At 38.9% G+C, this 57,671-nt stretch carries 57 protein-coding genes and 2 pseudogenes (1 of these 59 running past the window's edge); 33 read left to right on the top strand and 26 right to left on the bottom strand.

Features of this window, described 5'->3' with window-relative positions:
* Positions 1-295: pseudogene (locus V6C71_10685) on the top strand (SDR family NAD(P)-dependent oxidoreductase) (it extends 140 nt beyond the left edge of the window).
* Between the two features lie 494 nt (positions 296-789).
* Here V6C71_10685 and V6C71_10680 read toward each other — a convergent pair.
* The 5 genes from V6C71_10680 to V6C71_10660 form a co-directional block, all read right to left on the bottom strand.
* Positions 790-1,206 (bottom strand): response regulator, encoded by a 417-nt coding sequence (locus V6C71_10680; GenBank protein ID HEY9768944.1) that lies wholly within the window; start codon positions 1,204-1,206, stop codon positions 790-792.
* 466 nt (positions 1,207-1,672) lie between these two features.
* On the bottom strand, positions 1,673-2,449 hold the full coding sequence (locus tag V6C71_10675) for a serine/threonine-protein kinase (protein ID HEY9768943.1): 777 nt from the start codon (positions 2,447-2,449) through the stop codon (positions 1,673-1,675).
* Between the two features lie 9 nt (positions 2,450-2,458).
* The gene (locus V6C71_10670; GenBank protein ID HEY9768942.1) at positions 2,459-2,695 is read right to left on the bottom strand and encodes a 4-Cys prefix domain-containing protein; all 237 of its coding nucleotides are present in this window, start codon (positions 2,693-2,695) and stop codon (positions 2,459-2,461) included.
* Between the two features lie 91 nt (positions 2,696-2,786).
* Positions 2,787-3,134 (bottom strand): hypothetical protein, encoded by a 348-nt coding sequence (locus V6C71_10665; GenBank protein ID HEY9768941.1) that lies wholly within the window; start codon positions 3,132-3,134, stop codon positions 2,787-2,789.
* A gap of 6 nt (positions 3,135-3,140) precedes the next feature.
* Positions 3,141-4,190: an NB-ARC domain-containing protein gene (locus V6C71_10660; GenBank protein HEY9768940.1), complete on the bottom strand. Its 1,050-nt coding sequence runs from the start codon at positions 4,188-4,190 to the stop codon at positions 3,141-3,143.
* Positions 4,191-4,226: 36 nt separating this feature from the next.
* On the opposite strand from V6C71_10660, the gene V6C71_10655 reads away from it, so the two are divergent.
* From V6C71_10655 to V6C71_10605, 11 genes are all read left to right on the top strand, one after another.
* The gene (locus V6C71_10655) at positions 4,227-4,451 is read left to right on the top strand and encodes a hypothetical protein (GenBank protein HEY9768939.1); all 225 of its coding nucleotides are present in this window, start codon (positions 4,227-4,229) and stop codon (positions 4,449-4,451) included.
* Between the two features lie 731 nt (positions 4,452-5,182).
* Positions 5,183-5,758 (top strand): histidine kinase dimerization/phospho-acceptor domain-containing protein, encoded by a 576-nt coding sequence (locus tag V6C71_10650; GenBank protein HEY9768938.1) that lies wholly within the window; start codon positions 5,183-5,185, stop codon positions 5,756-5,758.
* A complete protein-coding gene (locus V6C71_10645; GenBank protein HEY9768937.1) occupies positions 5,721-6,818 on the top strand; it encodes a biotin/lipoyl-binding protein in 1,098 nt (365 codons plus the stop codon). The genes V6C71_10650 and V6C71_10645 overlap by 38 nt, the downstream gene beginning before the upstream one ends.
* 3 nt (positions 6,819-6,821) lie before the next feature.
* On the top strand, positions 6,822-7,358 hold the full coding sequence (locus tag V6C71_10640; GenBank protein HEY9768936.1) for an NHLP bacteriocin system secretion protein: 537 nt from the start codon (positions 6,822-6,824) through the stop codon (positions 7,356-7,358).
* Complete coding sequence (locus tag V6C71_10635) at positions 7,345-9,246, top strand: NHLP family bacteriocin export ABC transporter peptidase/permease/ATPase subunit (GenBank protein ID HEY9768935.1); 1,902 nt, start codon at positions 7,345-7,347, stop codon at positions 9,244-9,246. Before V6C71_10640 ends, V6C71_10635 begins: the two co-directional genes overlap by 14 nt.
* Positions 9,222-9,584 (top strand): ATP-binding cassette domain-containing protein, encoded by a 363-nt coding sequence (locus tag V6C71_10630; GenBank protein HEY9768934.1) that lies wholly within the window; start codon positions 9,222-9,224, stop codon positions 9,582-9,584. The genes V6C71_10635 and V6C71_10630 overlap by 25 nt, the downstream gene beginning before the upstream one ends.
* A 2-nt stretch (positions 9,585-9,586) precedes the next feature.
* On the top strand, positions 9,587-11,395 hold the full coding sequence (locus V6C71_10625) for a hypothetical protein (protein ID HEY9768933.1): 1,809 nt from the start codon (positions 9,587-9,589) through the stop codon (positions 11,393-11,395).
* Positions 11,396-11,423: 28 nt separating this feature from the next.
* Positions 11,424-13,208 (top strand): NHLP bacteriocin export ABC transporter permease/ATPase subunit, encoded by a 1,785-nt coding sequence (locus tag V6C71_10620; GenBank protein HEY9768932.1) that lies wholly within the window; start codon positions 11,424-11,426, stop codon positions 13,206-13,208.
* 22 nt (positions 13,209-13,230) lie between these two features.
* Positions 13,231-13,737: an aspartyl/asparaginyl beta-hydroxylase domain-containing protein gene (locus tag V6C71_10615; GenBank protein ID HEY9768931.1), complete on the top strand. Its 507-nt coding sequence runs from the start codon at positions 13,231-13,233 to the stop codon at positions 13,735-13,737.
* Positions 13,738-13,972: 235 nt separating this feature from the next.
* A complete protein-coding gene (locus V6C71_10610; protein ID HEY9768930.1) occupies positions 13,973-14,299 on the top strand; it encodes a DMT family protein in 327 nt (108 codons plus the stop codon).
* A gap of 339 nt (positions 14,300-14,638) precedes the next feature.
* On the top strand, positions 14,639-14,779 hold the full coding sequence (locus tag V6C71_10605; GenBank protein ID HEY9768929.1) for a hypothetical protein: 141 nt from the start codon (positions 14,639-14,641) through the stop codon (positions 14,777-14,779).
* A gap of 201 nt (positions 14,780-14,980) precedes the next feature.
* Here the strand turns inward: V6C71_10605 and gpmI are convergent, their stop codons facing one another.
* From gpmI to ispF, 6 genes are all read right to left on the bottom strand, one after another.
* Complete coding sequence (gene gpmI / locus V6C71_10600) at positions 14,981-16,579, bottom strand: 2,3-bisphosphoglycerate-independent phosphoglycerate mutase (GenBank protein HEY9768928.1); 1,599 nt, start codon at positions 16,577-16,579, stop codon at positions 14,981-14,983.
* A gap of 107 nt (positions 16,580-16,686) precedes the next feature.
* Positions 16,687-17,163 carry a DUF393 domain-containing protein gene (locus V6C71_10595; GenBank protein ID HEY9768927.1) on the bottom strand — a complete coding sequence of 159 codons (477 nt, stop codon included), beginning with the start codon at positions 17,161-17,163 and terminating at the stop codon, positions 16,687-16,689.
* 216 nt (positions 17,164-17,379) lie between these two features.
* Entirely contained in the window at positions 17,380-17,523 is a 144-nt protein-coding gene (locus tag V6C71_10590) for a hypothetical protein (protein ID HEY9768926.1), read from the bottom strand.
* Between the two features lie 193 nt (positions 17,524-17,716).
* Entirely contained in the window at positions 17,717-20,752 is a 3,036-nt protein-coding gene (locus tag V6C71_10585; protein ID HEY9768925.1) for a peptidase domain-containing ABC transporter, read from the bottom strand.
* Positions 20,753-20,766: 14 nt separating this feature from the next.
* Positions 20,767-21,507 (bottom strand): peptidylprolyl isomerase, encoded by a 741-nt coding sequence (locus tag V6C71_10580; protein ID HEY9768924.1) that lies wholly within the window; start codon positions 21,505-21,507, stop codon positions 20,767-20,769.
* Positions 21,508-21,744: 237 nt separating this feature from the next.
* Entirely contained in the window at positions 21,745-22,230 is a 486-nt protein-coding gene (gene ispF, locus V6C71_10575) for a 2-C-methyl-D-erythritol 2,4-cyclodiphosphate synthase (protein HEY9768923.1), read from the bottom strand.
* 62 nt (positions 22,231-22,292) lie between these two features.
* Between ispF and V6C71_10570 the strand changes: the two genes are divergently transcribed.
* The 8 genes from V6C71_10570 (at position 22,293) to V6C71_10535 (ending at position 27,275) form a co-directional block, all read left to right on the top strand.
* A complete protein-coding gene (locus V6C71_10570; protein HEY9768922.1) occupies positions 22,293-22,697 on the top strand; it encodes a hypothetical protein in 405 nt (134 codons plus the stop codon).
* A 691-nt stretch (positions 22,698-23,388) separates the two neighbouring features.
* Positions 23,389-23,928 (top strand): DUF2808 domain-containing protein, encoded by a 540-nt coding sequence (locus V6C71_10565; protein HEY9768921.1) that lies wholly within the window; start codon positions 23,389-23,391, stop codon positions 23,926-23,928.
* A gap of 84 nt (positions 23,929-24,012) precedes the next feature.
* Entirely contained in the window at positions 24,013-24,150 is a 138-nt protein-coding gene (gene rpmH, locus V6C71_10560; protein HEY9768920.1) for a 50S ribosomal protein L34, read from the top strand.
* A 14-nt stretch (positions 24,151-24,164) separates the two neighbouring features.
* On the top strand, positions 24,165-24,536 hold the full coding sequence (gene rnpA / locus V6C71_10555; GenBank protein ID HEY9768919.1) for a ribonuclease P protein component: 372 nt from the start codon (positions 24,165-24,167) through the stop codon (positions 24,534-24,536).
* A complete protein-coding gene (locus V6C71_10550) occupies positions 24,526-24,921 on the top strand; it encodes a PH domain-containing protein (GenBank protein ID HEY9768918.1) in 396 nt (131 codons plus the stop codon). The genes rnpA and V6C71_10550 overlap by 11 nt, the downstream gene beginning before the upstream one ends.
* A gap of 116 nt (positions 24,922-25,037) precedes the next feature.
* Positions 25,038-26,192 carry a membrane protein insertase YidC gene (gene yidC / locus V6C71_10545; GenBank protein HEY9768917.1) on the top strand — a complete coding sequence of 385 codons (1,155 nt, stop codon included), beginning with the start codon at positions 25,038-25,040 and terminating at the stop codon, positions 26,190-26,192.
* A 24-nt stretch (positions 26,193-26,216) separates the two neighbouring features.
* Positions 26,217-26,705, top strand: coding sequence for a R3H domain-containing nucleic acid-binding protein (locus V6C71_10540; GenBank protein ID HEY9768916.1), 489 nt, complete (start codon positions 26,217-26,219; stop codon positions 26,703-26,705).
* A gap of 57 nt (positions 26,706-26,762) precedes the next feature.
* Positions 26,763-27,275: a YceD family protein gene (locus V6C71_10535; GenBank protein HEY9768915.1), complete on the top strand. Its 513-nt coding sequence runs from the start codon at positions 26,763-26,765 to the stop codon at positions 27,273-27,275.
* A 392-nt stretch (positions 27,276-27,667) separates the two neighbouring features.
* On the opposite strand, the gene V6C71_10530 is transcribed toward V6C71_10535, so the two are convergent.
* The 4 genes from V6C71_10530 to V6C71_10515 all read right to left on the bottom strand — a co-directional run bounded on the left by V6C71_10530 (position 27,668) and on the right by V6C71_10515 (position 31,788).
* On the bottom strand, positions 27,668-28,435 hold the full coding sequence (locus V6C71_10530) for an RNA polymerase sigma factor SigF (GenBank protein ID HEY9768914.1): 768 nt from the start codon (positions 28,433-28,435) through the stop codon (positions 27,668-27,670).
* Between the two features lie 403 nt (positions 28,436-28,838).
* A complete protein-coding gene (locus tag V6C71_10525; protein HEY9768913.1) occupies positions 28,839-30,479 on the bottom strand; it encodes an aminotransferase class I/II-fold pyridoxal phosphate-dependent enzyme in 1,641 nt (546 codons plus the stop codon).
* Positions 30,480-30,572: 93 nt separating this feature from the next.
* Complete coding sequence (locus tag V6C71_10520; GenBank protein HEY9768912.1) at positions 30,573-30,725, bottom strand: hypothetical protein; 153 nt, start codon at positions 30,723-30,725, stop codon at positions 30,573-30,575.
* A 79-nt stretch (positions 30,726-30,804) separates the two neighbouring features.
* A complete protein-coding gene (locus V6C71_10515; protein ID HEY9768911.1) occupies positions 30,805-31,788 on the bottom strand; it encodes an RNA polymerase sigma factor, RpoD/SigA family in 984 nt (327 codons plus the stop codon).
* A 399-nt stretch (positions 31,789-32,187) separates the two neighbouring features.
* Between V6C71_10515 and V6C71_10510 the strand changes: the two genes are divergently transcribed.
* From V6C71_10510 to V6C71_10500, 3 genes are all read left to right on the top strand, one after another.
* Positions 32,188-33,525 carry a DUF58 domain-containing protein gene (locus V6C71_10510; GenBank protein ID HEY9768910.1) on the top strand — a complete coding sequence of 446 codons (1,338 nt, stop codon included), beginning with the start codon at positions 32,188-32,190 and terminating at the stop codon, positions 33,523-33,525.
* A gap of 28 nt (positions 33,526-33,553) precedes the next feature.
* Positions 33,554-35,566, top strand: a complete 2,013-nt coding sequence (locus tag V6C71_10505) for a transglutaminase-like domain-containing protein (GenBank protein HEY9768909.1) — start codon at positions 33,554-33,556, stop codon at positions 35,564-35,566.
* Between the two features lie 220 nt (positions 35,567-35,786).
* On the top strand, positions 35,787-36,005 hold the full coding sequence (locus V6C71_10500; GenBank protein ID HEY9768908.1) for a hypothetical protein: 219 nt from the start codon (positions 35,787-35,789) through the stop codon (positions 36,003-36,005).
* Between the two features lie 385 nt (positions 36,006-36,390).
* Here the strand turns inward: V6C71_10500 and V6C71_10495 are convergent, their stop codons facing one another.
* Both V6C71_10495 and V6C71_10490 read right to left on the bottom strand, forming a co-directional pair.
* Complete coding sequence (locus V6C71_10495; protein ID HEY9768907.1) at positions 36,391-36,588, bottom strand: hypothetical protein; 198 nt, start codon at positions 36,586-36,588, stop codon at positions 36,391-36,393.
* Positions 36,585-39,044 carry an exonuclease domain-containing protein gene (locus tag V6C71_10490; GenBank protein ID HEY9768906.1) on the bottom strand — a complete coding sequence of 820 codons (2,460 nt, stop codon included), beginning with the start codon at positions 39,042-39,044 and terminating at the stop codon, positions 36,585-36,587. Before V6C71_10490 ends, V6C71_10495 begins: the two co-directional genes overlap by 4 nt.
* A gap of 123 nt (positions 39,045-39,167) precedes the next feature.
* On the opposite strand from V6C71_10490, the gene fghA reads away from it, so the two are divergent.
* The 3 genes from fghA to V6C71_10475 all read left to right on the top strand — a co-directional run bounded on the left by fghA (position 39,168) and on the right by V6C71_10475 (position 40,681).
* Positions 39,168-40,022 carry an S-formylglutathione hydrolase gene (gene fghA / locus V6C71_10485; protein ID HEY9768905.1) on the top strand — a complete coding sequence of 285 codons (855 nt, stop codon included), beginning with the start codon at positions 39,168-39,170 and terminating at the stop codon, positions 40,020-40,022.
* 158 nt (positions 40,023-40,180) lie between these two features.
* A complete protein-coding gene (locus V6C71_10480) occupies positions 40,181-40,366 on the top strand; it encodes a hypothetical protein (GenBank protein HEY9768904.1) in 186 nt (61 codons plus the stop codon).
* A 6-nt stretch (positions 40,367-40,372) separates the two neighbouring features.
* Positions 40,373-40,681 carry a hypothetical protein gene (locus tag V6C71_10475; GenBank protein HEY9768903.1) on the top strand — a complete coding sequence of 103 codons (309 nt, stop codon included), beginning with the start codon at positions 40,373-40,375 and terminating at the stop codon, positions 40,679-40,681.
* A gap of 154 nt (positions 40,682-40,835) precedes the next feature.
* On the opposite strand, the gene V6C71_10470 is transcribed toward V6C71_10475, so the two are convergent.
* The 3 genes from V6C71_10470 to V6C71_10460 form a co-directional block, all read right to left on the bottom strand.
* Positions 40,836-41,495 (bottom strand): DUF1295 domain-containing protein, encoded by a 660-nt coding sequence (locus V6C71_10470; protein ID HEY9768902.1) that lies wholly within the window; start codon positions 41,493-41,495, stop codon positions 40,836-40,838.
* Positions 41,496-41,627: 132 nt separating this feature from the next.
* Complete coding sequence (locus V6C71_10465; GenBank protein HEY9768901.1) at positions 41,628-42,398, bottom strand: cobalt-precorrin-6A reductase; 771 nt, start codon at positions 42,396-42,398, stop codon at positions 41,628-41,630.
* Between the two features lie 38 nt (positions 42,399-42,436).
* The gene (locus V6C71_10460) at positions 42,437-42,631 is read right to left on the bottom strand and encodes a hypothetical protein (protein HEY9768900.1); all 195 of its coding nucleotides are present in this window, start codon (positions 42,629-42,631) and stop codon (positions 42,437-42,439) included.
* A 364-nt stretch (positions 42,632-42,995) separates the two neighbouring features.
* Between V6C71_10460 and V6C71_10455 the strand changes: the two genes are divergently transcribed.
* On the top strand, positions 42,996-45,512 hold the full coding sequence (locus tag V6C71_10455; protein HEY9768899.1) for a mannose-1-phosphate guanyltransferase: 2,517 nt from the start codon (positions 42,996-42,998) through the stop codon (positions 45,510-45,512).
* Between the two features lie 128 nt (positions 45,513-45,640).
* Positions 45,641-46,117 (top strand): single-stranded DNA-binding protein, encoded by a 477-nt coding sequence (locus tag V6C71_10450; protein ID HEY9768898.1) that lies wholly within the window; start codon positions 45,641-45,643, stop codon positions 46,115-46,117.
* An 81-nt stretch (positions 46,118-46,198) separates the two neighbouring features.
* Here V6C71_10450 and leuS read toward each other — a convergent pair whose 3' ends face one another.
* On the bottom strand, positions 46,199-48,754 hold the full coding sequence (gene leuS, locus V6C71_10445; GenBank protein HEY9768897.1) for a leucine--tRNA ligase: 2,556 nt from the start codon (positions 48,752-48,754) through the stop codon (positions 46,199-46,201).
* A 157-nt stretch (positions 48,755-48,911) separates the two neighbouring features.
* Here leuS and V6C71_10440 point away from each other — a divergent pair, with 157 nt between their 5' ends.
* Positions 48,912-49,619 (top strand): hypothetical protein, encoded by a 708-nt coding sequence (locus tag V6C71_10440; protein HEY9768896.1) that lies wholly within the window; start codon positions 48,912-48,914, stop codon positions 49,617-49,619.
* 25 nt (positions 49,620-49,644) lie between these two features.
* Here the strand turns inward: V6C71_10440 and V6C71_10435 are convergent, their stop codons facing one another.
* A complete protein-coding gene (locus V6C71_10435; GenBank protein HEY9768895.1) occupies positions 49,645-49,902 on the bottom strand; it encodes a chlororespiratory reduction protein 7 in 258 nt (85 codons plus the stop codon).
* Between the two features lie 154 nt (positions 49,903-50,056).
* On the opposite strand from V6C71_10435, the gene V6C71_10430 reads away from it, so the two are divergent.
* Positions 50,057-51,478 carry a YdiU family protein gene (locus V6C71_10430; protein HEY9768894.1) on the top strand — a complete coding sequence of 474 codons (1,422 nt, stop codon included), beginning with the start codon at positions 50,057-50,059 and terminating at the stop codon, positions 51,476-51,478.
* A 140-nt stretch (positions 51,479-51,618) separates the two neighbouring features.
* Here the strand turns inward: V6C71_10430 and V6C71_10425 are convergent, their stop codons facing one another.
* The 3 genes from V6C71_10425 to V6C71_10415 all read right to left on the bottom strand — a co-directional run bounded on the left by V6C71_10425 (position 51,619) and on the right by V6C71_10415 (position 54,514).
* Positions 51,619-52,494: a hypothetical protein gene (locus V6C71_10425; GenBank protein HEY9768893.1), complete on the bottom strand. Its 876-nt coding sequence runs from the start codon at positions 52,492-52,494 to the stop codon at positions 51,619-51,621.
* A gap of 540 nt (positions 52,495-53,034) precedes the next feature.
* Positions 53,035-53,751 (bottom strand): glycoside hydrolase family protein, encoded by a 717-nt coding sequence (locus tag V6C71_10420; GenBank protein HEY9768892.1) that lies wholly within the window; start codon positions 53,749-53,751, stop codon positions 53,035-53,037.
* Positions 53,752-53,854: 103 nt separating this feature from the next.
* Positions 53,855-54,514, bottom strand: a complete 660-nt coding sequence (locus V6C71_10415) for an SDR family oxidoreductase (GenBank protein ID HEY9768891.1) — start codon at positions 54,512-54,514, stop codon at positions 53,855-53,857.
* 117 nt (positions 54,515-54,631) lie between these two features.
* On the opposite strand from V6C71_10415, the gene V6C71_10410 reads away from it, so the two are divergent.
* Positions 54,632-55,354, top strand: coding sequence for a DUF1997 domain-containing protein (locus tag V6C71_10410; protein HEY9768890.1), 723 nt, complete (start codon positions 54,632-54,634; stop codon positions 55,352-55,354).
* 404 nt (positions 55,355-55,758) lie between these two features.
* Here the strand turns inward: V6C71_10410 and V6C71_10405 are convergent, their stop codons facing one another.
* Complete coding sequence (locus tag V6C71_10405) at positions 55,759-56,235, bottom strand: DUF4079 domain-containing protein (GenBank protein HEY9768889.1); 477 nt, start codon at positions 56,233-56,235, stop codon at positions 55,759-55,761.
* Between the two features lie 200 nt (positions 56,236-56,435).
* On the opposite strand from V6C71_10405, the gene V6C71_10400 reads away from it, so the two are divergent.
* Complete coding sequence (locus tag V6C71_10400) at positions 56,436-57,395, top strand: LD-carboxypeptidase (GenBank protein ID HEY9768888.1); 960 nt, start codon at positions 56,436-56,438, stop codon at positions 57,393-57,395.
* Positions 57,396-57,419: 24 nt separating this feature from the next.
* Positions 57,420-57,542, top strand: a pseudogene (locus tag V6C71_10395) (ferredoxin).
* The last annotated feature ends 129 nt before the right edge of the window (positions 57,543-57,671 follow it).

Below are 57,671 nucleotides of genomic sequence, written 5' to 3'. Positions count from 1 at the left end.
CTACCAAGATTTAAAAAGATTAGTGTCAACGACAATAAATAAATTTAATCGTCTTGATGCAGTCATCAATAGTTTTGGCGATCCACCTCGACCAGATTTACTGGAAATTAATGATGAAATGTGGCAAGAAAACTTTGAAATGCTATTTCTGAGTGTGGTTCGCATTGCTAGATTAGTTACAAAACCAATGCAGCAAGCAGGAGGCGGGGCGATTGTTAATATTTCTGCCTGTGATTCCCAAGAACCAGATTTAGGTACACCTTTTAGTGGTACACTCCGCGCTGCGATAGTATAGCGATCGCTTCAATGAATACAAAAAACTAGCGATCGCAACCTGGCAAACACTGCTTTGGAAGTAGCGAAAAAAGCTCATAAAGCTCGATTGACAATCAAAAACAAACTGCCAAATCTCTAGAGTCAGTTCCCCAGCAAGATGAATATGCCATGGTATCGGTCAAAGGCAAACTAGATAATATTCAAAACTCGCGCTATCCTCACATTAAACCAACCATTAACTAGAACTATGAACACATTTCACGGGTACTAGCCAAAGAAGTAGGCGATCTCCAAATTACCGTTAATATAGTCTCTCCTGGCCTTACTGACAGTAATACACGGGACAGCGCGAGACGAAGTTATATGCGAGGCGATATCCATAATAGATTAACTACGTGTCTCGTCCGTGATAGAGTCCTTTAGGGCAAGCCCCCGTCTTTTAAGCGGAGGATAAACTAACAATTGTTATTACAAAATATAGTGATCGCCAATGCGGCTCAAGCAACAGAAATTTTATGACTTAGTTAATGCCTCTTCCTGCTCGAAGCAATGATGTTGTCTGTCGCCAGCGTCAGTGAGTTCGCTAACTTTGTCAATCAAATGCTCTAAATCGAAGGGTTTGTACATAATAGCGTCTGCTTTACTGTGAAAAAACTGATCTTCTTGGAGACGATCAAGCGCAGAAACTAGCAAAATTGGTAAGGATTGATAGTCGGGCTTTTCTTTAATCTGGCGAGAAACTTGTAAGCCACTAATTTCTGGCATCATAATATCCATGACGATTAGCCGCGGTCTAATTGTTTCTAATTGAGTTAATGCCTCTCTCCCATCTTCCAGGGTAGTGACTTGATATCCCGCCGACTCTAATACCAGCTTAAATAATAATAAAATATCGCTATTGTCCTCTACCACCAAAATTGATTCAGACATACTATAAATCTAAGTCATTGAAAAATTATAATAAGCTCAGCTTAACCACTAGCCATGCTTTAAATCATCGCAAAAAGGATATATATCTTCAGATATAAGAGTTTGAGTATCATTCGTGTAGAAAGTTACGCTCTTGACTGTACCAATTAAACAAAGCTGAAAATTAGACTTCTGAAACCATTAAATTTCGTTACTGATTGCTGTACTGAATAGACTAATTTTCAATTGAGCCGCTTATTGCGATCGCCAAAACCCCTTCTATAACGATTACATAGAGAGGCTTTCAGCAAGAGCGTAATCACCTGAACTGCGCTGACGATTTGAGAGATTGCCTAAGCTTGAACAAAGATACCTGGGATCTGTTTTACTTCTGATGATGACAGCTGAAAATAAGGAGTCTTCTAGCTATCTACTGCACTAGGATCGCTGACACCAATCAGAATGATACGGTCTTGCAGCGATTTGATTAAATCAGGTGCAATACGATAATAGTAACAGCTATAGCGCTAAAAACTGCAACAAATTTCCACAAATCGTGCCAAACACGGCTCATTTTCCGCTTAACTGTTCTGGTTTTGTTAAATGGTGCTTGTCGGTCTTTAGTTGCTAGTTCACGCTCGAGTAGGTGGTTTAAAAATAGTTGAGGTGTTTGCAATCTTTCACTAACCAGTGGTGCGATTAGTCGGTCAATCAAATTTGCTAGTTCTTGAGAAATATGAGGTACTCGATTTCGCCACATCAGGTGACCGCTTTCATTCTTAGCTAAATTATCGGGATGTATACCCGTCAATAGATGTACCAAAGTACACCCCAAAGCAAAAAAATCGGATTTACAAACAGCTTGACCCTTCAATTGCTCTGGTGCGGTATATCCAGAAGTATAAACTCTGGTAACATCTGCGGCAGGCAATTTTTCTATATAGGTAGAAGTAATCCGCCTTGCCGTACCAAAGTCAATTAATATCAGTTTCCCGTCAGGACGAAGTATGATGTTAGATGGCTTAATATTTCGGTGTAATATTTGTTCCTGATGTAGTTGCGTTAAAAATTGACTAAGTTGTGATAACCAGTCAATTGCCATAGCTTCGGACAAAACCCCATTTTGATCCAGCCATTGTTCTAAATTGTCTCCTGGAACTTTTTCCATTACCAGACAATGTGATTTTTTGTTACTGGTTGGTAATGAAAAAGTAAAGCAAGTATCAACCTGCGGAACATCTAAGTGTGCTAAGTTTCTAAGTATCCCAGCTTTTTACTGAAATAAATCGATCAAACGGTGACGTTGGCTGGTTAAAACTTTAAGAACCTTAGTTTTACCTAAATTATTAACTTCAAAAACTTCGGTATGCTGACATCGCTCAAATTTTCCTAGAGGCTTGACCAAGCAATAGCGTTCATTAATAATTAAATCTGTGCCACAATTGTGACAAAATTCTCGTTCGTCAGGATTGCAACGATCTAAGCAGGTAGGAATAATACAATAAATCATATTTAGCTGTTAGCTAATAGCTAGCAATAACAAGCCTACAGCTTTTTATCAGAGTCAACAAGGTTAATTTTTAGCTCAATTTAGCATAATTTTAGCGAGAAATTTTAATTTTTGGCTCAAAATAAACTTTTAAGTCAGCAAGCAAAATTTCTAAATTGTTTTTGGCGTATCCTACCGCTAAAAAACTATTTTCTGGTAACAAAGATAAAATTTTAGTCAATTGTTGTTCGATCAAATTTTCATCTTGAAGGATTTCACCCAGACGATCTAGTATGAGTTGAACCAAGAAATATTCTGGTTGTTCGATTGGGTTGTCTAAATCTGGTCTGAGATTCAAGGTTCTCAAGACAAAAAGCTGTTCTACTTTTTGATTTTTACCCACAGTCAAAATTTCCTGACACAAACGCTCGCTAATACAATTGATTACGTATTGAATCACTACAGGCTATTCTAAGGAAAACTTTACTTCATCGGCGACGATATTTCTTTCAATAAAAGAGTTTCGCAGTAAAGATTCTAAGGCTTCGATCAATTTAGCGGTTGCCACGGGGATTACCATTTGCGATCGCAACTTGGATAGGGAAATTGGCTGGCGATTAATAACTAACCAGTAAAGAATCTGTTCTTCTAAAGTCGATATCGATTCAAACTGTTCGTCTAAAAGGTCGTTTAGTTCCCCAAAAATAATCGTCTTTTGCTTGAGAAAAGTCGCAACTTTACCTCCAAATAATCCTTTGATTGTATTAGCGACGATTTTTAAGGCTAGAGGATTGCCACGATAAACCTCAACTAAATCTGACCACTTTTCTACATCCAACAAGCTTTTGGCTCTAAAAATATCTTTCGCCTCCGAACCTAAACCTTTAAGATGCAGGGTGCGTGTTGGTAAAGTCTCTCCTTCTATTAAAGCTATTTCTCTGGGTTTTTCTCTGGCAATTAACATTAAACAGCTTTGATGCTGTTCTTGTCCCAATCGTTTTAGAAGCTGTTCATAATCTTGATATTCTTGCTGATAATTTTTAGCGGAATTTCCACTGGGGAACATTGCTGGAGAAGTATCGAGGACTATCAAACATCGATGCTGTCTTAAGTTTCTCAGCAAAGCATCAATTTGACTATTAAACTCATCTGCTAAATTATCTTGGCGAGCGCCTGTCATCTGAATTAGCTCGATTAATATTTTTCTCAGCCCACCAGGATTGGTTAATTGTCGCCAAATTACAAACTCAAATTCATGCTGGAGGTTTTTAGCGCAGCGCAGAGATAAAGCTGTTTTGCCAATCCCCCCCATACCCACAACTGCAATTAAGCGACAGCGTTCTTCGATCGACCACTTACGTAAAATTTTTAGTTCTGAAGTTCTACCATAAAAAAAGCTATTTTCTGGTGCTTGATTCCAATCACAAACTATTGGGTCGTTTTTACTTTGGTTGTCTTCGCTTATCTGACAATGCAGTATGACAGCACTAATGTTAGATACATCAGCAATCATCATAGTTGTCTGACCGCTGAAGGCGTTGACAGGCAATCCTTGGCTTTTAAAGCCAGAGAACCTGTCACTAAAAATTACGCTCGTTATAGCGATCGCCTTAAAACATCGCCAATCAAATTCTTTGACTGGCAAGCACTTGTTGAAACAGCCAACGTCATGATCTTAATCTTCGACAGTAAAAATTATCTTTGCTATGCCAATGCTCTGGTTAAAACTGTGACAGGATATAACAAAGTAGGATTAGTGCGACCCGTTTCAGTCTAACTACAATTTGTAGGAACGCTGAGTATATTTACTAGAACCTAGAAAATATAATAACTCTAAATTCATGTAGGTTAAATTCCTACCGACGAATGAGACGTTTGAATCCATATCCTATGTGCTGCTAGGTAACATCATAGTGGTGCAAAGCTAGGATAAAAGCGGATAGCTAATAGCCGAAATTGGTAACTCTGCAAGGAAAGTTGTTTATGTTCAACAAGGACTAACTAATCGTAAGCTTCGTCACTTTGAAATAGTGGAATGGCTTATACACTATAGCCAAAAGGCAAATAGAGGTATGTGTTTCTTAATAATCCAAAGAAACAAAAAGAAAATTAATTCCAATGGTTAATTTTTTTCTCATCAATACACCTCTCGGAGTAGAGATTAGGGACTAAGAACAACGCGAAATGAATTTAGGGAACGGGATAACCCCATATTTCTATCAAGACTATATCTTGATAAACCAGATGTGAAGCGTATGAAATATGGGAGTAGGATGCTGTAAAAAGCTAATGCTTAATCTGAATTAACAGATAATGCCCGACAGGGATGGATGTAATGTCCGAGATATGCTGACGTACAGCCCTGAGTCTTATTAGGGAAATAAGTAGTTCTTTATATGCTTAAAACGCAGATGCGTACAGAATGAATTAAAACTGACCACTCCAAGGCGGTCTAGCGTGAGATAAAAAGGAACAAAAATACAAAGTACCGAAAAGCCAGGAGGAGCCGTGTGCGGTGAAAGTCGCAAGCACGGTTTTGAATGGGAGTGTCGAGGAGCGATCCTCGGCTCGACCCCTGACCTGAAGAACACCGATTTACTGCCACAACTGCGACTTCTACAAGAGCAAGCAAATTTGGCTGAACATGCCTCTAATACGGTTTCTGAGCGCGAAATTAGTCTCCTAACCAAAAAAGGCGATCGATGCTGGTTAAATTGTTCGATTCAAACAACTGAATTCAATCAACAGCCAGCTACTTTAGTAACAGCAACTGATATTACCCGGTACAAGCAAACTCAGGAGCGAGATCGACAAGTTCTTGAACGAGAAAAAAAGCAGGCATACAGTAACATGGAGTTTGCTTCGATGGTTTCCCACGAATTGCGTACCCCACTAAATATAATTTCTTTTTCTAGCAACCTGCTGCAACGGCATTGCGCTCGCTGGGATAAAAATAAAAAGCAAGAATATCTCAATCGAATTCAAAGAGGAATCAAAACGATCGCTCTTTTGATTGACGAAGTTTCGATTACGAGCTACAAGCTATTTGCCGAAAAGCACTCCCCAAAAAGAACTAATCCATGAGATTCGTTCTCTGCAAAGAGGCTATCCTCAAATTAGTCTTGAATTATTTGAACGTTTGATGTTAGCAAAGTCAAAAGCAGAGACAGCCATCGTCAAATATACAGAGACAGCCATCGTCAAATCCACAGATAAAGATTTTACTAAGCTAAGTTTATCTCAGCCCAAAGCCCAAAACAAGCTCTTTCGAGAAGAGTCATTAGAACGTTTAGCTTCTCCTGAAAGATTGGATCAATTAATGCGGGTGGTAAACCCAAAAAGCTGGATACCTTTAGTTACTTTAGGTTCTGTAGTTGTAGCTACTGCAATTTGGAGTGTGGTAGGACGTATTCCTGTTACGGTAGATGGTCAAGGGGTGTTAATTTATCCTAGCAAAGTTGTGCCTTTGCAGACTCAAGGTTCTGGACAGCTAACATCTTTGGAAATTGAGGAAGGAGATCTAGTTCACAGAGATATTTTGGCAACGGTTGACCAAGTCGATCTGCGTAAAAAGCTCCAGTTAGCCCAAGACAAATTAGAGCAGTTGCGATCGCAAAATGACCATGCTGAATTAATCCAAAATCAACGTCAAAATCAAGACACCGAAGCAATTGAGGAGCAACGTCAAACTTTACAAGAAAGATTAGATCTTACTCAATCTTTAGCTCCAGTTTTAAAAGCCAAAGGACTCGAATCAATTCAAAGCGATCGCGTTAGTCAAGAAGAAAAGCTAAAAAATCTCCAGCAATTGCTGCCCATATTTAAAAAGAGACTGGAAATTCGCGAGAATTTATTTAAACAGGGAGCGATCTCCGATGATGTGCTGTTAGAAGCAAGACAGCAATATTTAGACAACATTGCTAGCGAAAATGAAACCAAATCTCAATTAAAACAGCTTGAAGTTCAAGAAGCGGATGCTTTAAAAGAATATCTTTCCAGCTTGAACGATATGAAAGATATTAAAGCACAGTTACAGGAACTCGATAGCCAAAAAGCTCAGTCTACCCAACAAGATTCTGAAAGCTCAACCAACCGCCAGCAAGAGATTCAAGTGGTTGAAAGAGAGATTGCTCAATTACAATAACAACTGCAAAATGAAAGTCAAATTATTAGTCAATATACGGGACGTGTTTTAGAAACAACAGTAAGTCCAGGACAAGTTATCGAAGCAGGAACTCGTATTGCCAACATAGACATTAAAAATTTATCGGGAAAACTAGTCGGCATTACCTATTTTTCTGTGGAAGATGGTAAAAAAATTCAGTCAGACATGACGATTCAGATCACGCCCCAAACTGTTAAGAGAGAACGTTTTGGTGGCATTATGGGTGATATTACTAAAGTTTCAGCTTTTCCCATCAGTAAAGAAGCTGCTGCTAAAGTAATTGGCAACTCAGAAGTTGTGGAAGGTCTTGTATCTGATAAAGAACAGGGTGTAATGCAGGTATTTGCCACTCCCTACGAAGATTCTGATACTTTTAGTGGCTATAAATGGTCTTCATCTTCTGGACCTAATTTGAAAGTTTCTTCGGGAACGACCACTACAGTTGGAGTCAAAGTAGAAGACAGAGCTCCGGTTACTTTTATCCTACCAATCTTGAGGTCTATCAGTGGTATCTACTAATTTTATTCGCAACTTCATCTTGCCACATAATCTTGAGCAATATTGGCAAAATTTTCTTCAGTATTTCAATCGGCGAGTCAGAACCCCAACCTTATTACAAATAGAAGCAGTTGAGTGTGGTGCTGCTGCTCTAGGTATTATGCTTAGTCACTATGGACGTATTGTGCCGTTAACCGAACTGCGTGCAGAATGTGGCGTATCTCGTGATGGTAGTAAAGCCTCTAATATTCTTAAAGCAGCGCGAAATTATGGCTTAGATGCAAAAGGTTTTAAAAAAGAACTAACACAACTGCAAAATATAAATCCTCCTTATATTGTATTTTGGAACTTCAATCACTTTTTAGTAGTTGAAGGCTTTTATCAAAACAAAGTTTATCTTAACGATCCTGCTTCTGGTCCTCGTAGCGTCTGTTTAAAAGAATTCGATGAGAGCTATACTGGTGTAGCTATGATAATGCAGCCTGGTGCAGAATTTCGCCGAGGTGGTCGCAAATTAAACCTAGCTTTAGGATTGTGGTCGCGACTTAAAAGCGATCGTGGAGCTTTAGCTTACTGTTTGTTAGCTGGATTTTTTCTTACCTTTGCCGAATTAGTTGTTCCTGTATTTAGTCAAATATTTGTTGATGAGATTTTAATCGAAGAAAGGTATCTTTGGCTCAATCCACTATTGGTGGCAATGACTGTCTCTGTCATACTTCAAGGTGCTTTGACACTTTTGCAGTTAAGATATCTGCGTCGCCTAAAAATTAAGCTGTCGGTAAGTATGTCGAGCCGATTTTTATGGCATATTTTACGTTTGCCCGTTGGTTTCTATGCTCAAAGATTTGCAGGAGAAATCAGCAATCGGACTAGTTTAAACAATGATGTTGCCGATGTAATCTCAGGAGAATTAGCAACTACGGCGATCGATGCAGTGATGATAGTGTTCTATGCCATAATTATGAGTCAGTATGACTTAGTACTTACGGTAATAGTCGTGAGTTTTGCTGTAGTAAATATCTTTACTCTACAGTGGATCTCGCGCCAACGCAAAGATGCTAATCAAAAATTACTCCAGGAATACGGTAAAGCTGCTGGAGCATCGATCGCAGCCCTGCAAAGTATCGAAACTTTAAAGGCATCTGGTTTGGAGTCGGATTTCTTTGGTCGGTGGTCGGGCTACTACACCAAAGCAATCAATTCCCAGCAAGAAATAGGAATTACCAATCAAACCTTAGCGGTATTACCCGTATTGCTGTCAGCTTTGGCTTCAGCTTTTCTACTACTTGTAGGTGGTCTGCGAGTTATGGATGGATATATCAGTATTGGAATGCTAATTGCCTTTCAGGGCATGATGCAAAACTTCCAAACTCCCGTCACCAATTTGGTCAATCTAGGCGGAAAACTTCAAGAATTAGAAGGAAATTTAATTCGTCTAGATGACGTTCTCGATAATCCAACCGATTCCCATGTAGAAAATAGCAGAACCATCATAGAAAACCCTGCTCAGACAGATTTACCTAAGCTACAAGGTTATATTGAGCTGCGAAATATTAGCTTTGGCTACAGCCGTCTCGAACCAGCTTTGATCGAAAACTTTAATTTATCAATTAAACCAGGACAAAGAATCGCTCTAGTCGGTGGCAGTGGTTCTGGTAAATCTACCGTTGCCAAGCTATTGAGCGGGCTTTATGAACCTTGGTCGGGAGAAATGTTGTTTGACGGTCGAGCAAAATCACAAATTCCCCACCAGATTTTGACTAATTCCCTAGCAATGGTAGAGCAAGATATTGTTTTGTTTGGTGGCACAGTCGCCGATAATTTAACCCTGTGGGATTCTACTATTCCCCAAAAAAATATTAGACAAGCTTTCGAGATGCAGTTATTGAAGACGTTGTCAACAAACTAGCTGGAGGATATAACGCTAATTTATCTGAAGGTGCTGCCAATTTAAGTGGTGGACAGAGGCAGAGATTGGAAATTGCTCGCGCTTTGGTTAATAATCCCACAATTTTGATTATGGATGAAGCCACCAGTGCCTTAGATTCTGAAACAGAAAAGATTGTCGATCGCCGTCTGCGTCGTCGTGGATGTACCTGTGTGATTGTGGCTCATCGCTTGAGTACCATTCGCGACTGCGACTTAATTCTAGTTTTAGATCGGGGCAAAATAGTTCAGCAAGGCACTCATGAGGAACTATGGCAACAAGAAGGAGTATATTCCCGACTTATTAAAAGTGAAGGTTAATTATGAATATTGTTAATCAGACAGACTTACCAGGACAAATATATCAGGTTAAAGCTAATACACCAATCTTACTTAACGATCCTCAAAGTTTTTGGGTGGTTCAATCGGGTTCTATTGCTATTTTTGCGGTTAAAGTTGACCAGGGTGTTGTCAAGGGTACTCGTCGCTATCTATATAGTTGCGATTCTCAAGAGGCAATGTTTGGTAGTGTTGCTCATAGTGGCAACAGTGGTGGCATTAGTTATCAATTACTAGCCATACCGATTGGTAAAACAGAGTTACGCAAAATAAACGGAGCAGATTTTCAGGAATTATTCTCTCATTCTAAATCTCAAGTACTTGATTGGATTGAAATCTGGCTCAAAAAGTTAGACAAGGCTCTCACTCAAGTTAGCAGTCCAAAAATTCAAGTTAAAGCCAATATATTAGGGCGATTTTCTTTGATGGATGGCCAAACTTTTCAGACTAATGCAGGCTCTTTAGTTTGGCTTAAACTACAGTCAGGTTACTTACGTTGGCGAGGATTTCCCGAAATACTCTTAACTTCTGCCACTGCAATTGTGCCGTTGAATAATAATACCTGGCTAGAAGCAGATGGGGCAGCTCAACTAGAGCTTAAATCTAGCAGTACAATTTCTAATTTAGACGACCTTATTCTAGGAGTTTCCCAGCTACACCAATATTACCTCTATTGTTTTCACCTTCAACAAAGGCAAGACAAAGCTGAAGAACTAGAGCGGTTGGACTTACCAGGACAAATATATCAGGTTAAAGCTAGCGAACCAATTTTACTTAACGATCCTCAAAGTCTTTGGGTGGTTCAATCGGGTTCTATTGCTATTTTTGCGGTTACAGTAAACCAGGGTGTTATTGAAGGTACTCGTCGCTATCTATGTAGTTGCGATCTCCAACAGGCAATGTTTGGTAGTGTTACTTATAACAGCAACAGTAGTAGCACTAGTTGTCAACTATTAGCCGTACCGATTGGCAAAACAAAGTTACGCAAAATAAGCGGAGGGAATCTTCAAGAATTATTCCCTCGTTATGAATCTCAGGTACTTGGTTGGATTGAAATTTGGCTCAAAAAGTTAGACAAGGCTCTCACTCAAGTTAATAGTCCCAAAATTCAAGTTAAAGCCAATATATCAGGACGGTTTTCTTTAACGGATGGTCAAACTTTTCAAACTGATACAGATTTGGTTTGGCTCAAACTACAGTCAGGTTACTTACGCTGGCGAGGATTTTCCGAAATACTCTTAACTTCTGCCACTGCAATTGTGCCGTTGAATAATAATACCTGGCTAGAAGCGGATGGGGCGGTTCAACTAGAGCTTAAATCTAGCGGTACAATTTCTAATTTCGACGACCTTATTTTAGGAGTTTCCCAGCTACACCAACATTATCTCTATTGTTTTCACATTCAAGAAAAGCAAGAAAAAGCCGAAGAACTAGAGCGGTTAAAGGCGCAAAAGCTGCTAAATTTGCAGGCAACTTCAGAAGCTTTTGGCGAATTGGCAGCTCCCTTAATGCCTCAACAAGATTACTTGTATTTGGAAGGCGCACCTTTATTAGTAGCAGCCGGAGCAGTAGGAAAGGCTTTGGGGGTAACAATTTGTCCTCCTGCCAAATCTGAGGATTTAGCTCGTATTAAAGAGCCATTAGAGGCGATCGCCAGAGCTTCTCGGTTACGCATGCGCCAAGTGCTGTTGGAGGATGAGTGGTGGCAACAAGATTGTGGTCCTCTGGTGGCATATACAAAATCAGACCGTCTACCAGTAGCATTATTGCCTACTGCTATTCGATCCTGTTGACAAAACTAAAATAGCTGTCGACGATCGCTTGGCAGCAGCTATTTCCTCTGGGGCCTATATGTTTTATCGTTCTTTACCAGATAAAGTACTCCAGGTTTTGGATATTAGTCGCTTTGCCCTATTTGGTCGTCAAAAAGATTTGCTGCTAATTGTGGCAATGGGCATTGCCACCACACTATTGGGTATGCTTACCCCGTTTACTACGAGTATTTTGATTGATAATGCCATTCCCGATAGCGATCGCGGTTTACTATGGCAAATTGGTTTAGGATTAATTATCGCCGCGATCGCTACAGCTCTGTTTCGTCTAACTCAAGGACTTTCTCTCCTCAGGGTAGAAACTGCTTCTGATTCTTCTACTCAAGCAGCAGTATGGGATCGCTTACTTAATTTACCCATCTCTTTTTTTCGTCAATACACTACGGGAGATTTGCAGTCTAGGGTTAACTCTGTAACCTCTATTCGCCGTCAATTGGGGGGAAATACTTTAATCAATTTGATTACTGGTTGTTTTGCCCTGCTCAACTTAGCATTGCTATTTTATTACAGCATCAAATTAGCTTTGGTAGCTCTGGCTGTAGCTTTATTAATAGTTGTTGTCACAACAATTTCTGGTTCGATCTTAGTCCGAAAGGTTCATCCCTTACTAGAAATTGAAGGTAATATTTTTGGACACGTAGTTCAACTAATTAATGGCATTGCCAAACTCCACGTAGCGGGTGCGGAAGAACGTGCTTTTGCCTCCTGGAGTAAAAGCTATCGTCAGCAAATTAAGCTAGAACTTAGCACTCAATACATAGAAGACGCGGTGGCACTGTTTAATACCGTAATGCCGACAATCACTTCAGGAATTTTGTATTGGTTCACAATTAAAATGCTTACCGACCCCGAAGCTAGTGCAGCCTCAACATTAACTGTAGGATCTTTCTTGGCTTTTAACACTGCCTTTAGTACCTTTCTTAAAGGAGCAACTGATGTTAGCAATACCGTTACCGATGCTCTCCAAGTTTTACCTCAGTGGAAACGAGCTAGACCAATTACTCAAGCGGTATCAGAAGTAGATCTGACGAAGGCAGATCCAGGAAAACTCATGGGCAGAATTACCTTAGACCGCATCTCGTTTCGCTATCAAGCAGATGGAGCATTAATTTTAAATGATGTAACTATCAAAGCAGAACCTGGAGAGTTTATTGCCTTAGTTGGTAGCTCTGGGAGCGGAAAATCGACGCTTTTGCGGTTAATTCTAGGATTCGAGTCTCCCGACGACGGAAAAGTTTATTTTGATGGACAAGATCTATCTGGGCTCAATATCAATGCCGTTCGTCGTCAGCTAGGAGTAGTACTACAAAATGGCAAGATTATGTCAGGCTCTATTTTTGACAATCTTTCTGGAGGGGCGCAAATCACCCTAGATGAAGCTTGGTCGGCAGCAAAAATGTCGGGATTCGCCGAGGATATTTCGTCGATGCCCATGGGTATGCATACCGTAATTAGCGAGGGAGGAAGCAATCTTTCTGGAGGCCAGCGACAAAGGCTAATTATTGCCAAAGCTTTAATCTTGAAGCCAAATATTTTGCTCTTTGATGAGGCTACCAGTGCCTTAGATAATCGCACTCAAGCCATAGTCAGTGAAAATTTAGACAGACTAAAGGTGACTAGAGTTGTCATTGCTCATCGGCTGAGTACTATTCAAAATGCCGATCGCATATACGTTTTGTCAGGAGGTGTTGTCCAACAGGGCAACTTTGAAGAGTTATCCAATCGTAAAGGATTGTTTGCCGATTTGATCCGCAGACAACTAGTAGAAAACTAAATTATTTATCATTACCAAGATTATGTTTTATAACCCCGCCTTGTTTGATTTTACTCGAGAATTCGAGCGCAATTGGCAAGCAATTCGCGATGAATATTATCAGCTAGATCGTCATATTGCAAATATACACCGCAATCAGCCCCACGAAGCATATCTCAAAACATTTTTGCATGACAATGCTTGGATGCCATCTTGGCAGGTTAACTCTAAAAAACCTAATCATAATTGGCTGACTTATGGTCTGTCTTATCAAGGTTTGTTGCCATCCGAAGCGCAAGAAAAGTTCCCTAGCATAGCCGCTTTACTGACTAGATTATCTGGGTTCAAAGTCTGTGCTTTTTCTCGGATGGAAAAATTTTCTTTTATTGCTCCTCACAAACATGAGGAGTTGGGAGGTAATTTGCTAACTTATCATCTAGGAATAGATGTTGTCCCAGGCAAAAATCATCTTTGGGTAGACAAAAGTTTGAAGAACAGTGTAATGGCAAGTCAATTATTTTTGATGGCTCATACGAGCATTTTGCCTTGAATATGTCTGATACTAAGCGAATTGTTCTTTACCTGGAATTTGACAAAACTAAAATTAAATTTAGATGAACTTGAGCTTGCATAATATGCGATCGCTGTTAAACTCATCGCGTCTTTTAAAAAACAACTTATTATCTAAACTCTTTTACTTCTCAAGTTAGTTTGTAATCGACAACACTGGTCATTGAGGTTGCTCAATATTATACTAACTTAACTATTTTGCCATCATCTTAACCATGCTAAAACCCATTGTGCTGTTAATTATTTCCAATGTCTTTATGTGTTTTGCTTGGTATGGTCATTTAAAAGATTTTAAAACCGCTTCTGTTTGGGTAGCTATTGCTGTTAGCTGGTCGATCGCTTTATTTGAATATTGTTTCCAAGTTCCTGCTAATCGTTTGGGCAACCAATACTTTAATTTGCCACAGTTAAAAGTTTTACAAGAAATTATTACTATGGTGGTGTTCGCTGGATTTAGCGTCAGTTATATGAAAGTCCCCGTGACTCGTAACTATTTTTTTGGCTACTATGTTATTTGCAGGGACTGCATATCTTATTTTTAGCGAGACTAAAGCCTAACCAGCAATTAGCCATTTTTACTGAATTTATGAAAATCTTAATTGTCAAAATTAAATTTAGGGAACTTAGAGCATGAGACTCTTTAAAAGATCAAGCTTCTCCCACTTGAGCTAACCTCCAAAAAGCTTATAATTTTGAGGCTAATTATAATATTATGTATTTGATGCTTTGATAACATAGGGTCAAGTTGGGAAACAACATTAATTAATCCTAGTCAAAACCATTAATAAATTTCCGTAAAAATTGAATTAAGCCAATAAATCATCATGAATAATTCTCAAAAAACAACTTCTAAGGCAATCGCCTTATTTCTTTCTCTAGGTATGATATCTTCTCTTGCAGGCTGCGAAATTGGTGGCACAGGCGAAGGAGGTGAAGATGGTGCAGAGACTGAACAACCCACTCCTACTACAAATGAAGGCGGTGAAGGCGGTGAAGGCGGTGAAGGCGGTGAAGATGATTAACTTCTGACTTACCAAATCATTGAACATTTTGGTTTTAAGCCTCTTCCTTAAGGGATAAAGAGGTTTGGGAGAGGGGAATCAAGCCTAAAGCCTACTACCAAACCTATAAATGATAACCAAGTGTATCCGTGATAGATAAATGTTAAATGCGATCGGGATATGACGTTATGGCGTGGGACTTCTCACAGCCGATAGCTTTTACTATCTTGATATTCTAATCGGGGTACGGTTTGGTTTTGTTTCGTATACTGCTGATTCAATTAGTGAGGTTCCAGTCATTTCTTCTGGTTGGGGAATCCGCAATATTTCCAAGATAGTTGGCGCAACATCCGCCAAACAACCATTTGTTCTTAAAGGTACATTTGTGCCATGTCCGATAATTTTCCGCTCCTCTCCTTCTACTAAAATAAAAGGTACGGGGTTAGTGGTATGAGCTGTCCAAGGATTGCCTTCTGCATCGCGCATATACTCAGCGTTGCCATGATCGGCGGTAATCAAAAGTGTTCCACCGACTTTATTGACTGTTTCTATGACCCTAGCCAAACAATTATCAACAGTTTCAATCGCTTCTATTGCTGCTTCCAAGTTGCCCGTATGTCCGACCATGTCAGGATTGGCATAATTAACTACAATCAAAGAATAAATGCGTTGCTTTAGGGCCTGACAAACTGTATCTGTTACTGCCTCAGCAGACATTTTTGGCGCGTGATCGTAAGTGGCTACCATCGGGCTTTGAATTAATTCTCGATCTTCTCCCTCAAAAGGTAGCTCTAAACCGCCGTTGAAAAAATAGGTAACATGAGGGTATTTTTCTGTCTCTGAGGTGCGAAATTGGCGTAAGCCTTGATTGGCAATTACTTCACCCAAAATATTAGTCAAATTTTGCGGTTTAAAAGCTACTTCTACGACGACATTGAAATCGTATTGAGTAAAGGTGACAAAATGCAGCGCATCTATTTTTTCTCTGGCAAACCCATCAAATTTATCGTTAACAAAGGCATAGGTGAGCTGTCTTGACCTGTCTGGTCGAAAATTATAGAAAATTACTGAGTCACCTGATTCTACCGCCCCAGCTGCTATTCTAGTGGGAATAATAAATTCGTCGGTGATATCTTGGGCATAGGAGCTTTCTAATACTTCAGCAGCAGAGCGGCGATTTATGTGGCGATCTTGGGTCATAATATCGTAGGCTAGCTTGATCCGATCCCAACGGCGATCGCGATCCATCGCATAATAACGACCACTAATTGTTACAATACGACCTACACCAATTTTTTCAACAGAGTCTTGAATCTTATTTAATGCCTTAATGCCTTCTGTAGTGTAAGTATCTCTGCCGTCAGTAATAGCGTGAATACAGACATCTTCAACATTGTTAGATTTTGCTAGGTTTAATAGACCAATCAGGTGCTTGAGATGAGAATGAACCCCGCCTTCGGAACAAAGACCGATGAGATGCAGCTTGCCTCCCGAAGCGTTGGCTTTGGTGCAAGCATTAATTAACACTTCATTTTCTAGCAGAGAGCCATCTTCAACTGCATCTGAAATCCTAACTAGCTCCTGGGGAACAACCCTTCCTGCACCTAAGTTAAGGTGTCCTACTTCCGAATTTCCCATCTGACCATCTGGCAATCCTACATCCTTGCCAGATGTATTAATTAATGTATTGGGATATACAGCCTGCAAGCTACTAAATACTGGCGTTTTAGCATTAGCAATAGCATTTGCGTCTGTTGACTCACGATAACCCCATCCATCTAAGATAGTTAGGACCACTGGAGATACAGGTGCTTGAACCATAATTGTTACCCTATAATAATCTCTGGCACATTGATAATAGTATTGCTAAGCGCTTTAGTTCGACTGTATTAAGATAAAACTAATGATTAATGCCAGTTTACTAATCATTAATTTACCCTACATCTTTTTGAATTGGAAGCATTAAGTTTTTTCTGCCTTTCGGAAATAATTATATCTATATTTGGTCTTCCTGTGAGTTTTAATCTCCAGTCTGCCCAAACTCCATAAAGCCAATCGGCGATCGTTCCTATAATCGGTACTTTGGTTATAGCATAGACCCAACCCATACCAAGATGTTCGTAGACTTGTCTAAAAACTTCAACGTTTTTAATTACTTTGCCATTTGGTAAGATTGCATGAATTCTGCCCATGGCAGTGGCGAAATCAATTCCCGCATTGTCCTGGGGATCGTAGTCATCACTGGCAATATCTACAAATTTAACCAGTCCTCTTCCCGCATCTTTCTTAGTTAAGAAATTGACTTCTCGTACACAAAGAGGACATTCTCCATCGTACAACAGCTTAATTTTCCAAACAGGTTTGGCTGATGAATTGTGGTGAGATTTGACTGAAACAGAAGTCATTGTTTGTTAATTTGGTTAATTTATCAGCTTCAAGCTTTGATTTTTCTTTAAGCAAATGGTTGACTAGTAATTGAAAATTTTATGTTTACCTGGCTTGTAGCCGATAAATCATTGGTCAAGTCAGGTTAAAAACTTTGATTATAAGTAATCTAGCTAAATTCTTAGTACTAGAGGAGCAAGTTTTTTAAATATTCAAGCTTTCAATTAATGCTTTACTTAACAGCTTAATATAATAAAGTTGCGTTCAAATATAAATTCACTATAGTCAGCGATTGTATCTACACCAACGTAACCGAAAAATGCCTCTAGAGCTATCCAAACGCCAACTTTAACAACTAATTTTTTCCATTTAATATCCATTGTATTCAACTCGATTTTGAACCTCAGCTTTGCCTTTGTTACTTAACTTAACAATTAATGTAACGAAAAGCAACAAAAATGCTCGACTAAGGCTGCACCAGAATTTAAACCAAATATTAAACCAAATAAAATTATGGCAGTAGCGATCGCAACTGCCGAATAGTTACTCGCTTTGAGTAAAAGCTGTTAACATCTACACCGAAGATTCTTGCTGTTGATAGAGATAACAATAGCGTCCTTTTAAGGCCATCAGTTCGTCATGAGTGCCTCGTTCTACAATTGAACCTGCGTCCATCATGACAATGGTGTCAGCATTTTTAATTGTGCCTAAACGGTGGGTAATAAAGAACACGGTACGACCTTTGAGAGCTTCCTTGAGGTTACGGGATACTTCTTGTTCGGTGGAGAAATCTAAGGCACTAGTAGCTTCATCTAAAACCATCATCGCAGGGGCTTGTAAAATAGTGCGAGCGATCGCAATTCGTTGTCTTTGTCCCCCAGATAATGATGAACCTCTTTCCCCTACTCTGGTGTTGTAACCATTGGGCAGAGTCATAATAAAGTCATGAGCGGCAGCAATTTGTGCAGCAGCAATAATTTCTTCGGTAGTGGCATCAGGGTTAGTTAAAGCGATATTGTCTAGGATCGAGCCTTCAAACAGTAGGGTATCTTGAGGCACAACACCAATCTGACGGCGTAAAGAATATAGTTCTACACGATTAATATCGTAACCATCAATCAAAATCCTGCCTCCTTCAGGCTCATAGAGTCGTGACAACAGTTTGGTCATCGTACTTTTCCCTGCACCACTTTCTCCCACAATGGCAACAAATGTACCAGGGGCGAACTCGGTGGTAACGTTTTTTAGCTGTAGAGGACCAGTAGTTTTAAAACGGAACGAGAGATTGTCGTACTTAACCCGCCCTCTGATTGCGGGCATAGGAATATTATTGCGATCTTCTTCTCCTTCTTCGGGGTAATCTACAATGTCAGCTAAACGTTCTAGTGACAAAGCCGTTTCTTGGAAGTTTTGCCAGAGAGTGGCCAAACGCATTACAGGAGAAGTTACATAGCCAGCGATAATTCTGAAGGCGATTAATTGACCTAAAGTTAGTTTGCCCTCCAAAACTAAATAAGCACCCAAACCGATAATAATTACACTAGATAGCTTGTTCAGGAAATCACTGGCAGATTTAGCTAGGGTTGAGGTAATGACAGTTTTAAATCCAGTAGAAATATAGCGGGCGTAACGTTCTTGCCATTTCCAGCGCGATCGCAATTCAATATTCTGTGCCTTAACCGTTTGGATTCCCGTTAATACCTCAACTAAATAAGACTGAGTTTCAGCATTGCGTTCGGCTTTGGTTCTTAATTGTTTGCGAATTGTGGGCGAGAAAATTAAGGTCAAACCAATAAATACAGGAATGATTGATAGAGAGACTATGGTTAAAAGGGGACTGTATGCCAGCATTACCAGGACATACAGCACTGAAAATACACAGTCAAGAACTACCGTTAATGCTGTTCCCGTGAGAAATTGACGAATCTTTTCCAGTTCGTTAACGCGAGTAGAAATTTCTCCTACTGGTCGCCGTTCAAAATAACGCAGGGGCAGCCTCAACAGGTGATCGATAATTTCCGAACCCAGATTTAAATCAATCCGATTCGTGGTATCGACAAATACATAGGTACGTAGAGTAGTCAATAAAGCTTCAAAAATATTGATCGTGACCAGAAACCCGACCAGCCACCACAAAGTATCAGGGCTATTTTGACTAATCACCTTATCGATAATTACCTGAATCATCAGGGGATTAGCCAGTTGGAACAGCTGAACAAAAAAGGAAGCCACAAGTACTTCAATCAGTACCCGCTTATATTTTTTTAGCGCTGGATAAAACCAATTTAAGCCAAATCTTTCCTCGGGAGTATCTTTAGTTTTTTTTAGTAATAAGATTTCTCCGCCTTCACCCCAACTTTCGATAAAGTCTTCTGGCTTATAACGGCGTACTCCAATCTCTGGAACGGCGATTACCAGCTCTTTTTCACTTAGTTCATAAATTATGGCTAAACTGCCTTGCCAGACTATCAAACAAGGACCTTCTAAACGAGTAATCGCCTGGGCAGGAATATTAAGCAATTGAGGACTAAGCCCCATTAATTCTGAGACTCCGCCACACAAAGGTAAAGATAAATTGGGGGTTCGCTCAAGCTGCTCTTTTAAGACACGCTTAATTACCTCTTTGCGAAAAGGCATTCCAAAGTATTTACTCAACATTTGAAAACAAGCTACTCCAGCTTCCAAAGGAGTTTTACCTTTAAAAAAAGGATAGTCTTTTCTTTCTGCCTCAATTACTTCTTCTTCTGCGTGGAAAGTATAGCCTTCTCCTAACCCTTCATCATCATCAAAGTCTCCTTCGCCCAAATCTAAACGAGGGATGATATCGACATCTTCTTGTAGAAATTCATCAAAGACATCAAATTTAGTTTTTTCTAGCTCTCCATCAAACCAATGAGCTTTAGGGATAGAAATAAGACGGGCAGGTTGATTGCCAGCCACAGTAATAGTTTGAAGATCTCTGGTTAGCTTCAGGCGATCGCCTACAGTAAATTCATTGATCGCACCACCGCTAACTAACCAAACTAGATTAGGATCTTGTAATGGTCTGGTGGCTTCGCTGTTTAGCTCGTGTTCTCCAGCACAGAGATAATATACCTTGGCAACTTCGGCGATTTTATTGGCTAGCTCTGCAAGTTCCCAATCTCCTTGCGCTTGTTGTTCTAGCTGAATACCGAGTAAATCAAAAATTTCTACCTTAGCTGGTTTGAGCTTATATTCCTCGGCTAGCTGGGGATAGCGAGCAACTAATTGCAAAAAATATTCATTATCCAAAGCCAAACAAACTACCTCAGTACTTGCCATAGCAGTCTCACAAGGCAAGCCACGAGCCAAATTCACCCAGCCAATAATTTGTCCTGGTTTGAGCTTATCTAGAGTAGTGGGCATTTTGGTGCGGGGATCATAACCTAATAGCCTTACTTCTCCCTCAGAAATAATTGCTACCTGTCCCTGCATTTTTTCCCGCATGATCATCACTTTACCAACTCCGAAGCGCAGGGGTTTAAGATGAGGGGCAATTTCAGCGATCGCTTCAGGAGGCAGTTGATTAAATTGTGGAACTAGAGAAAGAAACTGCTCGACAATTTTGGTAGTATTGGTATTGGTCATAAGTCAAGTATGCTTTAAGAAGAGACTGAGCTGGATAAAAAAGATACTTTTTGCTGGATAGCTTTATTTAGCCAGCGGTTAAATAGTTCGTCCAACATTCTTTGTCGCATCGAATCGTCAAGTTTTGCCGAAAGATAATTTTCCAGTCTGACAATTACAATCCATTCTCCGACACGGGTTGGAGGAACTAACTGACCAGGCTGGCAGGTAGCAAGTATTCGGGCAATCTTAGGATGGGGAGCATTAATTTCTACCGGTCCGATTAAACCGCCTGTTTGAGCCTCTGACCCTTGAGAATATTCCATTGCCAACGCGCTGAAGGTATTCTCATCATCTTTAATGCGGAAATATAGCTCTTGAGCTACCTCTGGTTTTTCTACTCGAATCAAAGAATAAACCACACGGTCTAATTGAGATTTTCGCTTAATAAAATGAGCATCTACCTGATCGCTCCAAGTTTCCTGCTTGTATCTGTCTATTCTTAGTCTTTTGGTAATTAAGTTTTGCAGCTGCTCACGGTTCATTCCCTGCTGGTTTAACCAGGTTTGAACCTCCTCTTCTGAGGTGAGCTGATTTTGCTGGCAAAACTGATTATAAGTTAGATTATTTTCTTCTTCGCTACACTTAATTTCTGCAATTGCTTTATCAATTAAAATTTCTTGAGCCAGTTTCGGTAACAGTTGGTACTGAGTCAACAGAGGAACTAAATCTTCTGCCGTATAAACTTGGTTATCTACTTCTAAAACTACACTCATATTGTTTGAGTTATGGGGACGATAGGCTAATCAATACAAATAATTACAATTAATTTTATAGTTGTAACATTAAGGTTAAAATTTTTTTTGAATAATCTTAAAGCTTTATCTTCCGAATCCAGCTTGGTTTAAGCTTTTTTCTCGAATTTGCTCTTTTAACTTAACCTACTTTGCCTAGAATGACACATCATTGAGAGTTTTTGATCGGCTTCAAGATCGAACAATATTTAACAATATTTATTGTTGTTTAGCAACCAATAAAACTACTGCGTAGGCACAAATCCCTTCTTCTCTACCAATGGGACCAAGTTTTTCATTGGTAGTCGCCTTAATGCTGATTTGCTCGATCGCGATCGCTAATGTTTCGGCTAAGCTGGAACGCATCTGTTTAAGATGTGGCTTTAGTTTGGGTTGTTCGGCAACTATAGTCGAGTCTATATTGCCAATTTCCCATCCTTGAGAGTGAATAATTTTCAAGACTTGTTGCAACAACAGTAGGCTGTCTGCTCCTTTCCATTTGGGATCGCTAGGGGGAAAATAATGTCCAATATCTCCCAGACCCAAAGCTCCTAATAAAGCATCCATAATCGAGTGCGTTAAAACGTCGGCATCGCTGTGTCCTAATAATCCTAAGGTATGAGGAATTTTAACTCCTCCCAAAATTAAAGATCTGCCTTCTACTAATTGATGAATATCGTAGCCATTGCCAATACGAATGTTCATTGTTTGAATGAATTATCCTAGATTAATTGTGTATTTATTTTGAGTGTTGGAGTATTAAAAATATGCTAAATCGTCTTCGCGTTATTTCTCAACAAACAATTTTGACCAGCCTTGTTACTGCGTGTGTTTCAACAATATGTACCTCCCCTGCCTCAAGTCAAATCTTACCTGAGGTTTGGGGAACAGTTGGCTCTGTAGATGATCTAATTAGCTATGGTGCTGGAGTAAAATTTGCTGGGACAGGAATAGAAATTGGTACAGGAGAAGAAGGTGCTACGGGTGGAGATTTTCTAACATTTATTAGCCTACCTATTGTCTCACCCTATTTAGGCATTGGTTACTATAGTGGCGATGAGAATATCGCCTACTCAGGAGGGATTCATCTTAATGTTGGTAGCCGTCTAGTTGTAGGTGGCGGATATCATTCTGTAAGAGGCCCCAATGGTCAATTGGGCTTTAGGTTTTAATTAAATTTAGTTCGATTGTTAAGCAAGTAGTGGGTATCTCTCACTGCTTACTTAATATCAATAAAATGTTTTCAGACAAAAAACATTTTTTAAATCTTTATTTTGTAATTAAATTTATTGCCAAATATATTTACATATATGTAAATATTTAGTTATTATTTGGTTATTATTTTTAAATAGACAAGATTATTACTATTACTTATTACTCTTTGGTTCAAGTTGGCATTTTCGACTATACTTGCAAGCTTTACTCTGGCTCAATTGCTCCAGTTGCTCTGTTGCATTTTACTTAGTTTAAATTGCTATTAATTTAAGATTAATCAAAAAATACTTTAAGACAATGCTGCCTTAAAATTCTGGAGCAAATTACTAATTGTTCTTTAATAAAAATGAGCCTGAAAAAATTTTTGAATCGATTTATATGGCTTTCCATTATGCCTAAGTTTGAGTACAGTCGCTAAATAAAATAAATTGACTTGACAACTAAATAAGTGGCACCTTAAAAATTTGGTTACGTCATCTTTTCTGATACCTTGATCTTAGTCAGGCTGGAAATAATTTTTGGCTGAACCGAAAAAATGTTTGGCGACATTCACTCGGTAACGTTAGTATTGCACCTTCAGTCAAACTTATCTTGCCAAAGTTAAATCAATTATCTTTTTGTAGTAATCAATCTTTAAATACAATAATTATGTTTCGTAATAAACCTCGCCTAAAAACTTTATTGACTGTTGTTGCTCTGGCTACCTGCACCATAGCTGGAGCTCATACCATTGCTGTTGCCCAGGGAACTCCAGGCTTAGTTATCTTTGGCGATAGAGACGTTGATGTCTTGAATTATTATCTCGATTTTGGCGGAGTAGCTGAAAATCGCGATCGCTATCGTCTGAGAATTCCCAAAAAGAAATTAGCTAACGGTGTAACTCAGTTTGTGATTTCTTATCCAGACTATTTTGACGGCAAATTTGATACTGACAAAATTGAAGTTAGATTAAACAATAAAAAAGACCAATCATTACCGTTGAAAAATGTAGTGTGGGATCAAAAAAATCGCTTTGTCCAAATAGAACTTGCCGAACCTCTTAGAGAACCCAAAAAGGTTGAGCTAGTTTTTTCCAACGTTAAAAATCCAGATGTCGGAACCTATTATTTTTATGCCCAGGTAGTTCCAGCAATCAATGCGCCAGTTCCCCAACGAGTAGGTGCTTGGGTTTTAAGTATTAATCCATAATATAATTTTTAATAATTATAGTAGAATTATGGATTGTGGCTTTTTGCCTCGCAGGTTCAATTAAGTTTAGAGAGGAAATAACCAGTGACTCAACGTACTTTAGGCGGAACTAGCCGTAAACAAAAAAGAAAGTCTGGCTTCCGCACCCGTATGCGTACCAGCAACGGCACAAGAGTGATTCAATCACGTCGTAAAAAAGGTCGTCATCGTTTATCAGTTTAGTTTGATTGTTTAATGTGGGATTGCCAAAGACCCATAGATTAAGAAACAGAAAACACTACAGGGCTGTCTACGAACAGGGTATCCGTCGTTACAGTCCTCACTTAACCTTGATTGCTCTTTCGACCCAGAGCAAAACAGACGCTATTTATTCACCAGAAACGAAGATTGGCATCTCAATTAGCAAGAAAGTTAGCAAAAAAGCTGTAGTTCGTAATCGAATCAAAAGACAAATCAAAAGCGTATTTAGAACCAACCTGCATTTGATTAGACCAGGTTGGAAAATAGTGATTGTGGTCAAACCAAAAGCAATAGAATGCAAATATGAACATTTTTTGCGAGAATTAGAAGAGTTATTAAAACAAACAAAAATAATCAATGGGTATTAAAGAAGAGGTCTATTACGAAGGCGGTCCCCATGTAGGGGATTTGATTTTTAATATATTATTAGCGTTTACAGTAATCTGCATTCCATTAACAGTCGCTGCAATCGTTCGAGCTTTATGGCTGCGCTATCGTATTACAGACAGGCGTATTTGCGTAATCGGTGGCTGGAGAGGTACACAAAGAACAGATATTATTTATTCGGAAGTAATTAAAATAGTTAAAGTTCCTCGAGGAGTTGGTTTATGGGGGGATTTAGTGATAACCCTAAGAGACAAGAGTCGTTTAGAAATGCGCGCGGTTCCTCAATTTAGAGAAATCTATGACTATATCTCAGAAAAGGCAGCAGCTAAGACAGGTAGACCCTTAGAAGCAATTCAAGTTAACTAGTTGCACAAATAGCAAATTTAGTAAATTACAGTTTAGATCGGTTTTCCTCATGGGCGATCGATTAAACTGAGTTGAAAATTAAAATTATTCTATAAAAAGGCTGGACAGATTAGAAAATGGATTTTGGTATCGGCTTCCTTTCAAACAACATCATGCTCCCCATCCTGGATTTTTTCTATGGACTTGTGCCGAGTTATGGTTTTGCGATTATCGCCCTAACGATTGTAATTCGTTTGGCGGTTGTTCCTCTCAGTGCAGGACAGATACGCAATATGCGTAAAATGAAGATTGTTCAACCCTTGATGAAGGAGCGACAAGAGCAGATTAAGCAAAAATATAAAAACGACCCAGAAAAACAGCGTGAAGAGCAAGCTAAGGTAATGCAAGAGTTTGGTAATCCTCTTGCCGGGTGTTTACCGCTAGTGTTGCAAATGCCAATTTTGTTTGCTTTATTTGCTACCTTGAGAGGATCGCCATTTACTAATACTCCTTATGATATCAATGTTCAAATATTACCTAAAGAACAAATAGAACGTGTTGCTCCTGAACCTTTTGCTACTAAGCCAAAAAATATTTATATTGAAGATGGAGTGCATCAAAAGATTGCAGCGATGTTGCCTGGTGGCAGCAAGCTAGCAGTGGGAGAAACTACTCAAGTAGAGCTGCAAACCCCCGACGGCAAATCTTTAAACAATTTGCTGAAAGAATATCCTAATAGCAATATTGAACCTACTCTAGTTGTTACCAAAGGCTCTGAGAGAATAAAAATTAACGAAGATGGTACAATCACCGCCTTGGAACCAGGGGATGCTACAGTTCAGGTTGCAGTTCCTGGCATTGCTGCTAATACAGGATTTCTGTTTATTGAGAAACTGGGTCGAGTTGGCGTTACCGACGAGAATGGCAACATCAACTTTGATATTTTAGCAATGGTCTTGATGTTCGGCGTAGGTATCTATGTCAACCAGCAAATGAGTGGCGCGCAAAACGCTAGTGCTGGTGCAGAACAGCAACAGGCAATTAATAAAATTACTCCTTTGTTGTTTAGCGGGATGTTTTTATTTTTCCCCCTACCTGCTGGGGTACTAATGTATATTGTGGTGGCTAACTTTTTCCAAACTGGTCAGACATGGTTTTTGATGCGAGAGCCTTTACCAGACAACTTACAGAAAATTCTTGAAGAACAGGAAAAAGCTGAAGCTGCAACCAATAGAGAGGCTTTACCGTTTGAGCGCAAGCGTTCTAAGAAGAAAGAAAAAACTTCAGGTTAACAAGTATAAACTGTATAAACTATCGTGGAAAGTCAATTAGGTTCAGGAAAAAAGTGGTTAGAGCAGCTACTAGATCTAATGGGTCTGGCTGCTGAAGTCAACACGGAAGGGTTTGAGAAGGTAACAACTGACTCCGAATCCAATTGGTTAAATATTGACGCCAGCAATTTTACTTTAGAACAGAAAGAGCAGCTGATTGGTAATAAAGGCGAGAGCATTGATGCAATTCAATATCTTGCTAATACAGTACTTAACTTAGGTAGCGATCAAGAAGCGCAAAGTTCTTTTGTAGTCGAACTGGATGGGTATAGAGTTAAACGTAACCAAGAGTTGGCTACTTTGACTCAAAAAGCGATAGATAAAGTTAAGGAAACAGGTCAAGAGATAGAAATACCAGGCTTGTCTTCAGCAGAACGGAAACAGATACATTCTTTACTCCAAGATGCTGAGGGCTTGGAAAGTGAAAGTCGCGGTCAAGAACCAGAGAGAAGGTTAGTGGTGCGACCCCAATAGTTATAGCTTCGGACGCACCAACACGTCACGGAGTACAGCGTCAAAATCAGGAAACCCATGGAAGCAATATATATTCCCCATCTGCTCAAAGCATCAAAACGGCAAGCAGAAATTATTGTTGATGATACTATTACTGGTTTAGATACCTTAGTTCCCGTAAAAGGAGCAATAATAGTGCGTCATGGAGGCAATTTTTTGGAGGTAACCTCTCAAGCAGAAACAATTACTACTTTGGTTTGCGATCGCTGTTTGCAGCATTATAATCATCGGCTGGCGATCGATACTTCAGAATTGATTTGGCTCGAATCTGAGCTTCAAAACATCGAAGACATCCCCATAGAAAGGGAAGTTTCGATAGAAGACTTGTCTGAAACCCTTCCTCCTGATGGTCACTTCGATCCCGAAGCCTGGCTTTTTGAACAGCTATCATTGGCTTTACCCTTGAGAAAAGTCTGTGGTAAAAACTGTCCAGGAGCTAATATTAAGGCCACTGTGGAAGATAATTATGTTGATAGTCGTTGGTCTTCTTTGGCAGCCCTCAAAGAGCAGTTAAACAGTAGCCAAGATTAACTTGTGACATTAACTTAGCAAAAGTTATTTTGCCGAGTATTTTTTTTAACTAAATTTCCAGCCAGATTATCGAGCAAAAAAAAATAGTCAAAATAATCAGCACGAGTCATAATGACTTCTGCTGATTATTTTGATAGTCAGTAACAGAATGATAAACGATAAATGTTTAATGTTTAATGGTGCGATCGCTATAATAAATTGACTTACAACTATTAATAAAAAAACAAGCATCTGGTAATGTAGATGCTTGCTAAATAGACTGTTAAAACTATACTTATAAATATTATTCCCACTTTTATCAATTTAAAGTAGGTAATATATCAATTGATTAGTATCTATATTTTTTCCTGAATAAAATTAACTATAGTAAGCTCATATTTGATGCGCTAAATTCAGGCTGCTTGGGGTTCAAGCATTGCGCCTAATTGCTCAATTCCTTTGTGCAAATGTCTGGTGACAGTCATCGGACTAATGCCAATATGTTTTGCAGCTTCTTTGCGGGGTAAATCCCAAAGAAACACGCATTCAATTGCGGCTTTAGTTTTGTCTTCTAACTGATTCATTGCTTTTTGTAGTTGCAGTTTATCATCTTCTAATTTACGCTGCTTTTGATAGTTAGGATCGGCGATTGTATCACCAAATGTAATTGAAGAATCCAGCGAATTATTGACTGCTGCATCCAAGCTAATTGGTAAGCGATTTTGTAATGCTAGTTGGCACTCACTCCATTCCTCTAAAGGAATACCTAAACCCGCAGCTAGTTCGGTATCTTGGGGCAAACGTCCTAGTTTCTCAATCAAATCTTTGCGTAGTTTTTTGCCTTTAGTATAAAGTTCCTGCCATCTACGAGGAATCCGCATCATGCTACCTTTATCTCTCAAGTAATGTAGCATTTCTCCCCGAATATAAGGAATTGCAAAAGAACTAAATGCCGAACCCTGTTGTGGATCGAAACGTTCAATTGCTCTAATCAAACCTAAATAGCCAATTTGTTCTAAATCTTCATAAGGTTCTGCACATTTACGACAGATTTGATGAGCTACTTTTCTAACTAAACCTGCGTTTAACTCAACTAATTTATTACGCAATTTTAATGAAGGGTTGCGATGGTAATTTTGTAAAAAATCCAGGCAACGATAACTAAGAGTTTGAGTAGCCATAAAAATAAAGTTTTTTCGAGATCAACAATCTATTTATGTGAATCTAAATCTCATTTTCTGATGAGAAAAAAAACTACACCATAGTTGTTTTACGGAAAAACTCAATTAAACTTTATTATTTATCCGAGCAAATACGCATTGTAAATTCAATTTTTTTTGAACAAATTAAGTTAATAAACTATTTATTTTAAACGAAATAAATACATTAATTATTAAGTAAAATAGCCTGTGTTTCTCGAATCCATTAATAATATGATTTAATGCTTGTCTTCGTGGAATTGCTTATTATACTTATAGTAATTATATTAAAGTTAAAACTATCTATATTAGACGTAAATTCAAATAAAAACAGGAATAGCAAATACTATCCCTGCAAAATTAAGAATACCTAGTTCGACTCGAGCTATAGTTTATTTAACTCTTCAGCCAGAATCTTTATAGTTAAGCAGATTTGCTCGACCGTATGATTGCAGGTAATAAAAAATCGTAATCGCGCAGCATTTTGAGGTACAGAAGGATAAATCATAAATGGAACATTGATTCCCCTCTTAAATAAATTTTGAGATAGTTGAATCGATTTAAGAGAATCCCCCACGATAATCGGAATCACTGGCGAATCTTGGCTTATTCCTGTATCCAAACCCTGTTCTTTAGCTAATTTTAAAAACAGTTTGGCTCTCGCTTGAAGAATAGTAGCTCTTTCTGGCTCTGCTTGAAGAACGCGAAGCGCAGCTAATGATGCTGCTGTATTTGGCGGAGACATGCCAACGCTAAATACAAAACCAGGGGCGGTATATTTTAAATATTCAACTAAAGCTGAAGATCCAGCAATATAGCCTCCACAGCTAGCAAAAGATTTGCTGAGAGTACCCATCCAAAGATCGACATCATTGGGATTAATATCATAGTATTCACTAATACCTCGACCAGTTTTGCCAATCGTGCCGATAGAATGAGCTTCATCCACCATTAAAAAGGTTTTATACTTTTGTTTAAGCTTAATAACAGGGGGTAAATTTGCTACATCACCATCAGTGCTATAAACTCCTTCGATCGCAATTAAAACTCGCTGATAGCGATGACGACGATCGCTCAGAATTTTTTCCAAGGCTTCAAGGTCATTATGAGGAAAAGCGACTAAACTTGCTCCAGAAAGAAAACATCCCTGAAGAATACTGTTATGGCTTAGAGAATCATAAATAACTAAATCATCCTTACCAAACAAATGACCGATTGTGGTCACGTTGGTAGCATGACCACCCACCATAATAATGCTGTCTTCTACACCAATAAAATTGGCAAGTTCTCGTTCTAGTTCTCGATGGAGGGGTTTTTCTCCTGAGATTAAACGACTAGCACAGGCAGAAGTCCCATAAAGCTCGGTGGCATCCTTTGCAGCTTGATTTACTTGAGGGTCGCCACACATCCCAATATAGTTATAAGTAGCAAAATTAATCAATTCACGACCATTGATGGTGGTGCGATCGTTAACTATAGTTTCTTGAGGTACAAAAAACGGATTGCCATTACCAAGATTTTTAACTTGTTCTTGTTGGGCTAATAGTTTTTTATATTCAGGAAATTCGGCAAATTTATAGTTTTCTAAAGGTATTTCTGGGGGATAATCTTGGACAAGATTAATTTGAGATATTTGAGATAAATCCGTAATTATCCCAGGAGAATTAAGTTCTAGATTAGAATTAGCCTGTATCTGAGTTAAATTACCATGGGCTAGATATTGAGCTAGATCTTCAATATTTTGGTAATCCCATAGTAAGGTAGGTGGGAGACGACAACCAAGAAAGTCTTCTAAATCTCCAGACAGGTTAATTGCTTCAGCCGATTCTAAACCATATTCTTCAAAATCTTGTCCAACATCAATTTGATTTGGCTCAATCTCTAATACTTCTGCTAGTTTGTCAATCAACCAGCCCTGTATTGCTTCGGCTTTAGAAGCAGCACTAAGAGCAGTTTTCTGACCATTTCTGTTGACAGGAATGTTTTTACTTTCTTTGCCATTTAAAGTTTCATTGAATAGTGTCATTGTTTACTCCTACACCACTTAATTAAAAATTCACTGAAGAGAATTTAACTCCCACCAGAGAATGAATTTCCTTCGAGTCGTTGATTTTCTGGTCTAGCCGACACCTTCTAGGCCAAAACGATCGCTCTCGATGGTTATTCTGCCATGAACCCCCACCAAAATACTAGAGTATTCAGCAGGGGTTAGTTTAAATTGCTTAGTTGGTAATATTAATATAATGGCGACCTCACCTTTTGTTATCAACATACAGATCTATAAATTAATAGATCGAATTTATAACAAACTAGTGGAGATCGCCAGTAATTGAAAAAAATATCTGGAAAATTTAGCTAGCTATATACTCTCTAACATAGCTTCTACGTCTTCTGAGTAGTGCTAGAGCCTGATGTTCTAACTGACGTACCCGTTCGCGACTCAAGCTCATTCTTTGACCAATCTTAGCCAAAGACAACTCTTTGCCATCATCTAAACCAAAGCGTAAAGAAATAACTTCTTGTTGTTGGGGAGATAAATCCGCCATCAAATTGTATAAATCGTTACGCAATAGCTGCTGAGTTGCATAGTGGTCAGGAGAAAGTCCATCGTCTTCGAGCAATTCTGATAACTCAGTATCCTGATTGTCGCCGACTCGAACGTCTAGAGAAATTGGCTGACGGGCAATACTTAAGTACTCGCGAATTTGTTCAGTTTCTAAACCTAATTCTTGAGCAATTTCAGCTACTTCTGCACTACGTCCTAGCTGTTGAGCCAGTTCACGTTGAGTTTTTTTAATTTTATTGAGCTTTTCAGTAATGTGAATTGGCAAACGAATGGTACGCGCCTGTTGGGCGATCGCTCTGGTGATAGCTTGACGAATCCACCAGTAAGCATAAGTAGAAAACTTATAACCTCTAGTGGGATCGAATTTTTCTACACCCCTCTCTAAACCAAGGCTACCTTCTTGAATGAGATCGAGAAATTCCATATTGCGCTTTTGGTATTTTTTGGCGATCGCCACTACTAAGCGCAAATTTGCCTCGATCATTTTTTTCTTGGCTCTTTGACCTTCTCTAATAATCCTGTTAAGTTCAATTTCACTCATTTGGGCAGTTTTTGCCCACTCCTTCAGGCTGAGTGTAGTCTCTAACTGACTCTCTAACTCTTCTTTTTCCGTCAACAGGATCATCATTTTCTGTACTTGCTTCCCATAGACAATTTCTTGTTCGTGGGTTAACAAGGGTACCCGACCAATTTCATGCAGATAAGTTCTAACCATATCTGCTGAGTAGTTTTTTTTAGGGGTTGTTTTTTCGATGTTGGCTTTAGGCATCTATACAGTTATGACTCCTTATAAACTTCAAAAGTCAGCGATACTTCTTAATTTCTAATTTGAATCCGACTGTGTGTTTAGACGTTTAGTCTGGGACAAAGGTTCAACTAGTTTTTTGGGGATTAAGCTACCCACAATTCAATACCTTCAAGCAATGTTTAATTGCCTAGGATAATATTGCCTCTTACTTATTATGATGAACCAAAAATAATTATGCAAAAACCTATTTAAAAGGTGGATTGCCGAACTTTTAATGTCGTATTCGTCAGCTTTAAGATCTCTGGTTTAGCTGAAGAGAAGCCAACTAAAACCTGAGAAATAGCTAAATTTTTAAATTAACTCGCTACTCGAAATACCTGTGCCAAGATGGTGCTTTGGTGAATGACTTACTTTTGGTAAATGAAATTTCTCTATCGTCTGTTTTGGTTGGGCTACAGAATACAGCAGTGGCTACTAAAGCGTTTTACTCCTGCTGGTTGGGCTATTTTAGTCTGTCTGGTAGCGACTGTAGTTATTGGTTTAGATACGAAGCAAACTATGGCGTATCAAATTTTGACTTTTTTATTAGCGGTTTTAATTATTGCGGTCATATATAGCTTTCATTTCCCCGAGCATTATGAAGTGCAGCGAAGTTTACCGCGATTTGCAACCGTTGGTTCTAAATTATTTTATCGAATTACTATTACTAGTCGCAGCCAAAAAATACAGACGGGCCTACTACTTTTAGAAGCAATTGCTCATCCTAAATTTACCTTAGTTGAGTTTGAGCGAATCATCAAATCTGCTAGCCGGAAAGGCTCGATTAATTCTCTAACCTTTATTTATCTTCATTGGTTAAAAGCGATCTCCCAAAAACAAAAGGCTAAGGTAGGCGCGATCGCCTTACCTAGTTTGAAATCTCAAAGTACAACGGAAATTAAAGCAGAAATTACGCCCACGCATAGAGGTGCGATTCGTCTGACGGGAATTAGTATTTTACGCCCCGATCCGTTTAATTTATTTAATGCTGCTAAAACCATTAATTTACCTCAGTCTTTATTGGTTCTACCCCAACGTTATCAGTTACCCATGATTGACCTACCAGGCTCGAGAATGGCACAATCGGGCAGCGTGAGTCTGGCTTTCTCCGTTGGCGACTCTGAAGAATTTGTGGCTCTACGGGATTATCGTCCAGGAGATCCTCTACGTAAGATTCATTGGAAAAGCTGGGCAAAAACAGGCAAGCCTGTAGTTAGAGAAGAAAAAAACGAGTACTTTGTCCGCCATGCACTTATTTTAGATACTTTTTCAGCTCAGAGTCCAAGTGAAATTCTCGAAGAAGCTGTTTCTGTAGCAGCATCTTTCGCCTGGGACTTTGATACCCAAGAATCATTATTAGATTTAATGTTTGTCGGCTTAGAGTCCTATTGCTTTACTTCAGGAAGAGGTTTGGGCAGCAGCGAACAAATGCTAGAAATTTTGGCGGGGGTTACGGCTTGTCAGGATAAAACTTTTGATTACCTGACGGCTGCGGTAATTGAAAAAACATCAATGTTGAGCGGCTGTATCTGTATTTTGATTGGTTGGGACGAAGAGAGAAGGAAATTAGTTGAACATCTGCAAGGATCTAATATTCCGCTTTTAGTTTTGTTGCTGACTGAAGACGAACAGTTTAGCAATTTAGATGTAGAAAATTTATATATATTACCCATGGGCAAAATACAAACAGCACTAATGAATATTCAATCAAATTATTAGCTAAACATTTGATCCTTAAGTTATTTAAATGAACCTCCCACCATTTTTGCTCGGCATAACCATTTTATTTTGGGGTTGGCAAACAGGTTTTTGGATTGTTGCCATTCCCTTAGCGATCGCTTACGAAGGTTCACGATACATAAACTGGCGCTGGAATCTAACTACGGCTGATTTCCGATCCACTTCTCATATTTGTACAATATTGCTGATCGGGATCTTGATTTATCTATTGGTAAGCGATCGCTCTTTGCAGCTAATCTTTAGTTTCTTTCAGTGGCTACCGATAATTTGCGCGCCTTTGTTAATTGCTCAAGCATATTCCACAAGCGATCGCGTCGATCTTCATGCCCTGTTGTTCTTCCAAGAAAAAGGCGATCGACAACAGCTATTTCCTCTTAACTTAACTTTTCCCTATTTCGCTATTTGTATCTTGGCTGCTAGTGCCGCTAATGTTCGAAACTCGTTTTTTTATGCTGTTGCTGTTAGTTTAATTGGTGCTGTTCTTATTTCCATTAGATCGAAAAGATTTTCTACTATAGTCTTCTTGGGTTTAATACTATTAGCGATCGCTCTAGGGCAGATAGGACATATTGGACTACATCATCTACAAGTATCTTTAGCACAAAACACATCTAGGTTGTTCTACCGTTTTTATCGTCCTCAAACCGATCCCAATCAGGTTAGTACTGCTATTGGCGATCTTGGCTCAGTCAAACAGTCAAATAAGATTGTTTTGCGTCTCAAACCCTCACTCCAGCAACCTGCACCAAGTTTAATTCGACGAGCTACATACAATAAATATTCTTCAGGGTTTTGGGGAGCGACTCAGGCAAAATTTACCCCCATCAAACCAGGACAAGCTGAAAATACCTGGATTCTCAATCAGAAGTCTTCCCAGGAGAAAGAAGTAACTATTAGTGAAAATTTAGCTGATAGTCAAGGTTTAATCAAGCTTCCCGAGGGTAGTTTTCAAATAACTCAACTACCCGCAGCAAAAATTGAGCAAAATCAATATGGTACAGTGCAGGTGATGGCTGAATCGACTTGGTTGTCTTATCGGGTGCAATACGATCCCAAGTTGTCTGTAGATAGTCCTCCTACAGCAGCGGATTTACAAATAATAGACCAAGAGCAGCCTGCGATCGCGACTATCATCAGCGATTTAGAACTAACAGATAAATCACCCCAGGAAGTCTTAAACATTGTTCAGCGGTTTTTTAGCCAGGAGTTTAACTATTCTTTGGAATTAGCACGACGGCGTAGCAATCAAACTCCGTTATCTGCATTCCTTTTGCGCCATCGTTCGGGACACTGTGAATATTTTGCTACTGCTACCACCTTGTTATTGCGAGGTGTAGGTATTCCGACTCGTTACGCCGTTGGTTATTCTGTTCACGAATTAAGCTCTTTAGAGAGACAATATATTGTGCGCGATCGCCATGCTCATGCTTGGACGCAGGTATATCTTGATGGTCAATGGCAGGCTTTTGATACTACTCCCTCTTCCTGGGTGGCGATCGAAGATAATGCGACCTCTAATTGGCAATATCTACAAGACTTGGGATCGCTAATTCAGTTTAAATTTTCCCAAATATTAGCAATAATTGGCAACATGGGCAGACTTAAATATCTGTGGTGGTTTGTCTTCCCCTTAGCGTTTATTTTGGTTCGGCAGTTTACCCGCCAGGGACACAAAAGACAATTAACCGCCTTGCGAATTAAACCAAAAGAATCTGCTGAATTAGCTGTCGGTGAAGACTCAGAGATTTATCTAATCGAACAGGAATTAAATAAATTAGGGCTGATTCGCGATCGCGCTGAAACTTGGCAAGATTGGCTACAACGGCTACAAAATATCTCAGACAATTCAGCTATATTTGATGGGCTAAATAGGATTATTACCATGCATTATCGCTACCGTTTCGATCCTCAAGGTCTTAGCCTTGAAGAAAGGGAAGAATTGCGCTCTGCTTGTCAAGCTTGGCTAGAGCGTTATCCCTCACTCGTTCCCCAGTTTCCGCGGTCAGAAATTACTAAGTAATTGGCGTTGTTGCACTAAACAGCGATCTAAATTAAATCTTTACTTTAATTGTTTAGTTATACTTATATATTGACAAAAAAATTGGAAGTTATAATATCTTAATATTAGGGTTAATGACCGTTTAAATTTTATAGCCAGTCGTAACAGTAAGATTGAAGCGAAGCTCGGTTTTTGACAACGGCAAAGACACCACTATCTAAATAATAAGAGGAATAATAAAATGCTCACCCTTTCACTGGTGACTCTGTTCGTTGCTGCGATCGCACTATACATAAGTTCTAAAATAGATGACGATGTTTTTAAAGCTGGGATGCGATTTACCTCTATAGCCTTTTCTTTGTTAACTCTATTTTGTGCGCCTTGGATACTTAAATTATGCTTAGTTGCGATCCCTTTGGTAATTAGTTTAAATTCTTTATCAACTGAGAATCTTAATTGAGTAAAGTTAAGTTATCGGCTGACTATTTTAAAAAAACAACTATAAAATATTTTAGACCGAATTTCGTTGGCGACATTTAGCAGCGATCTTTAATAATATTTTTCAGCACTTAGTTATTTAGTTATTTCTCGAAAAATTGGAATATCCGAGCAGACAAGGCGATCGCTAAAGTACAAAGCCTCCGCTAGTGGGAGACAAAAATCTTCCGTAGAAGAAGGAATAAAAATCAATTTAAAATCACTTCTTAACCAGCCGATTGGACAAGCGCAAGAAACCGCCGCGTCCCTCGGCTTAAAATTGCGACACTATCAAGCTGAAATTATTTATTTGCTATAAGTTTACTATTTGCAGTAGCGGCAGAATTCCCTACTTATTTCGTTGCAGTTTACGTAGTCGGTTTTTTAGCGGCTGTAACTATAGGTTCAGTTGCTTGGTATAATTCTAAACGCCCTGCGGGTTGGGAAAACATGGAACGTCCCGATATTGTGCCAAAAGTAAATGCCAAAGACGGTTCGCAAACAGATAGATTAGATTGTTTAACTCGATCGCAGTTTAGATGCAGTTGGTCACCGATAGCAATCAATGTAGTTCTTCGATCAACCAATAATCTTGAAAGTAATCTGCCACTATTTTAAGTGCAGATTTAAACTGCGTATCAAGATCTATTTCTAGATCCTGATTATAGACATCGCTAATAAATTTATAAATTAGTTCAAAAGTAATTCGATTATCGCGCTCAAACTGTTTAAATTCTCCATTCTTGGTATTTTCAAGTTTGTCTATTTCTCTACTTCCTACTGTTTTGGGTTTAATCGGATCGCTTCGATCATCACGCCATAGTAGAAATCTCATTTGTTCTTTGGTTGCGATTAATTCGTTGTAATTTTGAATTCTTGAGGTGAACTTGCTTCCTTTGCAGCTACTTAAGAAACCAATACAAAGATTTTTATTGATTATAATTCGGTGAGGTGGTAGAACTTGCTTAGTCGGAAAAACATCTGTTTCTAGCTCGAATATTTTTTTAAAGGCTTCGATAATATCCTGTAATTTACCAATATCCTTTTCGTCGAGCAGAATTTCCGTCTCATGATAATTTTGTTCCAGTATGGTTTGCTGAGTATCTAGATAATTTTTAACTTTTTCTTCTAAAGACTTTGCAAATTTGGCAGCAGGTTTGGCTGAATTTACTTGCGGTGTGTAGCTAAGATTGCTGAGTAATTGATTCTCTTGTGTGTTATGAGTAAAAACATTTAACGCTTGAGCAATATTTGTAAGTAACCGTTCTAATCGATTTTGCTGAGATTCTAGCTTGTCTAATCTAGAGTCAATTGCTGATAGAGTTACTTTGTTTTCTGAGTCAGCAACATCGCTTTTGCGATCTGGTAAAGGGATATTCTGATATTTATAGCGAAAATATGCCGCAGCATGATTTAAAACTGTACGTATAGAATGGCGATCGCCAATAATTTGTTCGAGTTCCTGAGTCGTAAACAAACTGGTTAAATCTGTCCCCGCTTCTGTTGCTTTTAACTGTAAAATTTCCTGAATTTCTTCCGTTGTTGGCGGTGCTAAAAACAGTTGGTATTGAGCAATACGGTCGATAATTGAGCCATCAAAAATTTGCTGTAGCTGTTGCCAGCGATTGGGAAATAAATTAAAGACAATTAGACTATGAGGAACTCTAGTAAAAATTTCTTTGAGCGCTTCCCCAAAATTGAGCAAAATACTGCGGTTATGTTCTAATCCCAGCATTTCTAGCTGGTCAAAAACCATAATTAACGGTTCATGTAACAAAGATAGTTTGCCTAAAACTGCGATCGCATCGATTGAAAAATCTTCTTTGCTAATCTCATCATGCCAGCTACTTAAGCCAATTTTAGTTAATTCTTCTGCTTCTAATTCATCCGCAGCCAACCATTTTTTTACTAACTGTTTATAGTTGAGATCACAGTAGCGACAGAATTTAACTATACCCTTAATAATTTCTGGCGCATAGCCCGCAGCACCATATTTTTTGAGCCACCAGTCATTAGTATATTTTTCAATATAGTCCCAGTTTTTTCTTCTCTTTTCAGTACCTTCTTGGCCTAACATTTCGTAAAGCAAAAGAGGATGGTTTTCAATATTGTCTAAAATGGTTTTTATTTTTTGAGTCTTATTATTACTCGACTTGATGATGCTAACAAAGGTATTTGCCAAAAAATACTCTAATTGATTAAATTTTGTGCCTGGTATGTTCTTGTTTAAAGATTCTAAAATACAGCTATAAGTATGATATTTAATTGTGCCAGCATCATTAGGACAAGGAATAAATAACAAGCGATTGAGCTTCAATCTTTGTTGAGCTAAACGCATAATTAAATGGGTTTTGCCAGTCCCAGGCTTACCGATAATTACTGCACCTTTACTTTGATGATTTTGATCGCATTTAATATCGTCAATTACCGCTTCTAAGGTGGTGTACTGATCGCGATAAATATTGATGTTGTCTGGATGGCTTTGAAAAGGATTATCGACACGACTACTGCCAAAAGGATTATTTACTAGGGATGTTAAAGTCATTTTCCGCTTAATTGTTATATAGATTTGGTAGGTAAACTGAGCATCATATCGGGCTAGATGAGCTTTTCCACGATCAAAGTACTGACGATCTACTTTTAAATTTAGCTTTTTAGCAAGGTATTCTAATGAATAAGAATAGTAATGAGGAAAAAATTCTTTAGCTAATTTATAGGTGCAATGTACTTGGTTAAAATCTTGCCAGGATAGATTAACTTTTTGGAAGCTCTTTTTTAATACTTGAAGGTCGTGACTAGCATGATGAAACACAAGTATTTTATGATGAACAATTGCTTTGAAGTCTAAAAGAATAATCTTGAGTGATTTACTTAATACGCCGCGATCTAGACCATTAGGATGCTCACAATTAAAAGCTTCATAGATTAATTTGCCTTCAGCGTTGATGATCGCAATTTCTCGTATTTCTCTTTGCCCTTCAGTATCGATAACTACAAAGTCCCATGGATTAATTGGTTTCAAATATTTAACTTATTTTAGTAATGCTCAAGCTGAAAATATTGAATTTATTGAATTGATCGCTCATATTGTAATCAATCATTAAACGTCAGATAATTTTATTGATACCCAATTTACCAAAATACCATGTCCGATTATTTAAACCTCAAGTCCGAATACCGCTGTTTCGATGGTACAGTTGCCTATTACTCACATCAATCATCTACCTGTAACTGTAAGATGAATTTTGCAGTCTATCTTCCGCCTCAAACACCGTCTTCTCAGTCAATGCCTATTCTCTATTATCTATCTGGCTTAACCTGTACCGAGGACAATTTTATTACTAAAGCTGGCGCACAAAAATATGCAGCCGAATTGGGTATTATGCTCGTCGTGCCTGATACTAGCCCGCGCAACACGGGAATACCTGGAGAAGATGAAACTTGGGATTTGGGCAGTGGCGCAGGTTTTTATGTAGATGCTACGGTAGATCCTTGGCAAAAGCATTACAAGATGTATAGCTACGTTACCCAAGAATTACCTGGCTTGATTGCTGCTAATTTTCCAGTTAATCCTGAAAAACAAAGTATTTTTGGACATTCGATGGGAGGACATGGTGCCTTAATTTGCGCTTTAAAAAATCCTCAGCAATATTTATCAGTATCTGCCTTCGCACCAATAGCAGCACCGATGCAATGTCCCTGGGGAAACAAACTATTTACCGCCTATTTAGGCAGCGATCGCCAAAACTGGGCAGAATATGACGCTAGTGAGTTAATTAAGCATACTCAGCTAAACTCGACAATTTTGATCGACCAAGGAACTGACGATCAATTTTATCAACAAAAACAATTATTGCCCGAAACTTTCCAAGCTGCTTGTCAACAAGTCGGACAAAATCTTAATTTACGATGGCAATCGGGATACGATCACAGCTACTTTACAGTTAGTAGTTTTATAAAGGAACATATCGAGCATCATGCTGTTTATTTAACCAAATAGGCTAATGTTTCAAGTTGAAAATAAGAGCAATTTTGTCCGTTCAGACAAAGCTTATTTTTGCGCTGAACTTTACCCAATTCAATCAATCATCAGTTATTTTAGAACTAATTATAAATCTTAATAAATCTTTTATATATACTGCTTTTTTGATACTTATAATGTCTAAATTTGTTACCTTTAAGCCGATTGGCGAAATTTTACAAGAAGCCGATCTAATTACTAGTCCGCAGCTAGAGGTCGCTCTTAGAGATCAAAACTATTATCAAGATATGCGACTAGGGGAAATCTTAGCCTTAAGAGGATGGATCAAACAAGATACTGCCGATTTCTTTGTTCAAGAATAATTTAAGTTGGTTAATCAAAGAATAGAACATCCTATCGGATTTTATTTGAATAAAGCAGGATTATTGAGTGAAGAAGATATTGGCATCATACTTTCTGAACAACACAGGCATTCACTAAGTTTTGGAGACACTGCTGTTAAACAAGGGTTAATTAAACCGAATACAGTTAATTTCTTTTTACAAAACTTGTTTCCGCAACTACACAATGCTCGCAGGGCTGCTAGCGAAATTGAACAACAACAAAAGGAAAGGATTACTAAAGATGATATAACTTACTGGGTAACATTAAGTTCAGCCAAAGTCACCCACTGTTAAGAAGTCAAAAGCTAAAGATTCTAGGCTTTTTAGAGACTAAATACAACAGCAAATAATTTAATAATGTGCCTGTAATACTGGCGATCGCTTGAGTCAATATTTCAATCTTTAGTTGCGATCGCCATTGTCTCGATCTAAATCATTATGCAACTTTTTAATTAACTTCAATAGTTTCTGCTACTGTTTCTGCTGATTGATTAACAAACAGCTTGGGTAATAGTAAACCAGAACGTTCTTTATAGGCAGCAAACTCACGATAGCGAGCTAGAGATCGATCTTTTTTCAGCATATTTGGCACAAAAACTGAAGCCGCAACTAAGCCTAAAATCACGAAAGGAAGCCAATGCTGCGCCAACATCGCAAAACCGAGATAGATCAAAATCTCTCCTAAATAGTTAGGATTACGGCTACGGCTAAAGAATCCTTCGGTAATTAATCCTGAGTTATATTTGAGCGTAAAGTATTTTTGGGCATCGCTACCGTAATGCAGTAATATTCCCAAGAGATTCGTAGCGATCGCTGCTGCCATCAAAGGTGCGCTAGACTGTACTCCACTACTAATTAAAATAAAGGGTGCAACCCAATATAATCCCAGCACAGCAAAGATTACAATTCCCATAATGGTTGGTATTTCTGATTCCCACTGGCGATCGGGATACAGACGATCTTTAATTAGCCACATAATGCCATAAGTTCCGTGAAGTGAGAGATATATCCAAGGAGCTACAGTAAAATTTTGATATATAACCATTAAGCCTAAAACGAAGGCAAAGGTCAGGAATTTGTGCAAATTGATGGGATGTTTGATTTTCATCTTCAAGCTGGAGTCGAGCAAATTTTATTAACTAAATTCTTAATGGAGAGATATGAGTATTTTCTGTATCTTAACCTTTGTTTAGGGAAAAATACCTAGACATGAAAGATTAAACTGTGGAAAATCTAATTTTTAAATTGCTTGGCAAAAAGCCAATACATCTTTAATTTCTGAAGTTTGTTGCGGATAGGTAATCTGAGGACGAGCAATAACGATTAAAGGAATACCTAAATCCTTTGCTACCTGATGTTTGATGTCTTCTCCCCCTGCTTTTCCTGATGCCTTAGTTACGACTAAAGATATTTTCCATTGCTGCCATAAAGCTGTTTCTGTCGCCACGCTAATCGGAGGGCGAATAGCAATCAGGCGATCGCCAGTAAACCCAGCGGCTATAGCCGTTTCTAAAGACGCTATTTTGGGTAATATTCTGGCATATAGAGTAGCTCGATTTTGCCAAGATTTGAATCGGGGTAATATTTGGCAACCAACGGTCAAAAATACCCTCTGTTTGGTTAAATAATCACCTGCTAGAAGTTGGTCAAAACTATTTAATTTCATTAGAAAAGAGTCGGTTTGAGCGACGGCTGAAGCTTGATAATTAACTCTTTCGTAACGTAGATAAGGAAGATTTAGCTGAGTGCAAATGGCGATCGCCTGACGCGAAACCTCAACTGCATAGGGATGGGAAGCATCAACTACAGCTTGAATTTGATTTTGCTGACAGAAAAACTGCATTCTTGAGCGATCCATACGCTCAACTACTATGGCAACGGTGGAAGAGTACAAAGAGCGAGCAGTTATGGTAGTTACTGTTACGACAAACCGTATATTGAAGGCAGCCAACATTGCGGCTATGGCTGCACTGTCGCTAGTTCCACCAATTAGCAAGACTTTACCATTCATCAGAAATTTATCTGTGCTAATCAGAAAAGGTTTGTAGCTTATCTCCCTCTCAAAGCCTTGCGGAAATTGCGACGATAGGATTTATTGCCAATCAATAATACTGGCCATAATAAAGCGAGGGTGATTTTTCCAGATAGACCAGCATTAAAGTTAGTGCGACGGTATCCTGATAAAAACTTCCAAATTCCACCGACATAAACAACGAATAGTACAAAACCAATAAACTGTGGCATCTCTACCTTTACTATCTCAATAAACCAACAACACCTATTATTCTAGCAATTGTCGAATTTTCTTCTTGAGGAATTAACAACTCAATTTTTTTGGCTGTGTTAGATTAACTTTTGTTTAATAGTACTCTCTAAATACAAGCTAAAAAAAAACAATGTGGCATGGGTTATTTTGAATCAAGCGGTAATTTATTTTCTAATTTTTGACCAGCTAAAAATTGTCTTAACAATTAACTTTTAAATCAAACCAATTTTTCTACTAAATTTAAGCTTCTCCTGAGCTAAAGCCAAATCAGCAGACTCAATAGTAATAAAATACAAGTATATAAAAAGAGAATAAAAATAAACCCCAATATATTAGGAGATTATGATGCGAGCAGTGCTAATGGCTGGTGGTTCAGGGACTAGATTGCGCCCATTAACCTGCGATCTGCCCAAACCAATGGTACCCGTGCTAAACCGTCCTATAGCCGAACACATCATCAATTTGCTAAAACGTCATAATATTACTGAGGTTATTGCTGCTCTTTACTATCTTCCCGATGTGATGCGGGATTATTTTCAAGACGGTAGCGACTTTGGAGTACAAATGACCTATGCGGTGGAAGAAGAGCAGCCATTAGGAACAGCAGGATGTGTTAAAAATATTCAGCAGTGGTTAGATGACACTTTTGTCACCATTAGCGGGGATGCGATTACGGATTTTGACCTGCAAGCTGCGATCGCTTTTCATCGTGAGAAAAAATCCAAAGCAACCTTAATTTTGACTCGCGTACCTAACCCTGTAGAGTTTGGCGTAGTAATTACCGACCGAGAGGGGAAGATCGAGCGCTTTTTAGAAAAGCCTTCCCTGAGTGAAATTTTCTCGGATACGGTCAACACAGGTACATATATTCTCGAACCAGAAGTTCTCGATTACCTCCCAGAAAATCAGGAGTCAGATTTTTCCAAGGATTTGTTCCCTTTATTGCTAGAAAAGCAAGAACCAATGTATGGCTATGTTGCCGAAGGTTACTGGTGTGATGTCGGTCATTTAGAAGCCTACCGTGAAGCTCAGTATGACGGATTAGACCAGAAAGTTAAGCTGGATTTTCCCTATAAACAGAAGTCGGCGGGAATTTGGATTGGCAACAATACTTATGTCGATCCTAGTGCGGTCATTGAAACACCAGCTATGATTGGCAATAATTGTCGTATTGGAGCGCGGGTCAAGATCGAAGCTGGAACAGTAATTGGTGATAATGTTACCGTTGGCTCGGATGCTAACCTCAAGCGACCTATTATCTGGAATGGAGCTACAGTAGGAGATGAGGCTCATTTACGTGCCTGCATAATCTCTCGTGGTACGAGAATGGATCGGCGATCGCAGGCTTTAGAAGGTTCGGTGATTGGTAGCTTGTCTATCGTCGGAGAAGAAGCTCAAATTGCACCAGGAGTTAGAGTTTGGCCGAGTAAAAGAATTGAATCTGGAGCAATACTTAATATCAATTTAATTTGGGGTAATACAGCCCAACGTAATCTTTTTGGACAACGGGGCGTATCGGGACTGGCTAACATCGATCTAACCCCTGAGTTTGTCGTCAAGCTGGGTGCTTCTTATGGTTCAACCCTCAAGCTTGATTCGACAGTCATTGTCTCTCGCGATCAACGCAGCGTCTCCCGTATGCTTGGTAGAGCTATTATTTCTGGATTGATGTCGGCGGGAATCAACGTGCAAAATTTAGAAGCAACTGCTATTCCCATTGCCCGTGCCATGATGACCCACATGGTAGATGTGTCAGGCGGGATTCATATTCGTTTAGAACCTAATCGACCTGATTATTTATTAATTGAATTTTTTGATAAACAGGGAATCAGCATTTCTAAATCTCAAGAAAAAAAGATTGAAGGAGCTTATTTTAAAGAGGACTTGCGCCGAGTGTCGGTTCAAGAAATTGGTAGCGTTAGTTATCCTAGTGGCATTTTAGATACCTATAGTCGTGCTTTTGAAAAACACGTCAATATAGAAGCCGTTCGTAGCAGCAGTTCTAAAATTGTCATTGATTATGTGTATGCCGTAGCTGGAGCAATTTTACCCCAGCTTTTAGTCAAGTTTGGCTGTGATGCAGTGGTGTTAAATGCCAGCTTAAAAGAAACTGCTATTTCTGCCAACCAAAAAGAAGTGCTGTTGGATCAATTGGGTCAAGTAGTTGAAGCTCTAAAAGCCAATTTTGGCGTGCAGGTATCTGCTAACGGAGAACAATTTATTTTGGTGGATGAGGCGGGTTTGCCAATTCGCGATGAAGCTTTGACAGCTTTGATGGTTAATACTATTTTTACGGCTCATCCTCGCAGCACGGTAGTAGTTCCCGTCAATGCTTCTAGTGCAGTAGAAGAAATTGCTCGTCGTCATGATGGGAAAGTGATTCGCACGAAAGTCAATCCGACAGCATTAATGGCAGCGGCCCAGAATAATCTTCATGTAGTGTTAGGAGGTAGTAGCGATATGGGCTTTATTTTTCCTCAACTCCATCCTGGTTTTGACGCTATGTTTAGCATTGCCAAACTGATCGAAATGCTAACAATTCAAGAGCGATCGCTGGCCGATATTCGTCATGATTTACCAAATGTTTATTATAAATCTTGCTCGATTCGCTGTCCTTGGAAAGTTAAAGGCTCTTTGATGCGTTATTTGGTAGAAACTCATTCTCCAGAAAATTTGGAGTTAATTGACGGCGTAAAAATATTTAATCCGCAAAATGATAACTGGGTATTAATTTTGCCGGATGCGGGTGAACCACTAATCCATATTTATGCCAACAGTGGCGAGCGCTACTGGGTAGATCGGCAACTGGCTGAATATCGTCAGCGAGTCCAAAGTTTTATCGATCACGAACAAAGTTAGCCCGGAAGTCGGAGTACCGTTTACTTAAAAACTGCCACTACAATTAGTGGGATGAAAGTCCGGCTGATAAATAGTACAATTGTTCACATAGTTTCTAGTAATTTAGATAGATAAGGAGTAGCAAACCCATGAATAGCTGTATTTTGATGGCGCAGATAGTCAGCGATCCTGAATTACGTTCTACTCAAGATAAGCTTAGCGTATCTTCGATGATGGTTGAATTTGAATCAACCAAAGAAGGGGAAGCCCCAGGAAAAGTACAGGTAGAAGGGTGGGGCAAGCTAGCTGAAGAAATTAAAAATACTTATAGTTCAGGCGATCGCGTCATTGTTGAAGGTCGTTTATCGATGAATCTGTTTGAAATGCCCGAAGGCTATAAAGAAAAGCGTGCCAAATTAGTTGCCTCGCGAATTTATGCGATTGGTGGTTCAAGTTCTACGGTTAAACCGCAGCAAGCTCAGCAACCTGATAATGTCGTTAATTTTGCTTCTAGCCCCCAAGCTCAACCTGAGACTAACTATGTCGATACTACAGCTACAACCCCAGAACCTGCGTCTGTCCCTGCCAGTGGCGGCAATGAAGATTGGGATGAAATTCCTTTTTAAGGTTTAATGTTAAATGTTCAATGCAATGTCGATTAGCGATCGCACTCTTTCTAAAACTCAGAAAAGGCGATCGCTCTAATCTTATTTTGCTACAACGAAGTTAACTAGCTTATTTGGCACGACAATGACTTTTTTAACCTCTTTGCCTTCTAGATAATGTTGAGCAATATCTGATTCGGTGGCATACTTTTCTAAGGCTGCTCGATCACAGCTAGCAGGAACTTGAATCGTACCGCGAGTTTTACCCATAATTTGCACTACTAAGGTAATTTCATCTACCATCAAGGCAGACTCGTCTACTTCGCGCCATTGCTGTTGATGGACTGATTCAGTGTTCCCCAAACAACTCCAAAGCTCTTCGGCAATATGGGGGGCAAAAGGAGCGAGCAACAGAACTAAAGTTTCAATACCCTCTTGGTAAACTGGAGAAGTTTTGCACTCAGTATCCTTAAGAGCATTACTTAACTTCATTAATTCCGAGACAGCGGTATTAAACTGATAATCTCCGGTTAAATCTTCCGTAATTTCCTTAATTGCCGTATGAATAGCTCGGCGTAAGTCTTTTTCTGCTTTAGTTAGTTCTTGAGATTGTTCAGTTACTTTAGCACAAGTGTAATTTGTCACCAAAGACCAAACCCGATTTAAAAAGCGAAATTGCCCTTCAACATCAGCATCGTCCCATTCCAAATCTTTCTCAGGTGGGGCTTTGAACATGACAAACATACGGGCTGTATCTACGCCGTAATCGGCAATGACATCTTCAGGGGCGACACCGTTGTATTTAGACTTAGACATTTTCTCAAAGAAAACCTCTAGCCGATCTCCCGTTTCAGGATCTATTGGCTGATCCCGATTAACATCGGCAGCAGGAATATATTTATTAGTCTGAGGATTTTTATAAGTTAATCCCTGCACCATGCCTTGGGTTAACAGGCGTTTAAACGGTTCATCAAAGTTGAGTAAACCGCGATCGCGCAATACCTTAGTAAAAAAGCGAGAATATAATAGGTGCAAAATAGCGTGTTCGATACCGCCTACGTATTGATCGACAGGCATCCAGTCATTAACCTTATCCTGAGCAAAAGCGGTTTCAGTGTTGTTAGCGTCGCTGTAACGCAGGAAATACCAAGATGAATCAATAAAAGTATCCATTGTATCGGTTTCCCGTTTAGCAGGCTTACCACAGCAGGGACAATCAATATTAATCCAGCTATCCAACTGAGCTAAAGGAGATCCTCCTCGTCCTGATAGTTCTATAGCTTCGGGCAACTCCACGGGCAGATCCCGATCTGGTACGGGTACAGTACCACAATCATCACAGTGAATTACGGGAATCGGACAACCCCAGTATCTTTGACGGGAAATCAACCAGTCGCGCAAGCGATATTGAATGCGCGCTTGACCATAGCCCTGTTGTTCGGCGTACTCAATAATTTTGGCTTTACCTTCTACCGATGGTGTTCCATCGAACTGTCGCGAATTAACTATTATTCCAGGTTCGGTATGGGCTGCTTGCAGCGGCTCATTTGCATCTTGTCCTTCAGGAACAATTACCGTTTTGATCGCTAAGCCTTTCTCTGTGGCAAATTTAAAATCCCTAACGTCATGGGCAGGTACGCCCATTACTGCGCCAGTACCATATTCATACAAAACATAGTCAGCAATTAAAATTGGCACTTCTTCGCCATTAAAGGGATTGATTGCCTTCCCGCCAGTTAAAATACCCCGCTTAGGTTTATCTTCAGCAGTTCGTTCAATTTCACTTTCCCCTTTAATTTCTTCGATAAATGCTGATACCGCTTTTTTTTGTTCGGGTACAGTTACTTCTGGAGTCAAAGGATGTTCTGGAGCAAGCACCACATAGGTTACACCGTATACCGTGTCAGGACGGGTAGTAAAGACAGCAATCTTGTCGTCTCTGCCCACGATCGCAAATTCTAAATATGCTCCCACAGACTTACCAATCCAGTTCGCCTGCATGGTTTTCACTCGTTCGGGCCAACCTTTTAGCTGAGCCAAATCTTGCAAGAGCTTTTCGGCATAGTCAGTGATCTTAAAAAACCACTGTTTAAGCAACTTGCGTTCGACAATTGCCCCCGAACGCCAACTGCGCCCTTCATTATCTACCTGTTCATTTGCTAATACGGTTTGGTCGATAGGATCCCAGTTAACGGCAGCTTCTTTTTGATAAGCTAACCCTGCATCAAGAAACTGTAGAAACAGCCACTGTGTCCACTTATAGTAGTCAGGAGAACAAGTAGCAACCTCTCTGTCCCAGTCGATGGAAAGTCCTAATTGCTTTAGCTGATCGCGCATTTGAGCAATATTTTTAAATGTCCACTTGGCAGGAGGAATACCGCGATCAATCGCTGCATTTTCGGCGGGCAAACCAAAAGCATCCCAACCCATAGGATGTAGTACTCGATAACCTTGCATTCGCTTCAGACGAGCAATTACATCCGTAATTACATAGTTACGCACATGACCCATGTGTAGGTCTCCTGAAGGATAGGGAAACATTGACAAGGCGTAGAATTTTGGTCGCTCACTTTGCTGGGGAGTTTTGTCTATTCCCGATTCTTGCCATTGCTGCTGCCATTTCTGTTCTATTTCTGCTGCGTTGTATCGTGACTCCACGACTGGGGTTACTCCTATAGATTGCTACGGTGAAATTTGATAACTCTTAAATAGTATAAATAGTTTAGATAGTCTCTGACTTTCACGGTTTTTTAAAACTAGCCTGTTATGATTTTCTCGAACAATCTCATCATAATTACTAGGTCAATTTTGGCTAATGGAAAAGAATCAAACTAACAGCATTACGATCGTTACGCCAGAACAAGCTACTGCTGCGATCGCTAATACCGCTGAAAACACGCATATAATCATCGATTTTGATGAGACATTACTACTTAGAAACTCTACGGCAGAATATATTAATAGTCTACGTCCTCGTTTAATTGGCTTTATCTTAATTATTCTCTTAAAAATATTAAGACCTTGGGTTTGGCTACCACTACCATTCAAAGGAAATAGGGTTAGAGATTGGTTTTTAGTCATTGTGCCTACCATACTACTACCTTGGACGCTGCTGCTTTGGCAGCCAAAAGCCAAGAAACTAGCCGAAGACTATGCTAATACTGAATTAATTTCAGCGATAAACAGCAATGCCGATGCAACTATTATCATAGCTAGCTTAGGCTTTAACTTAATAATTAACCCGATACTCCAGTATTTACCAGTGAGATGCGATCGCTTAGTAAGCTGTCGATTTTGGCGGGGGGCAAAAGATCGCCATAATGGGAAACTGTTGATGATGCAAGAAGTCTTATCAAAGTCGGAAATAAAATCAGCAATTTTAATCACCGATTCGGAAGATGATTTGCCTCTACTCCAAGTTGTTCATCAACCTTATTTTGTTCTTTGGCCACTAGCTCAATACATAGAACCATTTAAAGATTTTTGGCTTTATTGTCTGATAAAAAAAATCAGCAATAAGTAAGCAAAGTAGTAGTTTAAAGTGTAGTTTACTTTTCTAAACGCACAACATACCACTGCAAGTACTTATCAGCACCTATATCTAATTCAAAGTAATTGTTCATTAAGTGTCGTGCCTGTAATTGAACCAAGTCAAACTGCTTTAGTTCCTTGGGAATGATGACTTCCTCTGACAGCAAGAGATTTATCAGTTTGGCTTCTAATTCTGCTGAGGTCATGAATTGTTCAGGTAGATCTGATTCGAGGACAACATAGCCATCCTCTTGATACATAATTGGATCTGGCATTGAAGTAAAAAATAAGAAAAAGCAATTTACTTATAGATTTGATTAACTTTAAACTAATTAAGCTTTTAACATCAATTGAAAGCTAGCATAGATTAATTTTGGCTTCAAATGTGTCTGGCTAATTCAAATTTAAACATACAACGCGATCGCCTTTATGAAAACTAACTCTAATCCTCTACTAAACCTTGAATACCAATCTGTGATGGAAAATTTAGGTGATGATTACTATGATGTTGTAGCTGCTGCCGAATTCCCTGCACATTATTTGCGTTTTCGCAACGATAAATTAATACCTTTGCTGGGTTTGCAACCAGATTTAGTTAGTGATGCTGATTTTATTGATGCCTTTGGTAAATTTAACGGAGTCCGACCTTTCTTAGCTTTACGTTATCATGGCTATCAATTTGGGGCATATAATCCCTTTTTAGGCGATGGCAGAGGTTTCTTATATGGGCAACTTCGAGGTGTAGACGGAAATTTATATGACCTAGGCACAAAAGGTTCGGGTAGAACACCCTATTCGCGCAGTGCCGATGGTAGACTGACTCTCAAAGGAGGAGTAAGAGAAGTTTTAGCTGCGGAAGCTTTGCATCAATTAGGAGTTAATACTTCTCGTTGCTTGAGCCTAATTGAAACTGGCGAACCTTTATGGCGGGGTGATGAACCTTCCCCAACTCGTTCATCGGTAATGGTTCGGTTTAGCAAGTCTCATATTCGTTTTGGGACGTTTGAAAGATTGTACTATTTCAAACGTCGCGATCTTGTTGATAAGCTATTAGACAGCGTTGTTGCAGTTTACTATCCAGATATTGCCAATACCAAGGATAAATATAGTCACTTCTATACCGAGTTAGTCGCTAGAGTAGCTCAGCTAGCAGCACAGTGGATGGCTGCCGGATTTTGTCATGGAGTTTTAAACACGGATAATATGTCGATCGCTGGGGAAAGTTTTGATTATGGTCCTTATGCTTTTATTCCTACCTATGATGCTCGATTTACGGCAGCTAGTTTTGACTATGGTGGACGCTATAGTTATGGTAATCAGCCATATATTTGCAAGTCTAATTTAGAAATGCTGCAATTGCCTCTGGCAATGGTTACGGAACAATCGAATTTGGCGGCAGGGTTAGCTCAATTTGATGATTGTTATCAACAACATTATCAAAAACTTATGCTGCAAAAATTAGGATTCGATCGCTTTTTGGGATTTTTGGGAACTGAACTAGTAACTCAAACCATCAATTTATTAAGAGATACTGAAATTAGCTATCATGGTTTTTTTGCTGAACTAGCTCAAGGATTTAATTACGGTTGGCGAGAAGATAGCAGCTTAATTTTGGAAAACGCTAACTTTAGCTCACAAGTAACCGCTAACTGGCGTGGCTTTTATCATCAATGCTTAAATCAATTGCCCGTTGCCGAGATGAATCGCATTGGCGATCGCCTTAAAGCCCGAAATCCTCAAACTGCATTGTTACGACCTTTAATTGAATCGGTTTGGCAATCAATCAGCGAAACAAATGATTGGCAACCTTTTAATGATTTAGTTAATCAGTTACAGCTAACAAATGAGTAATGAGTCTATCACGGATAACCGGAGCAGCGGACGCGAAGCTAATCCTTTAGGACTGCTTCAAGAAGCTACGCAAATAATGAGTTTGTCCTATTGCAACCAATTATCCGTACTTGATATTACATACCTGACAGCTTAACTCTTTAATTAACCTGACTAGAACCGTCTTCGCTTACGGGAAGAAATTGTGAAAATACTTTATTGAACTGTTTGTAGCCTCTCGCCCCACAAAAAACGCTAATTAACAGCACTTGATAGTTAAGAATTAAAAATAAGTCTCGGTTATTAGCGGCTAAAGTACCCATCAATAATAAAAAGATTAAAAGACAAAAGAAATATCTGGGAAAGTCCATCGGCCAGCTATTGCTTTTTCCTCCCAAATAGCGATATAAAACATACTGAATTGAGCGAGTTAAAACGCTGCTGACTAATAAGATTGCTCCGATAGTGTTAGTTGTAAGTAAAACTAAATAACCGCAATAACGACAGGCTTGCAACAGCAAGTAAAACCAAACTCGGCTTTGCTTATTAAGATGATTATAAATATGAAACAAAAATCTTAAAAATAATAAAAAAATAAACCAAAACAAAAAGCCTTCGGATATTTTAAATAGCTGGTAATTATCTTCGCTAAAAGCGATCGGGTTAATAAGTTGGTTGGGAATAATTATATCTTTAGCCAGAACAATAGTACCTATAGCTGATAAAAATAAAGACCATACCCAAGGTTGCCAGAGAGGAAAAGTATACTTAAAAGAATTGTAATTATCGGAAACAATTGCTGTATCCTCAAATTTATCGCCGATTATGTCATTTTCTATATAACCCAGCTCATAAATACACCAAAAAGAAATCTGGAGAAAAAATAAGCCCAAAGCGTTTGACCAAGGATGAATACTATGGTAGCTAAAAGCCAATAGCAATATCAGAAAATCTTCTCCTATGATGTTATTTAAGAAGTATTTCCGATTTGGTCTTTTAATCTTTTCAGAATAAAACAGAGGTATATAAGTTTTCACTTGGAGTATTAATTATGTTTAGTTTAAACAAACACTATCTATAATGCACAAACCTTTAGTTTTAAATTAAAGATTAGTTTTCAGGGTTCACCTAACTAGATGTACAAAAATTAGACAATATTCAGATAATAAACTTTAATTTATACAATTAGGGTAGTAATAGTTATGACAATCTAGTAATAGTTATGACAATCTAGTAATAGTTGTGACAGTACTAACTGTGATAACACAATAAAACGCTTCTGACTTTAGTTAGATCTACCTTACAACCAAGCTATAAAAAGTTAATTTTTTTCCAACTCGCTTGGCGAAAGTTAAGGGGTATTTTGAGGTTTAGTTAATTTATTAACTCTAAACCTGAAAAGCCTTGAAAATAAGCTATATTAATTAAACTAAAAATCCAAAAAGTATTCAGTTTAAAACTCTATGACAATATTCAGAAACTAAAATAATTAGCTGTTATTTTGCTATAAACTTTAGTATGATAAAATACTACTCATCTACAGCAAATACTTGCATATCTTCTCAAAAATCGAGATACTAGCTGAGCTCTTGTGTTAACATATTTTGATAAATTTGAGGCAAATAACTGCTCATAGAATTAGTTTCAATACCATAGCCAAGGCTCGTCCAAGTACCAGAAAGCAACTTCAGCACCTGAGTTATTTCTCCTTGTCTCAGTAGTTGAGGAATATCCGTTCCCCAGGCATTAGTATCGCTTAACCAACTGTGAACGACAGCATCTTGATATTGAGCTTCAAAACTGTAGGTTTGCCAACGCCAAATACCTGAAGGATTGGGATGATATTTTTGCGCTTGTTTACTCCAGGTGAAATCCAGCATTTGATATCGCCCAGCAGCAGTAGTACAGTTGCCTATATTGGGTCCAGCTACAATGGTGACACAGACTTCAGGATGACTACTAAGATCGTCAATCTGCTCACCACCATAGATGACATTATATGGATGTGAAACATTCGCTTCACTAGCAGTAATTGTCCGCATTAAGGCTCTAATATAAGGATCTCCTCCCTGCATAACCAATGGCTGGGTAGCGTATAAACTGGGAGAAACATTAGCATTTGGTGCTGAAAATGGCTGCCCTATCTGCCAATAATTGAACAGCTTTGATAATGCTTGCCCATAATTTTGCCAATCGAAATGCGCCTGGGGTTGACTAATATCTCTTAATTTCAGGAGCAGTAACACTAAACAACTTAAATAGAAAAACTTTTTAGCTTGATTGACTAGTTGCATCTGTTTACAGCTTATTCAAACTCCGTGATAATCTAAAAATTTGCCCTGAAATGTTAGTCTAAAATAACACTTTAATTAGATTAAGTTAAATTACTTAGGCACTTCAAGCAATACTAGCAAATAGCTGTTCAAAGGTTTTAGCTCCTGCCTCAGGATTTGCCACTATCTCGACAATTTTTGATTTGGCTTGGGGTTGAGACAATGCTGCTACGCATACCTGAGCTACTTTGGCTCGAGGAATGCTGCCTTCAAATAAAGTATCGGCACTCGACATAACGATATTATCAGAATTGTCTTCTGATTTAAGCCCTCCTGGTCTAACAATCGTATAAGGAATACCGCTTTTTTGAATATAAGCCTCGGCTTGTTTTTTCCAGTACAAAACTAGCCAAAATAAATTCAGAGGATGAAAAAACTTAGAAACACATAGAGATGAAACCAAAATAAAATGCTCTACGCCTTGTTTTTTGGCAGCATTTACTAAATTTTTAGTTCCTTGATAATCAACCTGATAAGGACCTGTGGGGTTCAAACTAGGAGTAGCACCAGTTGCACAGATTAGAACGTTACAATCAGAAAGAGCGGACTCAAAAGTTGCGGGCTGTAATACGTCTCCCAAGACAAATTCTGCTTCTGTGGGCAAGATTGTTTTCGCCTGCTCGAGATCTCTAACCAAAGCTTTCACAGGAACACCATTGTTAATTAGCTGTCTAACAATGTGTCTCCCAGTTTTTCCTGTGGCTCCTGCAACTAATATCCGCATAAAAATCCTAATCACACCTACTTTAATAAAAAAGGTGTTTAGCTGATTATTAACACCTTTGTTGTAATCATATTAACAGCAAGGAGAGGTTATAAAGCGTTAGTCTAAATTAAAGATATGCAGTCTAAATTTATTAATCATCCACAAAGTACATTTTTAGAAATTTCTTCACCTGATTCTATGCAGATCACTTGTACTAATTCTGCCAAACAGCAAACCACATTTGTCTTTGAAGTTGGATTTAATGGACGAATGGATATGTATGGAGACGTGGATAAAGTGGCGCAGTATTTAAACGCCCACGAAGGTTGGTTTTGTCGTTGCGCTCAACCAATGAAAGTCGAACCTTTAATAGACGATGGCTATCTTCTAACCGTTGGCAAATACGGTTCTTTTGGCTATGAAGTTGAGCCAAAAATCGGGGTGGTCTTAAAACCTCCCGTAGATCGAGTTTATTTGATGCATACCATTCCTATTCCCGACTACGATTCTTTGGGATATGACGTAAACTACCAAGCATCAATGAAGTTGCAAGAAGTAGCCGTTGAAAATTACCCAGTAGCAAGCAAAGGATTATTTTCTAAACAGGCGACTATCCCCGATCGCATTACTCAGGTAAGCTGGGAATTAGATTTGAAGGTTAAGGTTGAATTTCCCCAATTTATCGCTAAGCTATCTTCTAGCTTAGTTCAAGCTACAGGCGATCGCTTATTAGCTCAAATAGTTCGTCAGATATCACCGCGTCTAACCTATAAAGTGCAGCAAGATTTTCATACTAGCCACAATTTATCAATGCCACCAAAAAGCAGTAGGCAATTGAATAAGGTAAACAAACTCTAAACAATATGCTGCTTAAAACTATTGATTGGAAGCCAAATAATATTAATATTATTCGGCTTCCAAGCTTTTGCTCAACTATCGATTATTAAATTACTCGACTTCATCCCAATCAACAGGGGCGAGAAAATGTCCATTTTGAAATAATTGTTTTTCAGCTAGATGTATCGATACATTTCTTGGTGATTAATTTTTACCCCCGAGCGATCGAGCATTTCCCTCAGAGAAATCTTTACAGCAGTTTTGAATTGGATAGACTACGTTATCGATCGACTTGTTTTTAGCTAATAGCTAATAGCTTTTGGGATTAAACTTGTGTGTTCTACTCAATTGAAAAGCGCAGTAAGTTTTCAATATGTATTCACAAGACTTGACTTTACTTATGGTTGCATATTTTTAATCAGCAGCTATGACATCATCCGATCTACGATCTTTTGCACAATTTGCATTCCGCTGATTGCTTGCCACCCAAATAATCCTAAAAGTAAAATATTTAGGGAAACATGAGTATTACGAGCTATGCTATTACCTTTTTGCATATAGGGAACTAAAGATGCAGATACAGCAATTAGTCCAGTCATACCTAATCCTGCTAAAAGATGAGGTCCGACAAACAGTTTGCCATTGTTTATATAGGTAATTGCCATACCACCTATACTACCTAAAACCATAAGAGACAATAGGATAGAACCTATTCTATGATGTCTTTGACCAAAGTTTTTCTGGAGTAATTCTTTTCTGGTTTCTTTATCTGCACTCCGAATTTTGGAGTATTGGATTCCTAAATATAACGCGTAAACAGTAAGACCCAACAAAACCCACATTAATATTGGATGACCAAATTGCGACCAGGTTTTGACCGCATCGGGAATTTCTAATGCCATAATGTCCTCTCTAATGTTGCTCAGCCTAAAACTTTATAAAAATCAACTTAACATAAAGCAACTTTATAAAGCGAGGGAATATTGTCTGGAAAACAAGAGAAAAAGTTAACCTAAAATTGGCGTAAAATAGTTGCGACAAAATTCAGTAATGTAGCGAGTATACTGCAAACTCAAGCTACAAAAATCTTGCAGTTATAGCGATGCCAACATTCTCTGATTCACTATTAAAACCATGCCGTTTGCCCCCAGCACTTCAGCCTGAAGATTTAGTTATGGCGATCGCACCTTCGGGTGCAGTCCAAGCAACAGATACTTTAGAACAGGGTCTAGCAATATGGCGTAAAAGAGGTTATCGGGTTGAATTGGGTAACAATTATCCATCTCGTTGTGGTTATTTAGCAGGAAGCGATCGCCAGCGACGTGACGATTTAGCAGTAGCTTGGCACAATCCAAAATGTAAAGCAATTATTGCCGTCAGGGGTGGCTATGGTGGGGCCAGGTTACTAGAAGACTGGAGTTGGCGCACTACAAATTACAAGTGGCTGATTGGGTTTTCTGACGTTACCAGCTTATTGTGGAGTTTAGCTACAGAAGGAGTTTCTGGTCTTCATGCTCCTGTATTAACGACTTTGGCAGCAGAACCAGAATGGGCGATCGCCAGAATGTTTGATTACCTCGAAACAGGACGACTCGATGCGCTACAGGGTAAAGCCGGAGGCGGCGGCAAGGCTTCAGGAATATTATTGCCCGCTAATTTAACCGTAGCCACCCATCTATTACAAACACCCGTACAGCCTAACTTGAAAGGGGCAATTTTAGCTTTGGAAGACGTTACCGAATATCCTTACCGCATTGATCGAATGTTAACTCAATGGCGCATGATGGGCGTATTTAAACAGATTAAAGGCATTGCTTTAGGTCGTTTTAGCCGTTGTGAACCCTATCCTGGGAGTAATAGCTGGACAACAACTGAAGTATTGCGCGATCGCCTTGGAGATTTGAATATTCCCCTAATCTATGACCTGCCTTTTGGTCATGATGGAGCTAATGCAGCATTGCCAGTAGGACAGCTGGTTTATTTAGACGGCGATACGGGAGTTTTAAACTGGAATCTAAATTCTGCTAAGATCTCAAACAAAGATCGACGATCGACCCAATAGTAAAATTTAAAGGAGAAACCTGCTTTGCCTCATTCTATTGTTACTGAAACTTGCGAAGGAGTAACGGATTGCGTTGATGCTTGTCCAGTCGCCTGTATTCACGATGGGCCTGGAAAAAATACCAAAGGAACAAACTGGTATTGGATTGGTGCGAACCGTTCGCTTTAAATGAGTTTATGACTCAGAGAAAAGCGGTTAATTGTTAAGCAAAGTTACATAAAAAAATAACGAGAATTAACAATTAAACAACTTAAGGTTCGTGTTGGTGAGGAAAAT

The sequence above is a fragment of the Coleofasciculaceae cyanobacterium genome (assembly GCA_036703275.1).
Taxonomy (GTDB): domain Bacteria; phylum Cyanobacteriota; class Cyanobacteriia; order Cyanobacteriales; family Xenococcaceae; genus Waterburya.
This window is presented reverse-complemented; position numbering and strand designations above follow the sequence as displayed.

Excerpts from the sequence above, each read along its gene's own strand:
- V6C71_10595 (HEY9768927.1), bottom strand. The coding sequence starts at position 17,163 with ATGACTTCTGTTTCAGTCAAATCTCACCACAATTCATCAGCCAAACCT.
- fghA (HEY9768905.1), top strand. The coding sequence starts at position 39,168 with ATGTCCGATTATTTAAACCTCAAGTCCGAATACCGCTGTTTCGATGGT.
- gpmI (HEY9768928.1), bottom strand. The coding sequence starts at position 16,579 with ATGGTTCAAGCACCTGTATCTCCAGTGGTCCTAACTATCTTAGATGGA.
- V6C71_10570 (HEY9768922.1), top strand. The coding sequence starts at position 22,293 with ATGCTAAATCGTCTTCGCGTTATTTCTCAACAAACAATTTTGACCAGC.
- V6C71_10525 (HEY9768913.1), bottom strand. The coding sequence starts at position 30,479 with ATGACACTATTCAATGAAACTTTAAATGGCAAAGAAAGTAAAAACATT.
- V6C71_10510 (HEY9768910.1), top strand. The coding sequence starts at position 32,188 with ATGAAATTTCTCTATCGTCTGTTTTGGTTGGGCTACAGAATACAGCAG.
- V6C71_10405 (HEY9768889.1), bottom strand. The coding sequence starts at position 56,235 with ATGGCATTAGAAATTCCCGATGCGGTCAAAACCTGGTCGCAATTTGGT.
- V6C71_10430 (HEY9768894.1), top strand. The coding sequence starts at position 50,057 with ATGAAAACTAACTCTAATCCTCTACTAAACCTTGAATACCAATCTGTG.
- V6C71_10550 (HEY9768918.1), top strand. The coding sequence starts at position 24,526 with ATGGGTATTAAAGAAGAGGTCTATTACGAAGGCGGTCCCCATGTAGGG.
- V6C71_10410 (HEY9768890.1), top strand. The coding sequence starts at position 54,632 with ATGCAGTCTAAATTTATTAATCATCCACAAAGTACATTTTTAGAAATT.
- V6C71_10440 (HEY9768896.1), top strand. The coding sequence starts at position 48,912 with ATGGAAAAGAATCAAACTAACAGCATTACGATCGTTACGCCAGAACAA.
- yidC (HEY9768917.1), top strand. The coding sequence starts at position 25,038 with ATGGATTTTGGTATCGGCTTCCTTTCAAACAACATCATGCTCCCCATC.
- V6C71_10415 (HEY9768891.1), bottom strand. The coding sequence starts at position 54,514 with ATGCGGATATTAGTTGCAGGAGCCACAGGAAAAACTGGGAGACACATT.
- V6C71_10505 (HEY9768909.1), top strand. The coding sequence starts at position 33,554 with ATGAACCTCCCACCATTTTTGCTCGGCATAACCATTTTATTTTGGGGT.
- V6C71_10615 (HEY9768931.1), top strand. The coding sequence starts at position 13,231 with ATGTTTTATAACCCCGCCTTGTTTGATTTTACTCGAGAATTCGAGCGC.
- V6C71_10450 (HEY9768898.1), top strand. The coding sequence starts at position 45,641 with ATGAATAGCTGTATTTTGATGGCGCAGATAGTCAGCGATCCTGAATTA.
- V6C71_10680 (HEY9768944.1), bottom strand. The coding sequence starts at position 1,206 with ATGTCTGAATCAATTTTGGTGGTAGAGGACAATAGCGATATTTTATTA.
- V6C71_10585 (HEY9768925.1), bottom strand. The coding sequence starts at position 20,752 with ATGACCAATACCAATACTACCAAAATTGTCGAGCAGTTTCTTTCTCTA.
- V6C71_10500 (HEY9768908.1), top strand. The coding sequence starts at position 35,787 with ATGCTCACCCTTTCACTGGTGACTCTGTTCGTTGCTGCGATCGCACTA.
- V6C71_10535 (HEY9768915.1), top strand. The coding sequence starts at position 26,763 with ATGGAAGCAATATATATTCCCCATCTGCTCAAAGCATCAAAACGGCAA.
- V6C71_10435 (HEY9768895.1), bottom strand. The coding sequence starts at position 49,902 with ATGCCAGATCCAATTATGTATCAAGAGGATGGCTATGTTGTCCTCGAA.
- V6C71_10605 (HEY9768929.1), top strand. The coding sequence starts at position 14,639 with ATGATATCTTCTCTTGCAGGCTGCGAAATTGGTGGCACAGGCGAAGGA.
- V6C71_10460 (HEY9768900.1), bottom strand. The coding sequence starts at position 42,631 with ATGCCACAGTTTATTGGTTTTGTACTATTCGTTGTTTATGTCGGTGGA.
- V6C71_10455 (HEY9768899.1), top strand. The coding sequence starts at position 42,996 with ATGATGCGAGCAGTGCTAATGGCTGGTGGTTCAGGGACTAGATTGCGC.
- V6C71_10590 (HEY9768926.1), bottom strand. The coding sequence starts at position 17,523 with ATGGATATTAAATGGAAAAAATTAGTTGTTAAAGTTGGCGTTTGGATA.
- V6C71_10400 (HEY9768888.1), top strand. The coding sequence starts at position 56,436 with ATGCCAACATTCTCTGATTCACTATTAAAACCATGCCGTTTGCCCCCA.
- V6C71_10470 (HEY9768902.1), bottom strand. The coding sequence starts at position 41,495 with ATGAAAATCAAACATCCCATCAATTTGCACAAATTCCTGACCTTTGCC.
- V6C71_10610 (HEY9768930.1), top strand. The coding sequence starts at position 13,973 with ATGCTAAAACCCATTGTGCTGTTAATTATTTCCAATGTCTTTATGTGT.
- V6C71_10515 (HEY9768911.1), bottom strand. The coding sequence starts at position 31,788 with ATGCCTAAAGCCAACATCGAAAAAACAACCCCTAAAAAAAACTACTCA.
- V6C71_10670 (HEY9768942.1), bottom strand. The coding sequence starts at position 2,695 with ATGATTTATTGTATTATTCCTACCTGCTTAGATCGTTGCAATCCTGAC.
- V6C71_10420 (HEY9768892.1), bottom strand. The coding sequence starts at position 53,751 with ATGCAACTAGTCAATCAAGCTAAAAAGTTTTTCTATTTAAGTTGTTTA.
- V6C71_10520 (HEY9768912.1), bottom strand. The coding sequence starts at position 30,725 with ATGTTGATAACAAAAGGTGAGGTCGCCATTATATTAATATTACCAACT.
- ispF (HEY9768923.1), bottom strand. The coding sequence starts at position 22,230 with ATGAACATTCGTATTGGCAATGGCTACGATATTCATCAATTAGTAGAA.
- V6C71_10625 (HEY9768933.1), top strand. The coding sequence starts at position 9,587 with ATGAATATTGTTAATCAGACAGACTTACCAGGACAAATATATCAGGTT.
- V6C71_10530 (HEY9768914.1), bottom strand. The coding sequence starts at position 28,435 with ATGGCTACTCAAACTCTTAGTTATCGTTGCCTGGATTTTTTACAAAAT.
- V6C71_10565 (HEY9768921.1), top strand. The coding sequence starts at position 23,389 with ATGTTTCGTAATAAACCTCGCCTAAAAACTTTATTGACTGTTGTTGCT.
- V6C71_10580 (HEY9768924.1), bottom strand. The coding sequence starts at position 21,507 with ATGAGTGTAGTTTTAGAAGTAGATAACCAAGTTTATACGGCAGAAGAT.
- V6C71_10480 (HEY9768904.1), top strand. The coding sequence starts at position 40,181 with ATGTCTAAATTTGTTACCTTTAAGCCGATTGGCGAAATTTTACAAGAA.
- V6C71_10660 (HEY9768940.1), bottom strand. The coding sequence starts at position 4,190 with ATGATGATTGCTGATGTATCTAACATTAGTGCTGTCATACTGCATTGT.
- V6C71_10465 (HEY9768901.1), bottom strand. The coding sequence starts at position 42,398 with ATGAATGGTAAAGTCTTGCTAATTGGTGGAACTAGCGACAGTGCAGCC.